Genomic DNA, 45,165 nt, shown 5'->3' on the forward strand with positions numbered 1-45,165 from the left:
TAGGTGATCGCACTCAGGCCGGCCAGCTCGTCGGTCACGGACACGTTGGTCAGCGTCACGTCGCCGGTGTTGGCCACCAGGAACTGGTAGCTGATGACGCTGCCTTCGGTGTACGGACCGGCCGAGGTCACCGACTTGGTGATCTCGATGCCAGGTTCCTGCGCGATCGGCGTATCCACCTCACCCGGAGGCGTGGTGACCGGCGGCGGCGTCGGNAGCTGATGACGCTGCCTTCGGTGTACGGACCGGCCGAGGTCACCGACTTGGTGATCTCGATGCCAGGTTCCTGCGCGATCGGCGTATCCACCTCGCCCGGGGGCGTGGTAATCGGCGGCGGCGTCGGGTTGCTCGGCGTCGAAGGCGGCGTGCCACCAGCCGTCGCGCTGTTGTGCACGTTGCCGGCGTTCACGTCAGCCGCAGTGACCGTGTAGGTCGCGGTTGCCGTCACGCTCTGGCCCGCCAACAGGACGCCTTCCGCGCCCGGCCAGGCATAAACGATCGCACTCAGGCCGGCGAGCTCGTCGGTCACCGACACACCGGTCAGCGTCACGTTGCCCGTGTTCGTCACCACGAACTGGTAACTGATGCCGTCGCCTTCGGTGTACGGACCAACGGACGTCACCGACTNAACTGATGCCGTCGCCTTCGGTGTACGGACCAACGGACGTCACCGACTTCTCCACCTCCAGTTCGGCGTCCTGCGCCAGCGGAGTGGTCACGGTGTCGTCGTCCGTCACCGGGTCCGGCGTGGGACCACCCGGAGGCGTCGGCGGCACGCCGCTCGCCGTCGCGATATTCACCACTTCGCCGGCGTCCACGTCTTCCGGCAGCACGGTATGGACGTTGCCGGTGCACACCAGCACCTGTGTATCGCCGGCGGGAAGCGTCGCAATCGCAGGGCAGTCCAGGCCCGGCAGCAGCGGATCGCTCACCGTCACGTTGTTCAAGACCACGTTGCCTGTGTTCTCCACCGAGAACGCGTAGGTGATCGTGCTTTCGTCGGCCGACAGCGTGCCCGTCTTGATCAGCTCCAGCGAAGGGCGATTCACCGGGTGCTCGGTCGCGCAGTCCACGCAGACCGGTTCGGGGCCACCGCCGCCTTCTGCCCTTACCGTGTTGGCGACGGTGGTGCCGGCATCCGATGCCACGTTCGCGGTATAGGTGACGCTGTGTGTACCGACCGCCGCCCCCGCGGGTAGCGTGAAGACATGCATCGGTGCATTCGTACCGTCGTGCGTGAATCCGCCCGGACTGGTCACGCTGCCGAAGGCCAGGCCTGCGCCCAGCGTGTCGCTCAGCACCACGGCGCTGGTGGTCGCCGCATCGGCAACCGTCACGGTCAGGGTGTAGGAAACCTGGGCACCAGACAGCACCGCGGAGCCGCTGTCTGGCGTCGCGCTCTTCTCTACCGTCACCGCAGGTGCGATGGGGAGGATCTCGCTGCAGCTGTTGCCGGCGGACGCGCAGTCGACGCCGTCGACCGCAACGTGGTTGGAAATCTCCGTGACACCATCGGCCAGCGGATCGTCCACCCTGACGATGAAGTCCAGGACGACCGAACTGCCCGGAGCTATGTCAAGCGCCGCCGCGTTGCTGCAGCTGTTGAGATAGCAGGTGAAATCGTTGCCTGTCTCGACGACCTCGGTGTTCTCCGGAATGCCCTCGGAGACCGCGCCCACGGGCACGATCGCCTGCACCGAACCGGTGTTGGCGACTTCGATCTGGTAGGTCACCACGTCGCCGGGCGACACCATCGCGCCCGGCGCGGCGGGCTGGCCGTTGATCTGCGAAACGGTCTTTTCGACCGTAAGGTCGAACTGGGCCGGGCGATTGACGATCTCGCAGTCGATGTTGTCTCCGGGTTCACCGGAATCGAGGACGATCTGCGGCGGGCTGGCCGGGTTGTAGGCCTGGTCGATCAGGATCGGTCCGCCGTCCGCGACCTGGCACCTCACCCAGCGGCTGTACTGGCCGAGCACTGAACTGGAGCCGGGCGCCATCACCTCTTCGAGCACCAGGCGGTTGCCCGGCATCGCCATCGTGCTGATCCAGGGCGCAATGCTGGTGGTTCCGCTTGTGGTGCCACTGGCAACCTCGGCACCAACAAGGTTCCTGATCCGGTAGGTGAACTGGTCCTGCGGCGAGATGCGGCCTTCCGGCAGCGACTTGCGCAGGCGCACGCTGCCCCAGCGCACACCGACCGCGAAGCCCTGGCCGGCATTTGAGTGGATCTGCGCCATCACCGTGAACGGTGCCGACGAACCCGGGTCGCGATTGGAGGCGAGCACCACCGTGTTGGCGTTGCCACCGGACGTACCGGTGAAGCGCCGGCAATCAATGTGGGGCGACTGGCGGCAGAGCGAACTCGCCGGCGGGATCGACTGTGAGACGTTGTTGCTTGGGCTGTTGCCCAGCCACTCCATCACCTGCCACGGCTGGCCGCCGGAGACAACACCGAAGTCCACGCTCTCCGGGTTGTTGTTCAAGCGCTCCGCGTCGGCCATGATGACCTGGAACGGCAGGTCGTTGATTTCGCGCCCATCCGGCGCAAACAGGCGGATGTCCTGCAGGGTCAGCACAACGGCGTTGCCGCGGCCGTCGGACGGCGTGTTCAGCGCAGCCGCGTTGGGCGTCAGGATCGTGTAGTAGCCAGAGGTGCCGCTGAAGTGCGAACCGGTCCATGCCGGCACCTGGCGGACCTGCAGCCCGGCGTTGGAGTGCGAGCCGCCGCTCACGCGCGAGGTATAGGTGATGCGGGAGCCATCTGGCAGGGCAACGTCATAGTCCCTGGTCGTGCCCGACGTGCCGCCCGCCAGCACCTCGTTGACGTTGCCGAACTGGAACCAGCAGATCTCGGCGACGTACTGGCCGAGCGAGTTCGGATTGGCCAAACGACAATCGGTCTGGATGGCCTGGGCCGCGGCCGTACCGGGCAGCGCCTGGGCCAGCAGGCCTCCCAGCAACAGGACGCCCGCGCTCCATGTACGACGCAGCTTAGCCACAGTCTTCGAACGATCCGGCTTCACTCACACATCCCCTGCTTGACAAGTCCCGCGGGCGCTCGAAGAGCCCCCATGACAAAGCGACAGCAAGCGGGCAGCTGATCGCTGTCCGGGCCTGATGCCAACTGATCTCCAACCCCGAGATGCCGGGTCAGAACACCTACACTCCGCACGCAACGAGCGTGCCACCCATCACATTTTCACTACACCTGCTTCACGACAGCACGTCTTTTTGCTCTCCGCCCATCAGCCAAGCATCCGCTGGAGAGGCAATTATGCGTCATAAAAATGTGACGACGACCTCTTCACGACCGCACTGGCGAGGAGTCGCCACGCAACCCATGCCGGACGACAGCCAAGTCGTGCAAACTCCGTCACTTTGTGACCTCGAAGGGTTCAGGCGGACAGCCGCAGACCGTCGGCCAGCTTGGCGTTTCCGGTAGCGGCGACACATCCACCGGCGCGCCCCGGATCCAAGACAACGAAAACCGGGGCAGTCGCGAACCGTGTGGAATAGCTGTTTGGACGGCCCACTCCCGGAGGGCTGTGCCCTCGGCCAGCTTCTGCGGAGTGTCGGCCGGCTTGGCCTTTCTGATGGCGGGATCGATGACGGCCATGGCCTCCTTCTGGCGGCAACCATCGGACTATGTGGCCCGTTACCGTCGAAGTTGCCGCCCAAATCCCTGGGATTCAGTGGGACGCACTGGGACGCATAGGGACGTAGAACAACAAAAAACCCCGGTATTCCCGGGGTTCCTGGGACGCATGGGGACGCGTCGGGACTGCAATATGGTGGGCCGTGATGGATTCGAACCATCGACCAGCGGATTAAAAGTCCGATGCTCTACCGGCTGAGCTAACGGCCCACGGAACGCGGAATTATGTCATGCCCTCAAGGGCCTCGCAGCGCATGACCCGGGTCAAGGCCGGCCGCGGCCCGGCGGGCCCATACTTGCCGCATGGCCAGTCCCGACACCGGCGCCCCCGGCGCGCCGGCTACCCGCCCCGGGCCCGCACACGACGCGGGCCACCTCCCCGACGAGGCCGGCATCACCCGCCTCGTCCACGCCTTCTATGCGCGCGCCCGCACCGACTGGCTGCTTGGCCCGGTCTTCGAGGCTGCGGTTGACGACTGGGACGAACACCTCGACACCCTGGTGCGCTTCTGGTCCTCGGTGCTGCTGCGCACGGGCCGCTATCGCGGCAACCCCATGGCCACGCACCGGCCGCTGGGCCTGGACGACCAGCACTTCGCACGCTGGCTGGCGCTCTGGGACCGCACCGCGCGCGACGTGCTGCCGCGCGACCAGGCCCGCCACGTGTTCGAAACCGCCGAGCGCATCGGCCGCTCGCTGCGGATCGGGCTCGAGATCGACCCGCTGCGCCGCCTGCGCCGGGCCGACGACGCACCGGCATGCCTGCATCGGAGCCCGGAACCGCCATCGTCACCAACCGACCCGGACCGCGGTGACGCATCCGGCGCAGGCGCCCCTGCTGGCAGCGGGCCTCAGCCCGCGTAACGGGTCGGATCGGCCACGCCTGCGGCCGCGAAACCCTCCGCGCGCAGCGCGCAGGCATCGCAGTGCCCGCAGGCACGCCCGTCCGCATCGGCGCTGTAGCACGACACCGTCTGTGCGAAGTCCACGCCCAGGCGCAGGCCCTCGCGCACGATGTCGGCCTTCGACAGGTGCTGCAGCGGCGCGTGCACGCGGATGCCGGCGCCGTCCACGCCGGCCTTGGTCGCCAGGTTCGCCAACCGCTCGAAGGCGGCGATGAACTCCGGGCGGCAGTCCGGATAGCCGGAATAGTCCACCGCGTTGACGCCGCAGAAGATGTCCGCCGCGCCCAGCACCTCGGCCCAGCCGAGGGCGATCGACAGCATGATGGTGTTGCGCGCCGGCACGTAGGTCACCGGGACGCCGGCGCTGCCCGGCTCGGGCACGTCGATGTCGTCGGTCAGGGCCGAGCCGCCGATCGCCCGCAGGTCCACGCCCACCACCTTGTGCGCGACCGCGCCCTGCCCCGCCGCCAGCGCGGCCGCGGCGTCGAGCTCGGAGGTGTGCCGCTGGCCATAGGCCACGCTCAGCGCGTGCACGGCGAAGCCCTGCTCGCGCGCGATGGCCAGGACGACGGCGGAATCCATGCCGCCGGACACGAGGACGACTGCTTTTTTCAACGAAGGCTCCAGGGATCGGGTGGGCGCGGGGGCGGTGCCCGCGTAGCGGATCGCCGGCGCGGGCTCAGCGCCCGGGCTCGTCGTTCCAGAGGATCTTGTGCAGCTGCATCTGGAAGCGCACCGGCAGGCGGTCGGCGACGATCCAGTCGGCCAGTTCGCGCGCGTCGACCTCGGACTTGCTGGGCGAGAACAGCACGTCGCAGCGCTGGTCCAGGGCACGCTCGGCAACCACGCCACGCGCCCACTCGTAGTCTGCGCGGCTGCAGATCACGAACTTCACCTGGTCGTTCGGCGTCAGCAGCGCGATGTTGCTCCAGAGATTGCGTGCCTCCTCGCCCGAGCCCGGCGTCTTGATGTCGAGCACGCGCGAGACCCGCGGATCGACCTCGGCGATGTCGATCGCGCCCGAGGTCTCCAGCGAGACGATATGGCCGGCGTCGCACAGCCGCGCCAGCAGGCCGAGGCAGCGCTTCTGCGCCAGCGGCTCGCCGCCGGTCACGCAGACATGGCGCACGCCGTGCCCGGCGACCTCGGCCAGGATGGCGTCGACATCGCGCCATTCACCGCCGTGGAAGGCGTAGGCGGTATCGCAGTAGCGGCAGCGCAGGGGGCAGCCGGTCAGGCGAACGAAGACCGTCGGCCAGCCGGCGTCGCGCGCCTCGCCCTGGAGCGAGAGGAAGATCTCGGTGATGCGGAGACGGTCCGGGACCGCGGCAGCGGCCGCGCCGGAGCCGGCGACAGGGGTATCCATGGCGGCAATTGTACCGCGCGACCACGTGCCGGCCCGCGCGCGGACGCCCCGCGGACGGTCAGCGCAGGCTGTTGAGCTGGATCGAGCGCAGGCGGTCGTCGGCGGTGCGGGCCGCATCGGTGCCGGGGTACTGCTCGGTCACGCGGACCAGGGTGGCTTCGGCCGCCACCAGGTCGCGCTGGCCGTATTGGGACAGCCCGACCTTGAGCAGTGCGCCGGGCGCCTTGTCATGCGTCGGCCAGCGCTCGAGCAGGGCGCGGAACTGCGCCTGCGCGCCGGCGTAGTCCTGGGTGACGTAATAGCTCTCGCCCAGCCAGTAGGTGGCGTTGGGCGCGTAGGAGCCCGTCGGATAGAGGCGCAGGAACTCGTTGAACAGGGCCGCGGCCCCGGCATAGTCACCGCCGCGCAGGGCGGCGAACGCGGTCTCGTAGGCGCCGCGTTCATCGGCGGCGTTGGCCAGCAGCCCGGCGTCGCCGAACACGACCGGTGCCCGGTCGGTGGCCGACGGGGCGGCCGCGGCCGGGGTCCTCGGCGGCGGCGCGGCCTGAGCGCCCGCCGCGCCCGGCGCCGGAGCCGGCGGGGTCGAACCGCCCTCGAGGCGGTTCAGTCGGTCGTCCGCATCGAGGTACTGGTTGCGGACGCTGGTTTCCAGCGCCTGGTTCTGCTGCTGGAGCTCCTCCACCTGGCCGCGCAGCGCGCGGACTTCCTCGCGCAGGGCAGTCAGCTGGTTGAGCAGGTCGATATTGCCCTGGTTGTTCGCCGCCTGCGCTTCGAGCGAGGCGACGCGCTCGGCGAGGCTCGCGCGCTGCGCGGAGGCCGGCGGCGCGGCCAGCGTCACCGCGGCGGCGAGGACGATGCTGGTCAGGAAATGGCTGCGGATCATGGGCCTGTCACCGTTGTTCGGACGCTACAAAGACAAACGGCAGCTGGCGGGGTTCCCGCCAGCTGCCGATGCATCGCTTCACTTGCCGCCAGGGTTCAGCGGGCGGTGTAGGTGATCTCGACGCGGCGGTTCTTGGCCCAGCAGTCCTCGCTCGAGGCGGTGCAGGTCGGGCGCTCCTCGCCGTAGCTGGTCACCGTCTGCTGGCCGGCCGAACCACCGTTGGCCTGCAGCGCGGACGACACCGCGTTGCCGCGGCGCTCGCCGAGGCCGAGGTTGTAGTCGCGGCTGCCGCGCTCGTCGGCGTGGCCTTCCAGGGTGATGCGCGCCGACGGGCGGTCACGCAGGTACTTGGCGTGGCAGGCCATGGCGGCCTGGAACTCCGGACGCAGCGACTCCTGGTCGAAGTCGAAGTACACCGTGCGCTGGCGCAGGCAGGCGTCGGTGTCCAGGTCCTCGGGGCCGTAGGCGCCCGGGGTGGTGGCCGGCTGGGTGGTGGTCGGGGTGGTCGGGGTGGTGTCGACCGGGGCCTCTTCCTTCACCTTCTTGGAGCAGGCAACGGCGGCCGTGCAGAGCAGGGCCGTGAGCAGTACGCGGGTTGGGGTCTTCATCTCTCGTCGATCCTTCTGCAGATGGGCAGTACTTCACATTGCTGTATCGGCCGTGTACGCCGCGTCACCGCTGGCGGTACGGCCCCCACGCCGGCTCGCGGACGTTACCGTCGGCAAGGACCAGCCGCTGGCGAACGCGTCCGTCGGCGGATACGGCATACAGGACTCCCCTGCTGCCTTCCCGCCCCGCGTACAGCACCATGCTGGCGTTCGGGGCGAAGCTCGGTGATTCATCGAGCGACCCCGGCGACAGCGTGGACCAGCGGGGCGTCCCAAGGCTGCGGTCCAGCAGTGCGATACGGTATACGTTTCCTGAACCCTGCGCCACGGCGATCTTGGTGTCGTCGAAGGACACGGTGGGGCTGGCGTTGTAATTGCCCTGGAAACTCACCCGCGTGGCGCTGCCGCCGCCGGCCGGAACCTGGTAGACCTGGGGCCGGCCACCGCGGTCGGAAGTGAAGTAGATGCTGCGGCCGTCGGCGCTCCACACCGGCTCGGTGTCGATGCCCATCTGGCTGGTCAGCTGGGTCAGGGCCTTGCTGCCGAGGTCCATGACATAGATCTCGGGGCTGCCGCTGCGCGACAGGGTCAGTGCCAGCTTCGTGCCGTCGGGCGAGAACGCCGGCGAGCTGTTGATGCCGCGGAAGCTGGACACCCGCTCGCGCGCGCCGGTGCCCAGGTCCTGGATGTAGATCGCGGAGTTGTTGTTGTGCTCGAAGGAGACGTAGGCCAGCCTGCGGCCGTCGGGGCTCCAGCTGGGCGACATCAGCGGCTCGGTCGAACGCACCACCACCTGCGGATTGTGGCCGTCGGCATCGGCGACCATCAGCGCGTAGCGGGTGGCGTCGCCGGTGCCGGTCGAGGTCACGTAGGCGATGCGGGTCCAGAACGCGCCGCGCACGCCCAGGATCTTTTCGTAGATGGCGTCGGCGATCTGGTGGCCGACATCGCGCATGGCGTTGGCGCGCCCGGTCATCGCGATGCCGAGCAGGCGCTCCTGCTTGGCGACGTCAAACAGTTCGTACTCGACCCGGTAGGCGCCGCCGCCGGCATCGACGACGCGGCCGACGACCAGGAAGTCCTGCCTGAGCGTGCGCCAGGTGGCGTAGTTGACCTCGCCGCCGCGGGTCGGGCGCTCGATCATGTCCTGTTCGGGCAGGCCCCGGAACTGGCCCGAGCGCGACAGGTCCTCGCGCACCACGCGCGCGACGTCGGTCTCGGGCGCCGCGCCGCTGCCCTGGTAGGGCATGGGCACCACCGCGATCGGCAGCGCCTGCGCGTTGCCGCCGACGATGTCGATCTCGAGGCCGCCCTGCTGCGCGCTGGCGGCGAACGGCAGGAGGAGTGCAAGGCAGGCGATCAGCCACGTGCGCGTGGTGGCCAGCCGGCGTTGGATGCGGGTCATACCGGGCTCCGGGGTTGGATCGGACAAGGCTGACAGGATGGCTGTGAAGGCCCTCACAAGGATGAACGGCACCCCCAACGACACCCAACCGGACCTCCACTGTAGGAGCGGCTATAGCCGCGACCGAAGCCATGCGAAGCCGCCCGTCGCGTCCGGGGAAGGCGGTCGCGGCCATAGTCACTCCTGCAGATGCCGGCAAGGGAGCGCTCAGCGGTCCTGGGCCTCGAAGTTGAGGTTGAGCTGGCGATTGAAGACGCTTTCGAAACCGGCATAGGGCAAGGGCTGCGCCTTGAGCACGGCCGCCTCCACCGAGCGCCGGCCGAGTTCGTCGAACGGGCATGAGGGCGCGACCTCCGCCTTGACCACGGTGCCGCCGCGCACCTGGGTGATGATGATCCGGCAGCGCTGGCCGAGCGGGACGTTCTCCGGCCGCGTCCAGTTCTGCAGGATCGCCTCCTGGATCGCCGCGGCGTAGCGCGCGGACAGGCCGGCATCGACGCCCTCGTTGCCCGGCGGCGGCGTGCCGCTGGACGAGGCCTGCTCGGACGCCTGCTCCGCGCGGCTCTGCGCGATCCGCTCCAGCCGGCGCTCGGCCTCGCGCTGCTCGCGCTGGGCCTGCTCGCGCTGGCGGCGGATCTCGGCGAGCTTCTGTTCGGCCAGGCGCCGCTTCTGCTCGGCCTCCTCCTGGCGCTTGCGCTCCGTCAGGTCGATCTGCTCCTGGCGGCGCTTCTCCTCCTGCTCGCGCTCGGCGGTCTCGCGCGCGATCGCCTCGCGGCGCACCTCGTCCTGGTCCACCGGCGAAGGCTCGGGCACCTGCACCTGGGGCGTGGGCTGCGGCTCGACCGGCGCGTCCTCGGGCAGCGGCACCGGGATCGGCTGCGGCTCGGGCACCGCGTCCTCGACCACGACCGGGTCGGGTTCCGGCGCGGGCACCGGTTCCGGGGCAACGGGCTCCGGCCGGCGCTGCAGGGTGCGCTGCATCGCCGGCGACAGGTCGCTGGCGTCGATGAGCTCGGCGCTGACCGGCGAACCCGCGGCTGATGGCGGGTTCGCGCTGCGCGTCCACCACAGGCCGGCGAACATCAGCGCGAACAGCGCCACGTGCAGCAGCAGGGCCAGCACCACCGCGCGCGTGGTATCGGCGCGTTGCTCTCGCATCAGGGCGTGCCGTCCTGCCTGGGCTGGCTCATCAGGCCGACCTTCTCCACGCCGGCGTTCTGCAGCAGCGCCATGGCGTCCATCACGTTCTGGTAGCTGCCGGCGCCGTCGGCGGCGACGTACACGGCAAGGTCGGGATTGTTGGCGGCCAGCGCGCGCACCTTCGCCTGCAGCGACGCGGTATCGACCGCTTCGTTGCTGCCGGCCTCGATGGCGAGGAAATAGTTGCCGTCACGGTCCACGCTCACCACCACCGGGTCCTTCTGCTCGGTGATCGACTTGGCGTTGGATTGGGGCAGCTGCACGTCCACGCCCAGGTTCATCAGCGGCGCGGTCACCATGAAGATGATCAGCAGCACCAGCATCACGTCGATGTAGGGCACGACGTTGATCTCGTTCTTGAGCTTGCGGCGCTTGCCGCGGCGGGCACGGACGCTCATGGATCAGGCCTCGCCGGCCGAGGACTGGCGCTCCAGGATCGAGGAGAACTCCTCGGAGAAGGCGTCGTAGCGCCCGGCCACGCGCTCGACCTTGGTGGCGAAGCGGTTGTAGGCCCAGACCGCCGGGATCGCCGCGAACAGGCCCATGGCGGTCGCGATCAGCGCCTCGGAGATGCCCGGCGCGACGCTGGCGATGGTCGCTTCCTTGACGTTGGCCAGGCCGTGGAAGGCGATCATGATGCCCCACACCGTGCCCAGCAGGCCGACGTAGGGCGCGATCGAGCCGACGTTGGCCAGGAATTCGAGGTTGTGCTCGAGGCCGTCGAGCTCGCGCGAGCTGGCCACGCGCATGCCGCGCTGGGCGCCCTCGAGCTGGGCGCGGCTGTCGGCGCCGCGGCGCTGGCGGCTGCGGGTGTATTCGCGGAAGCCGGCCTCGAAGATCGCCTCCAGCCCCTCGACGTCGCGGTTGCGCTCGCTGGCCGCGGAATAGAGCTTGCCGAGGTCGGCGCCCGACCAGAACCGCTCCTCGAAGCGGTCGGCCTCCTTCTCGGCGCGGTCGAGCATGCGCTTCTTGCGGAAGATGATCACCCACGAGGCGATCGACGCCAGCAGCAGGAGCAGCATCACCAGCTGCACGGGGATGGACGCGTGCAGCACCAGCTGGATCAGGTCCAGCTCGCCGCCGGTCACCGGGGCGTTCGCGGCCTGCGCGGCGGCATCGGCCGCAAGCGCGACGGTGTCCGCCGGCGCCTCCTCGGGCAGGGGTTCGACGCTGCTCGCCTGCATCAGGATGGCCGTTGCCGTTGCACTCATCGATGTTGCTCCGCGTTTAATTCCAGGGATTTGAACTGCTCGTACAGCGCGTCCGGCAGGGCCCGTGGCCGGAAGCTCGCGGCGTCGATCGCCGCCACCCGCACCCGCGCCGACGCCAACCGCTCGCCGTCGCGCCGCACCTCCTGCGCGAACTCCACGCTGGCCCGGCGCACCCGCGCCAGCGCCACCGTGACTTCCAGCGCATCGTCCAGGCGCGCGGGCCAGCGGAAGTCGAGCTGCATGTCACGCACCGCGAACACCAGGCCGAGGCCGTCGATCATGGCCTGCTGGCCATGGCCGAGGCTGCGCATCCATTCGCTGCGGGCGCGCTCGAAGAAGGCCACGTAGCGCGCGTGGTAGACCACGCCACCCGCGTCGGTATCTTCCCAGTAAACCCGGGTTGGCAGACTGAACAGAGTCGATACGGCGTCGTTCAAAACAGCGTCTCCGCGGCCGGGCCCCGGGGCTGCAGCCCCAGGTGGCGCCAAGCCTTGTGGGTGGCCATGCGCCCGCGCGCGGTGCGCACCAGGAAGCCCTGCTGGATGAGATAGGGCTCGATCACGTCCTCGAGCGTGCCGCGCTCCTCGCTCAGCGCCGCGGCCAGCGACTCCACGCCCACCGGGCCGCCGTCGAAGTTCTCGATGATCAGGTTCAGCAGGCGGCGGTCGAGGTCGTCGAAGCCCTCGGCGTCGACCTTGAGGATCTGCATGGCCGCGCCCGCGACCTCGTGGTCGATGCGGCCGCCGGCGCGCACCTGGGCGTAGTCGCGCACCCGGCGCAGCAGGCGGTTGGCGATCCGCGGGGTGCCGCGCGAGCGGCGGGCGATCTCGTCGGCGCCCCCGGGTTCGCAGTCGATGCCGAGGATCTGCGCCGAGCGGCGCACGATGCGGGTCAGTTCGGCGGCGCTGTAGAACTCCAGGCGCTGGACGATGCCGAAGCGGTCGCGCAGGGGTGCGGTCAGCAGGCCGGCGCGGGTGGTGGCACCGACGAGGGTGAAGGGCGGCAGGTCGAGCTTGATCGAGCGCGCGGCCGGGCCCTCGCCGATCATGATGTCGATCTGGAAGTCCTCCATCGCCGGGTACAGCACTTCCTCGACCACGGGCGACAGGCGGTGGATCTCGTCGATGAACAGCACGTCGTGCGGCTGCAGGTTGGTCAGCAGCGCCGCCAGGTCGCCGGCCTTCTCGATCACCGGTCCGGACGTGGTGCGCAGGCTCACCCCGAGCTCGTTGGCGATGACGTGGCTGAGCGTGGTCTTGCCAAGCCCCGGCGGGCCGAAGATCAGGACGTGGTCCAGGGCCTCGCCGCGCTGCTTCGCGGCCTGGATGTAGATGTCCAGCTGCTCGCGCACCGGCTGCTGGCCGAGGTAGTCGGCCAGCCGCTGCGGCCGGATCGAAGCCTCGATGGCCTCGTCCTCGCGGGTGGCGCCGGCGCCGATGATTCGCTGTTCGGTCATGCGCCCTATGGTCGCATGCCGCCCCCGGGCGTGGACCACACCGCCCCTGTAGGAGCGGCTATAGCCGCGAATGGGCATTGCGGCGCGCCTGGTCGCGGCTATAGCCGCTCCCACAAAAGGGGGAACGGCCTCAGTGGGGGGACGGCAGGGAACTGGCGGCCTGGACGCCCTGCGGCACGCCGGTCATGTCCGGCAGCTTGTGGGCGATGCCCTTGTGGCAGTCGATGCAGGTCGCCTGCCCGGTCGCCAGGTAGTTGCGGTGGATGAAGGCCGCGCGGCTGGCCTGCCGGGTCAGGTCCATCGAGTCGTAGTCGTGGCAGTTGCGGCACTCGAGCGAGTCGTTGGCCTTCAGCCGCTCCCACTCGTGCTGGGCCAGCTTCAGCCGGTTGTCCAGGAACTTCTCGCGGGTGTTGATGGTGCCGAAGATCTTGCCCCAGACCTCCTTCGAGGCCTGCATCTTGCGCGCCATCTTGTCGGTCCAGTCGTGCGGCACATGGCAGTCGGGACAGGTGGCGCGCACGCCGGAGCGGTTGGCGTAGTGGATGGTCGTCTTCAGCTCCTCGAAGACGTTGTCGTCCATCTCGTGGCAGCTGGTGCAGAACACCTCGGTGTTGGTCGCCTCCAGCGCGGTGTTGAAGCCGCCCCAGAACACGATGCCGGCGATGAAGCCCCCCAGGGTCAGGAAGCCGAGGCTCAGGTAGCGGGCCGGGCGGTTGAAGGCGCGCCAGAACCCCACCACCGTGTCCCGGGCGCGTCGCACGAGGCTCATTGCGCGCGCTCCGAACGCAGGACCTCGTCGATGTCGCGGAAGCCGTTGGCAACCAGCGGCTTGGCATTGGTCTGGATGACGTGGCACTGCACGCAGAAATAGCGCCGCGGCGAGACCTCGGCCAGGAACTGGTCGTCACGGTCCATGTAGTGGGTGACGCTCACCGGCGGCGCCTGGAACTGCGCCGCCGTGCTGCGCGCGTGGCAGAGCATGCAGCGGTTCGAGTTCAGGTCGACCTGGTATCCGTCGATGCTGTGCGGGATGGTCGGCGGCTGCATCGGATAGGCGCGCGCGCGGGTCATGTCGAAGTTCTCGACGGTGGCCATCGGCAGCGGCGTGATCTCGCTGGTGATCGGCACGTGGCGGCGCATCGCGTCGATCTCCTGCGCGGGGTTGCCGCGCGCGCTGATCGGCGGGGCCGGGGCGACGATCACCGGGTCCGGCTCGCGGTCGCCGCAGGCGGTGAGCAGCGGCGCCAGTGCCAGCGAGGCCACGAGCAACACGAGGGGCTTCACGATCCGGCGCATGTCAGGCTCCCACCGCGACGACCTTGGCCGCGCATTTCTTGAAGTCGGTCTGCTTGGAGATCGGGCAGGTCGCGTCCAGCGTGACCTTGTTGATCAGCTGCGCGGCGTCGTACCAGGGCACGAAGATCACGCCGCGCGGCATGCGGTTGCGGCCGCGGGTTTCCACGCGCGTGCGCATGCCGCCGCGGATCGAGGACACCTCGACCTCGTCGCCGCGCTTCAGTCCGCGCGCGCGCGCATCGTCCGGATGCATGTACACCACCGCCGAGGGCACGGCCTTGTACAGCTCGGGGATGCGCATGGTCATCGAGCCCGAGTGCCAGTGCTCCAGCACGCGGCCGGTGACCAGCCACAGGTCGTACTCCTCGTTCGGCGACTCCGCCGGTGGCTCGTAGGGCAGCGCCCAGATCACCGCGCGTCCGTCGGGGTTGCCGTAGAACTCGAAGCCGGTACCCGGCTTGACGTAGGGATCGCTGCCCTCGCGGTAGCGCCAGCGGGTCTCCTTGCCGTCCACCACCGGCCAGCGCAGGCCGCGCTCCTGGTGGTAGCGGTCGAAGGGCGCAAGGTCGTGCGCATGCCCGCGGCCGAACTCGGCGTACTCCTCGAAGAGGCCCTTCTGCGGATAGAAACCGAAGGCCTCGGCCTCGCGGTTGGCATAGCCTTCCTCGATCTCGTCCACGCCGAACGCATCGACCTTGCCGTTGCGGTACAGCACCTCGAACAGCGTCTTGCCGCGGAACTCCGGGTTGGCCGCCAGGATCTCCTCCGGCCAGCACTCGTCAGTGGTGAAGCGCTTGGAGAATTCCATCAGCTGCCACAGGTCCGACTTCGCCTCGCCCGGCGCATCCACCAGCTGGTGCCAGAAATGGGTGCGGCGTTCGGCGTTGCCGTAGGCGCCTTCCTTCTCCACCCACATCGCGCTGGGCAGGATCAGGTCGGCCGCCTGGCAGGTCACCGTGGGATAGGCGTCGGACACCACGATGAAGTTGTCCGGGTTGCGATAGCCCGGATAACCCTCCTCCAGGATGTTCGCGCCGGCCTGCATGTTGTTATTGACCTGCACCCAGTAGGCGTTGAGCAGGCCGTCCTTCAGCGCGCGGTTCTGCTCGGTGGCGGCGTAGCCGATCTTGTCCTTGATGATCCCGCGCGGGATCTTCCAGATGTCCTCGGCCGCGGCGCGGTGCTCGGGATTGGTCACCACCATGTCCGCCGGCAGGCGATGGGCGAAGGTGCCGACCTCGCGCGCGGTGCCACAGGCCGACGGTTGCCCGGTCAGCGAGAACGGGCTGTTGCCCGGGGTCGCGATCTTCCCGGTCAGCAGGTGGATGTTGTAGACCATGTTGTTGGCCCAGGTGCCGCGCGTGTGCTGGTTGAAGCCCATGGTCCAGAACGACATCACCTTGATGTCGGGGTTGGCGTACAGCTCGGCCAGCTGCTCCAGCCAGCCGCGCTCGACGCCGGTCATCTCCACGGCCTTGTCCAGCGTGTAGGGCGCGACGAAGCGCGCGAACTCGTCGAAATCGATCGCCGTGCCGCCGTTGGGATCGTTCGCATTCTTCGCCGCCACCTGCAGCGGATGCTCAGGACGCAGTCCGTAGCCGATGTCGTCGTTGCCGCGCTTGAACGTGGTGTGTTTGTCGACGAACTCGCGGTTGACCTTGCCCGAGCGGATGATGTGGTTGGCGATGTAGTTCAGGATCACGAGATCCGTCTGCGGCTTGAACACCATCGGGATGTCGGCCAGGTCGAAGCTGCGGTGCTCGTAGGTCGACAGCACCGCGACCTTGACGTGCGGGTTCGACAGCCGGCGGTCGGTGACCCGGGTCCACAGGATCGGGTGCATCTCGGCCATGTTCGAGCCCCAGAGCACGAAGGCATCCGCGGCCTCGATGTCGTCGTAGCAGCCCATCGGTTCGTCCATGCCGAAGGTGCGCATGAAGCCTGTGACCGCCGACGCCATGCAGTGACGCGCGTTCGGGTCGATGTGGTTGCTGCGGAAGCCGGCCTTCATCAGCTTGTTGGCCGCATACCCTTCCCACACCGTCCACTGCCCGGAGCCGAACATGCCGATGCCGTCGCCGCCCTTGGCCTTGAGCACCGCGCGGAACTTCTCCTCCATCACGTCGAAGGCCTCGTCCCAGGTCACCGGGGTGAAGTCGCCTTCCTTGTGGTACGCGCCGTCGCGCTTGCGCAGCAGCGGCTGGGTGAGGCGGTCGGCGCCGTACATCACCTTCGACAGGAAGTACCCCTTGACGCAGTTCAGGCCGCGGTTGACCTCGGCCTTGACGTCGCCATGGGTGGCGACCACGCGGCCATTGCGCACGGCCACGTTGATGCCGCAGCCGGTGCCGCAGTAGCGGCAGGGCGCCTTGCTCCACTTCAGGCCCTTGTCGCCCTCGACCACGGCCTCCTGGACGTGGCCCGGAACCGGGATGCCGGCGGCGACGGCGGCGCTGGCGATGGCGCTGTTGCGGATGAATTCGCGGCGGCTGGTGCTCATCCGTGTGACTCCTGTGGATCGGATGCGGAAACGTCGCCGGGCGGCGCCTGCCGCTCGACGTGGTGGTAGACGAGGTTGACGGTGATCACGCCCGGCAGCGCCTGCAGCAGGTCGATGCTGGCCATCAGGCTGCGGGTGCCGTCGCTTTCCTGCACCAGCACGCTGCAGGTGTCTTCCTGCAGGGCCAGGTCCAGGCCGGCGGCGCCGGCGACGGCGTCGGCAAGCGCGGGGATCGCCGCGGGATGATGGCGCACCACCAGGCTGGCGACGTGCCACTCGTTCCAAGGTTCAGGCTTCAAGCAGCACCTCGGCGGTCATCGCGGCCAGCGAGATGGCCGTGGTCGGACAGGCCGGCACGCAGGCACCGCAGCCGGTGCAGCGGTCGCTCTCGATCCGCGGCATCGGCACCGCGCGCGTGGGCGGGAAGGCGATCGCTGACTCGCCGCAGGCGTCGCGGCAGCTGGAGCAGACGATCCCGCGACCGGCCAGGCAGGCCTCGCCGACCTGCGCGCGCAGCGACCACGGCGCCTCGTCGATCGATGCGAAGGCGTGTTCGCCGCAGGCCCGCGCGCAGTCGCCGCAGAAGGTGCATTCGCCGCGCCCGGGGTCGAACTCCGGCAACCCGCCCTCGCCCGCCACCAGCACGCGCTGCGGGCAGGCTTCGACGCAGGCGTTGCACGCGGTGCACGCGGAGGCGAAGCGGGATTCCTCGAGCGCCCACGGCGGACGCAGCAGCGGGGTCCGGCGCAGCCGTCCACGCAGCAGTGCCCGGCGATGGCGGTCCGGTGCCTGGTTCCGGGAGGCGGCCATCACGTTCCTGCGTCCCTCAGGCGGTCGGCGGGCCGGCGACGAACATCTGCCAGAACCACACCGCGAAGCCGTAGCCGCCGACGATCATCACCGACAGGATGGGAAACAGCACCACCGTGATGAACAGGAAAAGCGTGAGTTCGTTGCGCTTGCTGGGCTGGCCGGTATCCGCGTCCAAGGCGCGCTCCGCTGGCTGCTGCTGGATGAATACAGCCTAGCGTCAAACGTGCGGAGAGGCCAGAAAATCACGCTGTATTCAAATAGTTACAACGCATCCGCGCGCGGCCCCGTCGCGGCAAAAAACGGCGTGCGCCCGCCTACGGCAGCGAGGCGCAGGCCCGGGCCGCCATGGCGAACGAGGCCAGGCGCGCGTCGTGGTCGAAGATGTTGGCGGTCAGCATCAGCTCGTCCGGGCGATGGCGTGCGACGAAGGCCGCGATGCCGTCGCGCAGCGTCGCCTCGTCGCCGACCACCGAACAGGCCAGTGCCTGGTCGACGGAGGCGCGCTCGGCGGGCGTGCAGTGGGCGTCGATGTCGTCCACCGGCGGCGGCACCAGGCCGATCTCGCCGCGGCGCAGGCGCGCGAAGGTCTGCTGCATGGTGGTGAACAGGCGCCGCGCCTCCGCATCGGTGCCGGCGCCGACCACGTTGAGCGCGAGCATCGCGTACGGCGCCGACAGCCGCTCCGACGGCCGGAACTCGTGCCGGTACAGCGCCAGCGCCTGCTCCATCATCGCCGGCGCGAAGTGCGAGGCAAAGGCGAAGGGCAGGCCCATCGCCGCGGCCAGGCGCGCGCTGAAGAGGCTCGAACCGAGCAGCCACACCGGCACCTGCATGCCCGCGCCGGGCACCGCCTGCACCTTCTGCCCAGGCCGCACCGGTCCGAAATAGGCCAGCAGTTCGCCCACGTCGTGCGGGAACGCGTCGGCGCCGTCGTAGTAGCGGCGCAGCGCGCGCACCGTGGCCTGGTCGGTGCCGGGCGCGCGGCCCAGCCCGAGGTCGATGCGGTCGGGATACAGAGATGCCAGCGTGCCGAACTGTTCGGCCACCTGCAGCGGCGAATGGTTGGGCAGCATCACCCCGCCGGCGCCAACGCGGATGGTCGAGGTACCGCCGGCGATATGGCCGATCAGCACCGAAGTCGCGGCGCTGGCGATGCCGGGCATGTTGTGGTGTTCGGCCAGCCAGAATCGGCGGTAGCCTTGGGCCTCGGCGTGGCGCGCGAGGTCGAGGCTGTTGGCGAAGGCTTCGGCTGGTGTGCTGCCTTCGCAGACGGGAGCCAGGTCGAGCAGGGAGTACGGGATCATGGCGGGCTCGGGCGACGGGATTCACCCCGACATGGGGCCGCGCGCCGCGGTTGCCAGCCCCCGGGACTCAGATTTCCACCTGCGCCCCCAGTTCCACCAGGCGGTTGCCGGGGATGCGGAAGTATGCGTTCGCCGGCGCGGCGTTGCGGTGCATCAGCGCGAACAGCTTGTCGCGCCACATCGGCATGCCCACGCGGCGCTTGGCCACCACGGTTTCGCGGCCGACGAAATAGGTCGTGTCCATCGGATCCAGGTCGAGGCCCTCGAGGTCGCAGGCGCGCATCAGCGCCAGCGGTACGTCGGGCGTGTCCATGAAGCCGAAGCGCACCGTGACCTTGTAGAAGTCGTCGCCGATCTCGCGCAGCTCCAGTCGACGGTCGCGCGGTGCGTAGGGCACGTCCAGGGTTTCCGCCGTCAGGAACAGGTTGCGCTCGTGCAGCACCTTGTTGTGCTTGAGGTTGTGCATGAAGGCGTGCGGCACCACGCCCGGGTCGCTGGTCATGAAGATCGCCGTGCCCGGCACCCGCACCGGCGGCGCCAGCATCAGCCCGGAGATGAAGGTGTCCAGGCGCAGGCCGTCGGCCTGGACCGCGTCGCGCAGCAGCTGGCGGCCGCGGCGCCAGGTGCGCAGCATGGTGAACAGCACGATGCCCAGCACCAGCGGGAACCACGCGCCCTGCAGCACCTTGGCACCGTTGGCCACCACGAAGGCGATGTCGATCACGAAGAAGCCGACGCAGCAGGGCAGCACCCAGCGCCGCGCCTTGGGCCACAGCGCGCGCGCGACGATCGCCAGCAGCAGCGTGTCGATCAGCATCGTCATCGACACCGAGATGCCGTAGGCCGCGGCCAGCGACGACGACGAGCGGAAGCTCAGCACCAGCAGGATCACGATCACCGCCATCGACCAGTTGATCGCCGGGATGTAGATCTGGCCGATGGTCTCGCTGGAGGTGTGCTTGATGCGCATGCGCGGGATGTAGCCCAGCTGCATCGCCTGGCGCGCGACGGAAAAGCCGCCGGTGATCACCGCCTGCGATGCGATCACGGTGGCCGCGGTGGCCAGCAGGATCATCGGCCAGCGCCCCCACTCGGGCACGCCGATGAAGAACGGATTGCGGATCGCCGTCGGGTCCTCGAGCACCAGCGCGCCCTGCCCCAGGTAGTTCAGCATCAGCGAGGGCAGCACGAACCAGTACCAGCCCAGCCGGACCGGGCGCGCGCCGAAGTGGCCCATGTCGGTGTAGATCGCCTCGCCGCCGGTCACCGCCAGCACCACCGCGCCGAGGATGAAGACGCCGCCCCAGCTGTGATCGACGAAGAAGCGCGCCGCCCACCAGGGATTGATCGCCTTCAGCACCTCGGGCTCGTGGGTGATGTTGAGCACGCCCAGCGCCGCCAGCGACAGGAACCAGAGGATGGTGATCGGCCCGAACACGCGCCCGACCTTCTCGGTGCCGAAGCGCTGGCTGGCGAACAGCGCCGCCAGCACCAGCACGGTGATCGGCACGATCCAGTCGTGCAGCTGCGGTGCCACCACCTCCAGCCCCTCGACCGCCGACAGCACCGAGATCGCCGGCGTGATCACCCCGTCGCCGAAGAACAGCGAAGCGCCGAACACGCCCAGCAGCCCCACCAGGTAGACCGATTTCGACCCGGGCTTCAGGCTGCGCTGCGCCAGCGCCATCAGCGCCATGATGCCGCCCTCGCCCTCGTTGTCGGCGCGCATGATGATGGTGACGTACTTGAAGGTGACCACCACCGTCAGCGCCCAGAACACCAGCGACAGGATGCCGAGCACCGTGTCGTGGTTGGCGGTCAGCCCGTAGTGCGGGTTGAACGCCTCGCGCAGGGTGTACAGCGGGCTGGTGCCGATGTCGCCGAAGACCACGCCGACCGCGCCGACCACCAGGCCGAACAGCCCGACCCTGCCGTGGCCCTGGCCGGACGCCTGCCCCTGCGCGCGGCCGGAGACGTCGCCCTGCCTGCCTTGCGACGCGGCGGAAGGCTGTGGACTGCCTGCAGACATGTGGAATCCCGTGGAAGACCGGCTCAGCGAAGCGCGGACTGTAGCGCCTTCCGGATGATGGTTTCCGCAGCGTCGCCGTCGGCATGCGCCTGGCGCGCCATGCGCTGGGCCTCGGCGGGCTTGTAGCCCAGCTGCTGCAGCGCCACGGTCGCCTCCGACAGCGGATCGGCCGGAATGCCGGCCGCGGGCACCGCCAGCGCCCCGCCCATGATCGCCTCGGCGCGGTCGCGCAGCTCGACCACGATGCGCTCGGCGGTCTTCTTGCCGATGCCGGGGATGCGCGTGAGCGCGGTCACGTCGCCGGCCTGCACCAGCCGCGCGAACTCTTCGACGCTGGCCCCGGACAGGATCGCCAGCGCGATCTTCGCGCCGATGCCGGTGACCCGCTGCACGTCGCGGAACAGGCGCCGCTCGGCCTCGCTCGCGAAGCCGTACAGCGACACCGAATCCTCCTTCTGCGCGTAGTGCGTGAAGAGGGTGACCTCCCTGCCCAGCACCGGCAGCTCGTAGAAGGTGCTCATCGGCGCCTCCAGCTCGTAGCCGACGCCGTTGACGTCCAGCACCAGCCACGGCGGCGACTTGTGCGCGAGCAGGCCCCGCAGGCGTCCGATCATCTCCGGCTCCAGGCCATCCGGGCGTCGATGCCCATGCGCTGCGCGCTGGCGCGGGTGTGGGCGTGGGTGATGGCGATCGCCAGCGCGTCGGCCGCATCGGCCTGCAGGCGCCCCTTGAGCCCGAGGATGGCGCCGACCATGTGCTGCACCTGGGCCTTGTCGGCCGCGCCCTTGCCGACCAGGGCCAGCTTCACCTGGCGCGCGCCGTACTCGCTCACCGGCAGGTCGTGCATGACCACCGCGCAGATCGCCGCGCCGCGGGCCTGGCCGAGCTTGAGCGCGGAATCCGCGTTCTTCGACACGAACACCTGTTCGATCGCGACCTCGTCGGGCCGGTGCTCCTCCAGCACCGCGCGCAAGCCGTCGAGCAGGCGGCGCAAGCGCTGCGGCAGGTCGCCGGGCACGGCCGCGGCGCCGGCCAGCAGGTCCAGCGGCGCGTGGTACACGTGCGTGGCGCGGCCCGCGGCATCGACGTCGATGATGCCGACGCCAGTGCGCTGCGAGCCGGGGTCGATGCCGAGGATCCTGGTCACGCCGCCAGTCTACGCGTACGCGTCGTCGCCGAGATCGGCGTTCGAGTACACGTCCTGCACGTCGTCGAGGTCTTCCAGCCAGCGCAGCAGCTTGACCACCTGCTGCGCGGTCTCGCCTTCGACGGCGATGTCGTTGTCGGCGCGCATGGTGACCTCGGCGTGCGCGGCGGGCAGGCCGGCGGCGGCCATGGCGTCGCGCACGGAGGCGAAGTCCTCGGGCGCGGTCAGCACGTCGATGGCGCCATCCTCCGGATAGACCACCACGTCCTCGGCGCCGGCCTCGATGGCGGCATTGGTCACCGCGTCCTCGTCGGCACCGGCGTCGTAGCGCAGGATGCCCTGCTTGTTGAACATGAAGGCCACGGAGCCGTCGGTCCCCAGGTTGCCGCCGAACTTGCCGAATGCATGGCGCACGTCGGCCACGGTGCGGACCTTGTTGTCGGTCAGGCAGTCGACGATCACGGCGACGCCGCCCGGGGCATAGCCCTCGTAGCGGATCTCCTCGTAGTCGACGCCTTCCAGCTCGCCGGTGGCCTTCTTGACCGCACGCTCGATCACGTCCTTGGTCATGTTGGCCGACAGGGCCTTGTCGATGGCGCTGCGCAGGCGCGGGTTGCCCCCGGGGTCACCTCCACCAGCGCGCGCGGAGACCGAGATCTCGCGGATCAGCTTGGTGAAGATCTTCCCGCGACGCGCGTCTTCCGCGTTCTTGCGGGCCTCGATCGAGGGACCCCTGCCCATGCGTAGCACCCTTCCTTCAATGCTGGAACGAGCCCGGATTCTACTCCTTCCGGGCGCGCGGGCCGCCGCGGCGTCAGCGCGGGAAGCGCCCCTCTCGCAGGAAGCCGAGCGCCTGCCGCGCGGCCTCGGCGCCGAGGACCAGGCCGGTATGCGAGGCGTCGATGACGACATGGTCGGCCAGCCCCGGGACCCGGGTCTCCTCCAGCGCCACGGTGCCGTCGTGCACGCCCTCGAAGCGCGCCACCAGCGCGCCCAGGCCGCGCGGGCGGCTGCCGGCGACCATGCCAACCTCGACGCCGGCCGGAAGCACCGCGCATCCATTCCGCAGCAGGGCCGCGCTGCGCCCGAGGTAGAGCGTGGCCAGGGCGTGCCGCGACATCGTCTTCGCCGCCCCGCTGCCGCACAGCGGCGTGCCCAGGCAGACCAGGCGCACGACCGGAAGCGTCGGCTCGACGCGCAGCGCCTCCAAAGCCATCAGGCCGCCGAGACTGTGGCCGACGACATGGGTCGGCGGACCACCACGCAGGCGCTCGCGGACGGCATCCACGGCCGTTGCCGTACTGCCGGCGATGCTGCGGTAGCCGAGCACGCCGGTATCGAAGCCGTGCGCGCGCAGGCGCGCCGCGAAGCGCTGCATGGACAGCCGCGGCATCCACAGGCCGTGCACGAGGAGGACGCGTGACGCCTGCGGGCCGGCGCCACTGCCGTGGCCGGTGCCGGTGCCTGGGCCTGAATCGCCGGCAGGCGCCGGAACGGGAGGATCTCCTGCGCGCATGCGGTCGCCCTCGCGGCTACGCGGCCCGCGCCGCGTCGCGTCGGAGGATGAACTCGCGGTCGCGGGTGGCACCGACGGGAAACAGATACTCGCCCACGCGCTCGAAGCCGCGCCGCGCATAGAAGCGCTGGGCGCCGAAGTTCTCCGACCACACTCCGATCCACAGCCTGCGCGGGCCATCGCGCTCCAGCCAAGCGATCGCGGTGTCGAACAGCCGCCCACCCCGGCCGCCACCCTGGTGCGAAGCCAGCAGGTAGAGGCGCTTGAGCTCGCCGTCGCCCGGGGCAACATCGGGATGCGGCAGGCCGCAGGGACCCGCCGCGGCATGGCCCACCGCCTCGCCAGCGTCCTCCAGCAGCCAGACCGCGTAGTCGGGATGCGACAGGATCACGCGCTGGCGCTCCTCGGCGTAGGCCTCGGCGATGAAGGCGGCCAGGTCCTCCGGCGGATAGAGATGGCCGAAGGTTTCGGTGAACGTGCGTGCGCAGAGCCGGGACAGGGTCCCGGCGTCCTCGGGCGTGGCGCGGCGGATGGTGGGCGACATGGCGCGCATCATCTCCGATCGGACGGGCCGGATGCCGTGGAAGCAGTCATGGCCGCGATGGCGTGTACCGGACACCCCGCTATCGCGGCTGTCGCCGCTCCTACGGGGCCGGCTGGCCCTTCGGGCGGACGGCGACGTGTACTTCCGCCAGCTGCGCGTCGTCGATCGGCGACGGCGCGCCGGTCATCAGGCACTGCGCGGTGGTGGTCTTGGGGAAGGCGATGACGTCGCGGATCGACTCGGTGCCCGCCATCAGCGCGGCGATGCGGTCGATGCCGAAGGCGATGCCGCCGTGCGGCGGGGCGCCGTACTTCAGCGCGTCGAGCAGGAAGCCGAACTTGGCCTGCTGCTCCTCGGCGCCGATGCCCAGCAGCTCGAACACCGCGGCCTGCATCTGCGGGCGGTGGATGCGGATCGAACCGCCGCCGATCTCGTTGCCGTTGAGCACCATGTCGTAGCCGCGGCTGGTGGCGGTGCGGGCGTTGGCGCGCAGGTCGTCGATGTCGTCCACCGCCGGGGCGGTGAAGGGATGGTGGAGCGCGACGTAGCGCTTGGCCTCGTCGTCCCATTCGAACATCGGGAAGTCGGTGACCCAGAGCGGCTTCCAGCCGTCCTCGACCAGGCCGAAGTCACGGCCGGCCTTCAGGCGCACCGCGCCCATGAAGTCGCTGACGGTGTTGTACGCACCCGCGCCGAAGAAGACGATGTCGCCCCTGCCAGCACCGACGTGCGCGAGCAGCGCGGCGAACGCGGCCTCGTCGAAGAACTTCGCCACCGGCGAGTTCACCGCGCCGTCCTCGCCGAGCTTCGCGTAGGCCAGGCCCTTGGCGCCGTACTTGGCGGCGTGCGCGGCGTACTCGTCGATCTGCTTGCGGCTCAGCGCCGCGCCGCCGGGGATGCGCAGCGCGCACACGCGCATGCCGTCCACGCCGGCGGCGTCGGTGAACACCTTGAACTGCGAGTCGCGCACCTGCGCGTCGACGTCCACCAGCTCCAGCGCGATGCGCAGGTCGGGCTTGTCGGAGCCGTAGCGGCGCATGGCCTCGGCCCAGGTCATGCGCGGGAAGGCACCGAGCTCGACGCCCATCACTTCGCGGAACACGTCACCGATCATCTGCTCGACGGTGTCCTGCACGATCGCCTCGTCCACCCAGGCGAACTCCATGTCGAGCTGGGTGAATTCCAGCTGGCGGTCGGCGCGCAGGGCCTCGTCGCGGAAGCAGCGCGCGATCTGGTAGTAGCGGTCGAAGCCGGCCATCATCAGGATCTGCTTGAACAGCTGCGGGCTCTGCGGCAGCGCGTAGAACTCGCCCTCGTGCATGCGCGCCGGCACCAGGAAGTCGCGCGCGCCCTCGGGCGTGGCCTTGGTCAGGATCGGGGTTTCGATGTCCTGGAAATCGCGCGCATCCAGCCAGCGGCGCAGCGCCGCGACCAGCTTCGTGCGCGTGCGCATCCGGCGCTGCATCTCCGGGCTGCGCAGGTCGAGGTAGCGGTATTTCAGGCGGATGTCCTCGCCCGGGTTCTCGTGGTGGTGGAAGGGCAGCGGCTCGGCCTTGTTCAGCACCTCGATCGCGGTCGCGACCACTTCCACCTGTCCGGTGCGGATCTTCGGGTTCACCGACTCGCGGCGGCGCACGGTGCCGGTCACGCGCAGGCAGTCCTCGTAGCCCACCTTCGCCGCGGTGGCCACCACGCCGGCGTTGCCCTCGGCGTCCGACGGTTCGGCCACCACCTGGACGATGCCCTCGTGGTCGCGCAGGTCGATGAAGCACAGGCCGCCGAGGTCGCGGGCGACGTCGGCCCAGCCGCAGAGGGTGACGGTCTGGCCGACCATCGACTCGTCGATCAGGCCGCAGAAATGGGTACGCATGAAAACTCCGGAGTGACCGCGCCGCGCGGCAAGCCGGAGATTTTAACGGGTCGGGGCGTGGGAGTCCGGCTCCCGCGTGGCAAGAGCCTCGGCTTCGGGCGGGGGGCGTGTCGCTGCAGAGGGGGTATGGACCGCCGCTGCAGCCATCCATGGCTGAAGCGCCTACCGCGCACGTCCTTGTGCGCTGTCCATACCCCCTCTGCAGCGCCCCGCTTCGCAAGGTTGAAGGGTTCGGCTTCGGTGCGCCCGTCTCTTCCGGAGCGTGGTGGCGGCGCCCGAAGCCGGCGAAGGTGGTGCGGGAGGTGGATGGCGGGGGGAGTGCGGAGAGTGGGCCATGGATGGCCCACGCCCCCGCTTCCAGCCATGGATGGCTGGCGGCGGGGCGGAGCACTCCCCCCGCCAGCCGCCTCCCGCGGCGCGCACTCTCCCGAAGGACGTCACAGGCTGCGTTCATCCGAAGTGCCCGCCGCCCGGGCCACACTGTCTGGACGCATCGCCGCTTCGAGGACCGGTTTGATCGCCCTGCTCCGCCGCATCGCCCGACCCTGCGCCACCCGAACCACCCCGAAGCCGCCCGGGAGCCTCCCGCGATGATCGCGGCCGTCCGGCCACTGGCCGCCCTGCTCGCCGGCGTGGCCCTGCTGCTCGCGGGCAGCGGCCTGCTGAGCACCCTGCTCGCCGTGCGCGGGCGGATCGAGGGCTATGACGACCAGGTGCTGGGCCTGGTGATGTCGGCCTATTTCGCCGGTTTCTTCTTCGGCACCTACGCTGCGCCCGGGCTGATCCAGCGCATCGGCCACATCCGTGCCTTCGCCTTCTATGCCTGCCTGTGCGCCGCCACGGTGCTGCTGCATCCGATCCTCGTCTCGCCCTGGGCCTGGGGGCTGCTGCGGCTGGGTACCGGCGTGGCGCTGGTGGGGCTGTATACGGTGATCGAGAGCTGGCTGAACGTGCAGGCGCCGCCCGGGCAGCGCAGCCAGGTGTTCGCGGCCTACATGGTGGTGAACCTGTTCGCGCTGGCCGCCGGCCAGTGGCTGGTTGGCGTGGCCGATCCGGCCGGGTTCGCACTCTTCAGCCTGGTCGCGATCCTGGTCTGCCTGGCGGCGCTGCCGGTCACCGCCAGCCGCATGGTCCAGCCGGAGCTGCCCGCCATGCCGCGCCTGGCGCTGAAGGCGCTGTTCCGCGCCGCCCCGGCGGCCACGCTGGGCGCGCTGCTTGCCGGCATGACGCTGGGCGGCTTCTGGGGCCTGGCGGCGGTGTTCGCCACCCGCCTCGGGCTCGACGTCACCGGCGTGGCGCTGCTGATGAGCACCACCATCGTCGGCGGCGCGGCGCTGCAGTGGCCCATCGGCCGCCTGTCCGATGGCGGCGACCGCCGCACCGCTTTGGTCATCGTGTGCTTGCTGGCGGCGGGCGCGGCGGTGGCGATGATGCTGCCGGCCGGGCAGTCGGGCTGGCCGCTGTACGCGCTGTGCTTCTGCTTCGGTGGACTGGCGTTCGCCATCTATCCGATCTGCATGGCCCATCTGCTCGATCACCTGCCGCCCGAGGACACGCTGTCGGCGGGCAGCAGCCTGCTGCTCCTCAACGGCGTGGGTTCGGCGATCGGGCCGGCGGTGGCGGGCGTGGCGATGACGCGCTACGGCGCCGCGGCGCTGCCGGCGTTCTACGCCGCGACCCTCGTCCTGGTGGCGCTGGTCGCAGGCGGGCGCAGGCTGCTGCGCCACCGCGACAACAGCCATCCGTCGGTCTTCCACGCGATGCTGCGGACCACGCCGACGGCGATCGAGCTGCTGCCCGAGGTCGACGTCCCGGCGCCGGACGACGCGCCGGAGTCCGGCGTCATCGCCCCTGGCGCGAGGCCCGCGGCCTGAAGAATCGCCCTCAGGCGGCCGGGGGCCTTTCGCCGTGCGGGGCGGCAGCGTGCGCCGCGAGCGGCGCCTCGCCGCCCCGCGCCAGCGCCTCGTCTGCCGGATCGACGTCGAACGGGGCCTTCAGCACCAGCGAAGGCAACAGGGTGTTGATGGCGGTGTAGAGCAGCAGCGCGCCGTAGATCACCGGCGGCAGGTCGAAGCGCTGGTACAGGATGCCGGCCAGCACCAGCGTGAACACCAGGGTCGGCGCCAGCGCCACAGAGACCTTCAGCGTCCCGGCACGCGCTTCCCGGAACAGCACCCGCCGCTGCAGCCAGACCACGCCGATGCGCAGCGGCAGCACCACCATCGTCAGCGCCACGCCCAGCAGCACCGCCTCCCACGACAGCGCCTCGCGCGGGATGCCGGTGCCGGCGTGGAAGAAATAGAACGGCACGAAGAAGCTGGCGAACAGCCGCAGCGCATGGATGTTGTCGTCCGAGGCCAGGCGCGGCATGCGGATGCGCAGCAGCCTGGCCACCAGGCCGGCGATGAAGGCGCCGACCAGGTAGTACACGCCCATGGAATAGGTGACGTAGGCGGCTACCATGCCCACCATCACCAGCAGCGAGAACTCCGAGCCCGGCGCGTGCGGCACCACCCAGCGCCCCAGCGCCACGAACAGCAGCGGCAGGCCGACCAGCATCGCCACCAGCACGCCGGTGTTGACGCCCATCATCAGCGGGTCGCCGGCCTGCAGCACCACGAACAGCGCCGCCAGCGCCAGCAGCTCGCCGGCGATCGCCTTGCTGGTGACCCAGAAGCGCTCGTCCTCGGCCAGCCCCAGGCGTTCGAGCGTGTCGAGGATGAAGCCGGTTGACGGCGTCAGCAGGGCCAGCGCCAGCAGGGTCGCGGCCTGCCAGCCCAGGTCGAGGTAGCGCCAGGCCAGCCAGGCGGCGCCGGCCAGCGTCGCGCAGCGCACCAGCAGATGGACCACCAGGGGGCCTGCCCCACGGCGCAGCTCGCGCGGATCGACCTCGAGTCCGGCGAACAGGAACAGCGAGGAAATCCCCAGTGTCGACAGCAGGATCACCACCGGGTCGTGCACCCGGTCGCCCCAGGCCAGCATCGCCAGCAGGCCGAACAGCAGGCAGGTCAGCGGCGCCGGCAGCTTCCAGCGTTGCAGCACCCGCGGCACCACCAGCAGGGCGAAGATCAGGATGAGGTAGAGCAGTTCCTGCTTCATCCGCCCGCAGGCTTGGCGGCGGCGGGCGCGCTTGCGGAAGCCGGGCTCGCGGAGGGGGCGCTGGTGGAAGGTGCGGTCGCGGCGTTCCCCGGCTTCACGGCGGCCCCGGCCGCCGGGGTCGCGGCCGGCGCATCACCCTTGGCGCCGTCGGCCTTGCCTGCGCCCTCGCCGCCTTCGGCGAGGTTGCGCTTCGTATCGCCGTCCTTCTTGAAGTCGGTCTCGTACCAGCCGCTGCCGGCGAGGCGGAAGGCCGGCGCGGTCAGCTTGCGGCCCACCCCACCCTGCGCCGCGCACGCCGGACAGGTGTCCGGATCCGGGTCGGACAGCTTCTGCAGACGGTCGAATTCATGGCCGCAGGCGGCGCAGCGGAAGGCGTAGATGGGCATGGCGGTAACCGGAAACAGCGGAATGCTGCGCGCATTCTGCGGTTCCATCGCCGCAAATCAAGACACCACCCCTCTCCCCGCAAGGCGGGGAAAGGGGTTGCGGAGGCTTTGAAGCAGTGCGCCGGGTCAGTCGGTGCTGCCCCACGGCGCGGGCGGCAGTTCGACCGGCGTGGTCAGGTCGAACTCGACCTGGAACAGGCGCCCCTGCGGGTTCACCTCGTCTTCCGGGCGCGAGAGCTCGTAGAGGAAGCGCTGGCCCGGCTCGATCTCCATCGCCCAGGTGTTGGTGGTGGAGACGTTGGCACCGGTGCGGCCAAAGAGTTCGATCGATTCGGCGTCGACGGGGAACTCCTGGCGCACGGCGGTGCCCGCGGCCACGCTCTCGCCGCCGTACATGGTCTGCTCGTCCGGCGTGCCGTCCTCGTGGCGATGGTCGTGCTTGAGGCGCAGGCCGGTGCCGGTGCGCGTGATCACCCAGGTGCGCGAATGGTCGTCGCCGACGTGGAACGGGACCAGCAGCTGCTTCGATGGCTCGTCGCAGCCGCGGACGTGCATCACCAGGGCCTTGCCCTCGAACGCGTCGGGCGTCGGCGACGCCGGCGCGTTGGCGACGATGCGGCCGGCGAAGGCCTGGCCGCAGTGGCTGGCCAGCGCGGCCATGAAGGCGTCGGCCGGCTCACCGGCGGGCGCGGGCGCAGGCGCCGCGGCCGGCGCGTCGCCGGCGCCGGCCGCGGGAGCCGGATCAGTGGAGGGCGCGCAGGCGGCCAGGGCCACCAGCGCGACGGACAGGGCGGACACTCGGATCGTATTCATCCGCCCACCCTAACCGCCGTGCCTGCGGCGGGCAAACCGCGTGACGCCGCCCGGCCGGGCGCTCAGCGCGGCTTCGGCTCGCGGTACACCAGCACCGGAATGCTGGAGTGGGTGAGCACCTTCAGCGTCTCGCTGCCCAGCACCAGCGCACCCAGTCCGCGGCGGCCGTGCGAGGCCATCGCGATCAGGTCGCAGCCGGCGTCGTTGGCGGCGTTGATGATCGCCTCCCAGGGGTGGTCGCTCTCGACCATGCTGGAGCTGCACGGCACGCCCGCCGCCGTCGCGCGCGCCTCGGCCGCGGCCAGCCGGCGCGCGCCCTCGTCGCGGGCCGCCCGGGTGTAGTCGTCGTAGCCGCCGGCCAGCGGCTCGCCGGTCACGCCGTAGACGCGGATGGGCGCGGTGACGGTGAAGAAGTGCACGCTCGCGCCGGTCTCCTTCGCGAACGCGACGCCCTGGTCGATGGCGGACATTGACAGCTCGCTGCCGTCGGTGGGGATCAGGATCTGCCTGTACATGACGTTCCTCCTCTGCTCTCTCCCGCAGGGTGCACCCGATGGGTCCCGGCCGCATTGATCCAGGTCAGTGGACGCCCGACAGCCCGGAACACGGTCTGGACATCGCCGTCCCGGGCATCGATGAGCCAGGGCCGCGTGCCGCCGCGGCCCGGAACGGTTGCGCGTCGTCCCCGCCCCGGCAGCGAGGCCGCGGGACGGCCGCATTCAGCCGTAGAGCTCGAGCAGCGCCTCCTCGGCCTCCTGCAGCTCCCGGCGCAGCGCCTGCTGCCGCCGCGCGAGCTCCTGTCCGCGCGCGCCGCCGTCGGCGTAGACCGCGGGATCGGCGAGCGCGGCCTCGAGCCCGGCGAGCTCGGCTTCGAGCTCCGCGACCCGCGCTTCCGCCTTCGACAGCCGGTGCGGGTTGACCTTGGACCTGGCCGCGGGCGCCGGCGGTGCGGGCACGGGCGCGGCGGCCTCCGCCTGCCTTGCCGCGGACGCACCGCCCGAGGCCTCGGCCGCCTTCGCATCCTGCGGCCGCGAGCGCAGCCAGGCCGCGTAGTCGTCGAGGTCGCCGTCGAAGGGCTGCACGCTGCCGTCGGCCACGCGCCAGTAGGTGTCGCTGACCAGGCCGATCAGATGGCGGTCGTGCGAGACCAGCACAATCGCGCCGGGGAAGTCGGACAGCGCCTCGGCCAGGGCCTCGCGCATCTCGAGGTCGAGATGGTTGGTGGGCTCGTCGAGCAGCAGCACGTTCGGCTGGCGCCAAGCGATCAGCGCCAGCGCCAGCCGCGCGCGCTCGCCGCCGCTGAAGCCGTCGATGGACTCGAAGGCGCGGTCGCCGGGGAAGCTCCACTTGCCGAGGAAATTGCGGAAGTCCTGGGTGGAGGCGTTGGGCGAGATCTCGCGCAGGTGGTCGATCGGCGAGGTGCCGGCCACCAACGCCTCGACCGTGTGCTGGGCGAAGTAGCCGATGCGCAGGTCGGGGTGCGCATAGCGCTCGCCACTGAGCAGCGGCAGGTCGCCGACCAGCGATTTCACCAGGGTGGACTTGCCGGCGCCGTTGGGGCCGAGCAGGCCGATGCGGTCGCCGGCCTCGAGGCCGAAGTTGGCGTCGTGCAGGATCACCGTCGCCACCCGGTCCGCCTCCGCTTCCCCTGTAGGAGCAGCTACATCTGCGACCGGCGTCCCCGCGCGTGACATACCGGAGGTCGCAGCTATAGCTGCTCCTACAGGGGGAGATGCGGGCGCGGACGCAGGGGCGGATGCAGGGGAGGGATAGCCGCAGTCGGCATGGTTCAGGCGCAGCAGGGCGTGCGGCAGCTTCGCCGGCGCGGGGAAGTCGATCCGCACCTCGCGCTCGGCGCGCACCGCCTCGGTGTCGGCCAGCTTGGCCAGGCGCTTGACCCGCGACTGCGCCTGCGCGGCCTTGGCGGCGCTGGCCTTGAAGCGGTCGATGAAGCTCTGCAGGTGCGCGCGCTCGGCCTGCACCTTCTCGTGCTGGATCTGCTGCTGGCGCAGCTGTTCGGCGCGCTGGCGCTCGAAGGCGGTGTAGTTGCCGATATAGAGCTTGGCCCTGCCGCCGTGGAGATGAAGCGTGTGGGTGTTGACGTTGTCCAGGAACTCGCGGTCGTGCGAGATCAGCAGCAGCGTGCCCTGGTACTTCATCAGCCACTGTTCGAGCCACAGCACGGCGTCGAGGTCGAGGTGGTTGGTGGGCTCGTCGAGCAGCAGCACGTCGGACGGCGTCATCAGCGCGCGCGCCAGGTTCAGGCGCACCCGCCAGCCGCCGGAGAAGCTCGACACCGGCCGCTGCTGCGCCTCGCCCGGGAAGCCGAGGCCGTGCAGCAGCTTGCCGGCGCGCGCGGCGCCGTCGTAGCCGCCGACTTCCTCCAGCTTCTGGTGGGCTTCGGCCACGGCCTCCCAGTCCTCGGCGGCGAAGGCGTTGGCCTCGGCCTGCAGCGCCGCGTGCACGGCGGCGTCGCCGGCCAGCACGAAGTCGATCGCCGGGTCCGGCAGCGAGGGCATTTCCTGTGCGATCGAGGCGATGCGCAGGCGCGAGGGCAGGTCGAGGTCGCCGCGGTCGGCCTCGACCTCGCCGCGCACGGCGGCGAACAGCGAGGACTTGCCGGTACCGTTGCGGCCGACCACGCCCACCCGCCAGCCGGCGTGCAGCGAGAGGTCGACGTCGGACAGCAGCAGGCGCTCGCCGCGGCGCAGGGCGAAATTGCGGAAGGAAATCATCCCGGCAGTTTACCGGGCTGCGCGGCCCCGCCGGCCTGCGGTAACGTCGGTTCCGCGCCGGAGGGGCGCGTGATGGAGGGCAAGGCCGATGGCGATGCAGCTCAGCGTGCAGGTGGCGTCGTGGCTCCACGCACAGGTGACCGCGGGCGCGCCGCTGGGCCAGGTGCTGCCCGCCATGGTGCGCCAGGGCTTCGACGAGCTGCAGGTGCGCCGGATCTACAACGCGGTGCTGTCCGACCCGGATGGCTTCAAGGCCGGGTTCTCGCGCGCGGCCGCCGGCCAGCCCGCGGTCGCCCACCGGCTGCCGCAGGGCCAGGTCAACGCCCCGGCGGCCCCGGCGGACGGCACGGTCCCCGCGCACCTGCCGTTCCATCCGGTGGCCACGATCCGCGCCGACGCGCGCAGCATCGCCTGCGACCACGGCGCGGTCCACGTCGCGTTCCGCCTGCAGCGCCCGCACGTGGTCCTGTTCGAGAACGTGCTGACCGGCGAGGAGTGCGATGCGCTCATCGCCGAGGCCCGGCCGCGGCTGCGGCGCGCCGGCGTGGTCGATTCCGAGCGCGGCGGCACCACGATCGACGAGCGCCGCACCAGCGAACTGGCCGCGGTCCAGCGCGGCGCCTCGCCGCTGGTCGCGCGCCTGGACGCGCGCATCGCCGCGATCACCGGCGTGCCGCTGGCACAGGGCGAGCCGCTGCAGGTCATGCGCTACGGCGTCGGCGCCGAGTACCAGCCGCACTACGACTACTTCGACCTCGGGCGGCCGGGGCAGGCGGTGCAGCTGCGCAACGGCGGGCAGCGCATCGCCAGCCTGGTGATCTACCTCAACGACGTGGAGGCCGGCGGCGAGACCACCTTCCCGCGCTGCGCCCTGTCCGTCGGCCCGCGCAAGGGCAGTGCGGTGTTCTTCGCCTACACCGACGCCCAGTCGCGCACCGACCCGATGTCCTTCCACGCCGGTGCCCCGGTGACGCGCGGCGAGAAGTGGATCGCGACGCGCTGGATGCGGGAGCGCGCGTTCACCTGAGATCGTTCCATCAGCAGAACGACGATGCACGGATTCCTGATGGATTGACTGCTTCATTCAGCGGGTGTTAAAGCAAGAGAGCGCCTGCCGCAGGACCGCGGAGGCCTTGCCCCCACAGGAGTTCCGCATGCCCCGCCACCCCCTTGGCCTCGCCCTGCTCGCCATCCTCGCTCCCGCCGTCGTCCATGCCCAGGACGCGCGCCCGGCGACCAGCCTCGACAATGTCATCGTCACCGGCACCCGCGTCAGCGACCGCACGGTGGCCGAATCGCAGTCACCGATCGACATCATCACCAGCGAGGCGCTGCAGGCCACCGGCACCACCGAGCTCGCCACCGCGCTGGCGCGTGCCCTGCCCTCGCTCAACTTCCCGCGCCCGGCGCTCACCGACGGCACCAGTGCGATCCGCCCGGCGCAGCTGCGCGGCCTCGCGCCCGACCAGGTGCTGGTGCTGGTGAACGGCAAGCGCCGGCACACCTCGTCGCTGCTCAACCTCAACGGCACCATCGGCCGCGGCTCGGCACCGGTGGACCTCAACACCATCCCGCTGTCGGCGATCGAACGCGTGGAGGTGCTGCGCGACGGCGCCTCGGCGCAGTACGGCTCCGACGCCATCGCCGGCGTGGTCAACGTGGTGCTCAAGGGCGCGCCCGGCACCGGCGGCGTCTCGATGCGCCACGGCCAGTACGCGGCCGGCGACGGCGCCCAGACCCAGCTCGCCGGCGACACCGGCCTGTCGCTGGGCGGCGACCGCGGCTTCCTGCACCTGTCCGGCCAGATCGACCGGCAGGACCGCACGAACCGCGCGCGGCCCTTCGCCGGCACTCCGGCGGCGACCCAGCCGGAGCTGGGCCAGAAGGCCTTCGTGATCGGCGACCCGGAAGTCGATGCCGCCGCGGCCTCGTTCAATGCCGGCTTCGACATCAGCGACACGCTGTCGCTGTACGCCTTCGGCACGATCAGCAACCGCGACATCACCTCGTTCGCGTTCTTCCGCGCGCCGGGCAACCCGAGCCAGAACGTCCCCTCGATCTATCCCGACGGCTACCTGCCGGAGATCAACAACGTGTCGCGCGACCGCGCCATCGTCGCCGGCCTCAAGGGCCGCTTCGGCGAAGCCTGGGACTGGGACCTGAGCTTCAACCACGGCTACAACAACCTCGAGTTCTTCACCCGCAACACGCTCAACGCCAGCATCGGCGCAGACTCGCCGACCTCGTTCTACGACGGCGCGCTGGAGACCACCCAGAACATCGCCAACTTCGACCTCAACCGGCAGCTCGACATCGGCCTGGCCTACCCGGCCACGCTGGCCCTGGGCGTGGAGTTCCGCAACGAGAAGTGGAACCAGTCGCCGGGCGAATGGGGCTCCTACGCCCAGCCCGACCTCAGCCGCCCCGGCGGCGCGCAGGGCTTCGGCGGCTTCGCGCCCGAAGTGTCCGGCGCCTACTCGCGCGACAGCCACGCGGTCTACGCCGGCCTCGAGGCCGACATCACGGAGAAGTTCTCCGCCGGCATCGCCGGCCGCTACGAGGACTACGACGACTTCGGCAGCCAGGCCTCGGGCAAGCTCTCCGCGCGCTACGCCTTCACCGACGCGGTGGCCCTGCGCGGCACCGTGTCCAGCGGCTTCCGCGCGCCGTCGCTGGCGCAGCAGTACTTCCAGACCATCAGCACGATCTACCTGGCCGGCATTCCCGAGCCTTTCGAGATCCGCACTTTCCCGGCCTCCAGCGCGGTTGCGCAGGCCTTCGGCGCCGAGCCGCTGCAGCCGGAGGAGTCACTGTCGTACAGCCTGGGCCTGGTACTGCAGCCGGCCGAGCGCCTGTACGTCACCATCGACGCCTACCACATCGAGGTCGACGACCGGATCGCGCTGTCGTCCAACCTCACCGGCGACGCGGTGCGCGCGCTGCTGGAATCGCGGGGCATCTTCGGCGTCAACGGAGGCCGCTACTTCACCAACGCCATCGACACCCGCACGCAGGGCATCGACGTAGTCGCCAATTACGGCCTCGACATCGGCGGCGGCACGCTCGACCTCACCGCCGGCTGGAACTGGACCGATACCGAGATCACCCGCATCGCGCCCAATCCGGAGGAGCTGGAGCAGGCCGGGCTGAACCTCGAGCGCATCGACCGCACCGAGATCGGCCGCATCGAGGACGGCTTTCCGAACACCAAGCTGCTGCTGTCGGGCACCTGGTCGCTGGATGCCTGGGACTTCAGCCTGGCTGCGACCCGCTACGGCAGCGTGACCACCCGCCCGGCCAACGCCGCCAACGACCAGACCTACGGCGCCAAGTGGCTGCTCGACGCCTCGGCGGCCTACAAGCTGGACAACTGGACCTTCACCTTGGGCGCCGACAACCTGCTCAACGAGTACCCGGACGAGAACAGCTTCGCCAACTCGACCAACGGGCAGTTCCCGTACAGCAACCTGTCGCCGTTCGGCTTCAACGGCGCCTTCGTGTACGGCAAGGTCGCCTACCGCTGGTAGGCCGAACCCGGGGGCCCGGAGACGGGCCCCTTGGCCCATGGCAGCCGCCGCTGCTGCGGGATCTGCCTGGTGGGAGCGGCCTTTGCAGGAACGGCCTTTGCAGGAACGGCCTTTATTGGAACGGCCTTTGTGGGAATGGCCTTTGTGGGAGCGGCTATAGCCGCGATTGCGACATCTTCATCGCGGCTATAGCCGCTCCTACAAGGACATCCGCCCGGAGGACGCCTGTTCCCCGGGTGATGGCCGCTCCCGCGTTCTCCCCTATCCTGTGGCAGCCCCCCCGCCGGGAACCCGGATGCCGCACCACACCGAACTCATCGCGATCCTCACCGTCGGCTTCGTGCTGGCCTATGCCCTGGGCCTGGCCGCGCATCGCCTGCGCCTGTCGCCGCTGGTGGGCTACCTGGTCGCGGGCATCATCGCCGGGCCGTTCACCCCGGGCTTCGTCGGCGACCAGGCCCTGGCGCCGCAGCTGGCCGAGATCGGCGTGATCCTGCTGATGTTCGGCGTCGGCCTGCACTTCTCCATCCGCGACCTGATGGCGGTGAAGCACATCGCCATTCCCGGCGCCGTGGTGCAGATCTCCGTGGCGACCCTGCTCGGCTGGGGGCTGGCCGCGGTGATGGGCTGGCCGACGCTGCACGGCATCGTGTTCGGCTTCTCGCTGGCCACCGCCAGCACCGTGGTGCTGCTGCGGGCGATGGAGCAGCGGCGGCTGCTGGACACCACGCGCGGGCGGATCGCGGTGGGCTGGCTGATCGTGGAGGACCTCGCCTGCGTCATCGCCCTGGTGCTGATGCCTGCGTTGGCGAGCGTGTTCGGCGACGCCGCGGGCGAGCCGGTGCCGGCAAGCGCAGTCATCGTGGAGATCGGCAAGACCCTGGTGCAGGTGGCGCTGTTCGTGGCGGTGATGCTGGTGGTGGGGCGGCGGGTGATCCCGTGGATGCTCGAGCGCACCGCCGGCACCGGCTCGCGCGAGCTGTTCACGCTGGCGGTGCTGTCGATCGCGCTGGGCATCGCGCTGGGCTCGGCGGAGCTGTTCGGGGTGTCGTTCGCGCTGGGCGCGTTCTTCGCCGGCATGCTGCTCAACGAATCCGAACTCAGCCACAAGGCCGCGCAGGACTCGCTGCCGATGCGCGACGCCTTCGCGGTGCTGTTCTTCGTCTCGGTGGGCATGCTGTTCGACCCGGCGATCCTGGTGCGCGAGCCGCTGCTGGTGCTGGCCACCACCTTCATCATCATGTTCGGCAAGTCGGCGGCCGCCTACCTGATCGTGCGCGGCTTCGGGCATCCGAAGTCGACCGCGCTGACGATCTCGGCCAGCCTGGCGCAGATCGGCGAATTCGCCTTCATCATCGCGGCGCTGGGCGTGTCGCTGGGCATCCTGCCCGAGGAGGGCCAGGACCTGGTGCTGGCCGGCGCGCTGATCTCGATCATGCTCAACCCGGTGTCGTTTGCCGTCGTCGACCGCTGGATCGCGCGCCAGGAGGCTTCGGCCCGCGCCGAGGCGAGCGCGGCTAACGATCGCGAGGTGGCGGCCGACGCCGCCAACCACCATCTGCCGGACTCGCTGTCCGGGCACGCGGTGGTGGTCGGCTACGGCCGGGTCGGCCAGCAGCTTGCGAGCCTGCTGCACGGCCGTGGCGTGCCGCTGGTGGTGGTCGAGGACGATGCCGACCGCGTCGACGCCGCGCGCGCCGCCGGCCTGCACGCGGTGCGCGGCAACGTGGCCGCGGAGGCGGTGATGCTGGAGACCGCCCCGCAGCGCGCGGCGATGGCCGTGTTCGCCATCCCGAACGCGCTGGAGGCCGGCGAGACGATCGCGCGGCTCAAGGCGCTGAACGCCGCGATCACCGTGCTCGCGCGCGCGCACAGCGAGGCCGAGGTGAAGCACCTGCTCGAGCACGGCGCCGACGGTGCCGTGCTGGCCGAACGCGAACTGGCGTACTCACTGGCGGAAATGGTGATGGCGACGCCGCCTTATCGCCCCGCCCGGACCAACGCCGCCGCGCCCGCGCCCGTCCATCCGCCCTCACACCCGCCCTCTCTGTAGGAGCAGCTACAGCTGCGACCACATGTCACCGCGTGCGGAAGAGCGGTCGCAGCTATAGCTGCTCCTACAGGAACGCGGTAGGTAGGCTGATGGTGTCTGCCACGTAGCGACGGCACGCTCGCCGAATGCCGGGCCAACGCTCACACGCCCTCCGCCGCGGCTGCTGGTCCCAGCCCGGGGGCATCTATCTGCTCACCTTCGTCACCGAGGGCCGGCGGCCATGGTTCGCGGAATGGGACCCCGCCTCGCGGATCGCCCGTGCGCTCGCCAGCGTAGAAGCCTGGGGTGACGTCAGCCTGCTGTGCTGGGTGCTGATGCCCGACCACTGGCACGGCGTGCTGCAGCTCGGCAGTCGCGAACCCCTTTCGCGCTGCGTCGGCCGCGCGCGGGCGCACGCGACGCGGACGTGGAAGCCGCCGGGCGACGGTCCCCGGCTCTGGCAGCGGAGTTTCCACGACCGAGCGCTGCGGGCGGAGGAGCGGCTGGTGGATGTCGCCCGCTATGTGGTGATGAACCCGCTGCGCGCCGGCCTGGTGCGCCGCATCGGCGACTATCCGTACTGGGATGCGGTGTGGATCAGCCAGGACGCCGCGCCCGCCATGTAGTCCGGGCGATTATCTGCCCCTCACCCGCCCTCCCCCTGTAGGAGCAGCTACAGCTGCGACCGCTCTTCCGCATGGGGCGACACCAGGTCGCAGCTATAGCTGCTCCTACAGGAAAAGGGCGGGGGAGGTGGAGGGGTCAGGCCTTGGCGAAGACGAGCTTTCCGGCGTCGGCGTCGATGCGGATGGTGTCGCCGTTCCCGAACTCGCCGGCCAGGATCTTCTGCGCCAGAGGGTTCTCCAGCTGCTGCTGGATCGCGCGCTTGAGCGGGCGGGCGCCGTAGACCGGGTCGAAGCCGACGTTGCCCAGCAGCTCGAACGCCGCGTCGCTGACCTCGATGCGGATGCCGCGCTCGCCCAGCCGCTTCTCGAGTCCGCGCATCTGGATCCGCGCGATCTCCTTGATCTGCGCCTTGTCGAGCGAGTGGAAGACCACGATGTCGTCCAGCCGGTTGATGAACTCCGGCCGGAAGTGCGACTGCACCACCGCCATCACGCCCGCCTTCATCTGCGTATAGGCCTCGGGCGAGTCGTCGCCATCGAACTCCTGGATCATCTGGCTGCCGAGGTTCGACGTCATCACAATCACCGTGTTGCGGAAGTCGACCGTGCGGCCCTGGCCATCGGTCAGGCGGCCGTCGTCGAGCACCTGCAGCAGGATGTTGAACACGTCCGGATGCGCCTTCTCGACCTCGTCGAGCAGGATCACGCTGTAGGGCCGGCGGCGCACCGCCTCGGTCAGGTAGCCGCCCTCCTCGTAGCCGACGTAGCCCGGGGGCGCACCGACCAGACGCGACACCGCGTGCTTCTCCATGAACTCGCTCATGTCGATGCGCACCATCGCGTCGCTGCTGTCGAACAGGAACTCGGCCAGCGCCTTGCACAGCTCGGTCTTGCCCACGCCGGTCGGGCCCAGGAACAGGAACGAACCACTTGGCCGGTCGGGATCGGACAGGCCCGCGCGCGAGCGGCGCACGGCGTCGGAGACGACCTTAATCGCCTCGTCCTGGCCGACCACGCGCGCGTGCAGCGCGTCCTCCATCTTCAAGAGCTTCTCGCGCTCGCCCTCCAGCATCTTGCTGACCGGGATACCGGTCCAGCGCGCCACCACCTCGGCGATCTCCTCGGCGGTCACCTTGTCCTGCAGCAGGGTGAAGCCGGTGGTCTCGGCCTCCTGCGCGGCCCTGAGCTGCTTCTCCAGTTCCGGCAGGCGGCCGTACTGGATCTCGCTCATCTTCGCGTAGTCCTGGGCGCGCTGGGCGGACTCGAGTTCGAGCTTCGCCGCCTCGATCTGCTCCTTGATCTTCGTCGCGCCCTGCACGGTGGCCTTCTCGGCCTTCCAGACTTCCTCTAGGTCGTTGTACTCGCGCTCCAGGGTTTCGATCTCGCTTTCCAGGTCGGCCAGGCGCTGCTTCGACTCGGCGTCCTTCTCCTTCTTCAGCGCCTCGCGCTGGATCTTGAGCTGGATCAGTCGGCGCTCGCGGCGGTCGAGCTCCTCCGGCTTGGAGTCGATCTCCATGCGGATGCGCGACGCCGCCTCGTCCATCAGGTCGATGGCCTTGTCCGGCAGCTGGCGGTCGGCGATGTAGCGGTGGCTGAGCGTAGCCGCGGCCACGATCGCCGGGTCGGTGATCTCCACGCCATGGTGGACCGCGTACTTCTCCTTCAGCCCGCGCAGGATGGCGATGGTGTCCTCGACCGAGGGCTCGCCCACGAACACCTTCTGGAAGCGGCGCTCCAGCGCCGCATCCTTCTCCACGTACTTGCGGTATTCGTCGAGCGTGGTCGCACCGATGCAGTGCAGCTCGCCGCGCGCGAGCGCCGGCTTGAGCATGTTGCCGGCGTCCATCGCGCCCTCGGCCTTTCCGGCGCCGACCATGGTGTGCAGCTCGTCGATGAAGAGGATGATCCGGCCCTCGTTCTTGGCCAGGTCGTTGAGCACCGCCTTCAGCCGCTCTTCGAACTCGCCGCGGTACTTGGCGCCGGCGATCAGCGCGCCCATGTCCAGGCTCAGCACGCGCTTGCCGCGCAGACCCTCGGGCACCTCGTTGTTGACGATGCGCTGGGCCAGGCCTTCCACGATCGCGGTCTTGCCCACACCGGGCTCGCCGATCAGCACCGGGTTGTTCTTGGTGCGCCGCTGCAGCACCTGGATGGTGCGGCGGATCTCCTCGTCGCGGCCGATCACCGGATCGAGCTTGCCGCTCTCGGCACGCGCGGTCAGGTCGATGGTGTACTTCTCCAGCGCCTGGCGCGCCTCCTCGGCACTGGCGTCGTCGACCTTCTCGCCGCCGCGCATGGCGTCGATCGCCGCCTCCAGCCGCGCCTTGTCGGCGCCGGCGGCCTTGAGCGCGCGACCGGCGTCGCCGCCGTCGTCGAGCGCGGCCAGCAGGAACAGTTCGGAAGCGATGAAGCCGTCGCCGCGCTGCTGCGCCAGCTTGTCGGTGAGGTTCAGCAGCCGCCCCAGGTCGTTGCCCAGCGACACCTGCCCGGCCTGGCCGGACACCTTCGGCAGCCTTTCGAGGATCTCGCCCAGGCGCTCGCGCAGCACCGGCACGTTCACGCCGGCCTGCGCCAGCAGCGGCCCGCTGCCGCCACCGGACTGGTCGAGCAGGGCCACCAGCACGTGCGCGGGTTCGATGAGGTTGTGGTCGCGGCCCACGGCCAGCGACTGTGCGTCGGCCAGCGCCTGCTGGAAACGCGAGGTGAGCTTGTCCATTCGCATCGGATTGCCTCTGAAGTCGGGGCCGGCGCCAGCCGGCGATACCCAGGAAATGCGGGCCCGGCCCGCTCGATTCAAGGCGCCGAAGCGCCGGTTCCGCTGCCAACCCCCTCTGCCCGCGAACCCCCTCCGCCCACGCCCCCTCCTCCGCCCGCGCCCCCTTCTGTAGGAGCAGCTACAGCTGCGACCGCAATCCCGCAGCGGCCCGCCATCGCAGCTGTAGCTGCTCCTACAGGAAACGCTCACGCCGCCTCGGCCAGACTCGCCCACCATGGCCGCGATCCCCGTGCTCCCGCCACCTCCGCCGATCGACGACGACTGCGCGCTGTTCCTCGACGTTGACGGCACCCTGCTGGAGCTGGCGCCCCGGCCGGACGAGGTCGAAGTGCCGCAGCAGCTGCGCGAGGCCCTGGCCGCGCTGCACGCGCGCCTGCGGGGCGCGGTGGCCCTGGTCAGCGGCCGCTCGCTGGCCACGCTCGACCGCCTGCTCGCGCCCCCGCGCCTGCCGGCCTCGGGCCTGCATGGCCTGGAGCGCCGGCACGGGAGCCGCGTGCAGCGGGCGCCGCGCGCGCCCGAGGCGCTGCACCGCGTGCGCGGCGAGGCGGTGCGCGTGGCCGCCCGGCACCCCGGGGTGGTGATCGAGGACAAGGGCGCGGCGCTGGCCCTGCACTGGCGCGCCGCGCCGCAGGCCGGCGGCGATCTGCAGGCCTTCGCCCGCGCCGCGCTGCCACGGCTGCCCGGCTACCGGCTGCAGCCCGGGCACGATGTGATCGAGCTGCGGCCGGCGGCCAGCGGCGGCGTGCGCGCCGACAAGGGCGCCGCCATCCTCGCATTCCTGCAGGAGCCGCCGTTCGCGGGCCGCCGCCCGGTGTTCGCCGGCGACGACATCACCGACGAGGCCGGCTTCGCCGCGGTCAACGCCCATGACGGCATCAGCGTGCTGGTCGGCCCTCTGCGCGAGAGCGCGGCGCACTTCGCGCTGGCCGGCACCGCCGACGTCCACGCCTGGATCGGAGCATCGGCATGACCACCACCCTCGACCTCGGGCTGGTCGGCAACGGCAGCATCGCCGCGCTGGTCGACGCCCGCGCCCGCGTGGCCTGGTGCTGCATCCCCGCCTTCGACGGCGACCCCGCGTTCTGCGCGCTGCTCGAGCCCAGGGCCGGCGGCGGCGACTACGCCATCGAGCTCGAGGACTTCGAGGGCGCGACCCAGGCGTACGTGAACAACAGCGCGATCCTGCGCACCGTGCTGCGCGACCGCCACGGCGGCGCGGTCGAGATCACCGACTTCGCGCCGCGCTGGCGCCAGCACGGCCGCTTCTACCGCCCGGTGATGCTGGTGCGCCGGCTGCGCCCGCTCTCGGGCCGCCCGCGCATCCGCGTCGTGCTGCGGCCGCTGGCGAACTACGGCGCCGACGTGCCCGCGCAGACCTGGGGCAGCAACCACATCCGCTACGTGCTGCCGCAATTCACCCTGCGCCTGACCAGCGACGTGCCCGTCCGCCTGCTGCGCGAGTCGCTGCCGTTCGAGCTCGACGGCGAGCGCCACCTGGTGCTCGGCCCCGACGAGACCCTGGCCCAGCCGGTGGACGGCTTCGCCCGCAGCGCCGAGCGCCAGACCCTCGACTACTGGCGCGACTGGGTACGCTACCTGTCGATCCCGCTGGAGTGGCAGGACGCGGTGATCCGCAGCGCGATCACGCTCAAGCTGTGCCAGTACGAGGAGACCGGCGCGATCGTCGCCGCCATCACCACCTCGATTCCCGAGGCGCCGCACAGCCAGCGCAACTGGGACTACCGCTATTGCTGGCTGCGCGATTCGGCCTTCGTGGTGCGCGCGCTCAACCGCCTCGGCGCCACGCGCACGATGGAAGGCTACCTGCGCTACGTGCTCAACCTCGCCACCGGCGCCGACGGCCTGCAGCCGCTGTACGGCATCGCCTTCGAGAAGGAACTGGAAGAGCACGAGGTGCCGGACATGGCCGGATACCGCGGCATGGGGCCGGTGCGCCGCGGCAACCTGGCCTGGGTGCAGAAGCAGCACGACGTGTACGGCAGCGTGGTGCTGGCCGCCACCCAGCTGTTCTTCGACCAGCGCCTCGCGCGCCCCGGCGACATCGACGCCTTCCACCGGCTGGAGCCCGTCGGCGAGCAGGCCTGGGCGCTGTACGACCAGCCCGACGCCGGGATCTGGGAATTCCGCGGCCGCGCCGAGGTGCATACCTATTCCAGCGTCATGTGCTGGGCCGCCTGCGACCGCCTGGCGCGCATCGCGACGCACCTGGGCCTGGCCGCGCGCGCCGCGCACTGGCGCGGGCGTGCCGACGCGATGCGCGAAGCGATCCTGGCCCGCGCCTGGGACGCGGAGCTGGGCCACTTCGTCGAATCCGCCGAGGGCCGCCGCCTCGATGCCAGCCTGCTGCTGCTTGCCGAGCTGGGCTTCGTGGACGCGGACGACCCGCGCTTCGTGGCCACGGTCGAGGCCATCGGCACCCAGCTGCGGCGCGGCGACGGCCTGTTCCGCTACATCGCCCCCGACGACTTCGGTTCGCCGGAAACCAGCTTCACCATCTGCAGCTTCTGGTACATCGATGCGCTGGCCGCGATCGGCCGCGTCGACGAGGCGCGCCAGCAGTTCGAAAGCCTGCTGGCGCGGCGCAACCACCTCGGCCTGCTGTCGGAGGACATGGCCTTCGAGGACGGCGAGGCCTGGGGCAACTTCCCCCAGACCTACTCGCACGTGGGCGTGGTGATCGCCGCGATGCGGCTGTCGCGGCCCTGGTCCGACGCCGTCTGACCTCCGCGCCGCGCCTTACGCGTCGGCGAGCGGCGTCGGCTGGATCACTTCCACCCAGTAGCCGTCGGGATCCTTGATGAAGGCGATGTCGCGCATCCGGCCGTCGGTCAGGCGCTTCTGGAATGGCACGCCCAGGTCCTCGAAGCGCGCGCAGGCCGCACGCAGGTCGGGCACGCTCACGCAGATGTGGCCGAAGCCGCGCGGGTCGGTGTTGCCGTCGTGGTACACGGGTCCGTCCTGCGACTCGGTGCCGTGGTTGTGGGTCAGCTCGAGCACGCCCTGCAGGCCGGCCACCCAGGCCTTGCGCTGCGCGTCATCGTCCGGGATGTCGGCCGGATCGACGATGGCGAGGAAATACAGCGAGAACGCCGCCTCGGGGAAATCGCTGCGGCGCACCAGGCTGAAGCCAAGCACGCGGGTGTAGAAGTCCAGCGAGGCCTTCGCGTCCTTCACCCGCAGCATGGTGTGGTTGAAGACGAAGCCCTGCGTGGCCGCCTCGCGCGCGGAGACGCCGGGGACGCTGGCGAGGGTGGCGGCGGTATCGGTCATGGTTGGAATGCTCGGTGTGGGGGGGATCTTTCTTTCTGTAGGAGCGGCTACAGCCGCAACCGGACGTTTTGCGGTACCGGAACGCTGGTCGCGGCTATAGCCGCTTGTGTCTTTGCTTTGTTCTAGCGTGTAGGCGAGAGCGGAGTGCGGGACGCCGACCAGCCGGGGT

The 45,165-nt window shown here is 70.3% G+C and carries 42 protein-coding genes, 1 tRNA gene and 1 pseudogene; 8 read left to right on the top strand and 36 right to left on the bottom strand.

Annotated elements, in window-relative coordinates; all coding sequences use genetic code 11:
• From IE168_RS14890 to IE168_RS13675, 5 genes and pseudogenes are all read right to left on the bottom strand, one after another.
• A partial coding sequence (locus tag IE168_RS14890; RefSeq protein ID WP_189499295.1) for a DUF7507 domain-containing protein occupies positions 1-179 on the bottom strand: 179 nt, incomplete at its 3' end.
• Complete coding sequence (locus IE168_RS14895) at positions 128-622, bottom strand: DUF7507 domain-containing protein (RefSeq protein ID WP_425490166.1); 495 nt, start codon at positions 620-622, stop codon at positions 128-130. The genes IE168_RS14890 and IE168_RS14895, both read right to left, overlap by 52 nt.
• 154 nt (positions 623-776) lie before the next feature.
• Positions 777-3,026 (bottom strand): annotated as a pseudogene (locus IE168_RS13665) (CshA/CshB family fibrillar adhesin-related protein); the annotation flags it as partial.
• Positions 3,027-3,376: 350 nt separating this feature from the next.
• A complete protein-coding gene (locus tag IE168_RS13670; RefSeq protein WP_189499195.1) occupies positions 3,377-3,619 on the bottom strand; it encodes a hypothetical protein in 243 nt (80 codons plus the stop codon).
• 173 nt (positions 3,620-3,792) lie between these two features.
• Positions 3,793-3,868: transfer RNA gene (locus IE168_RS13675), tRNA-Lys, on the bottom strand.
• Between the two features lie 93 nt (positions 3,869-3,961).
• Between IE168_RS13675 and IE168_RS13680 the strand changes: the two genes are divergently transcribed.
• Positions 3,962-4,522: a group III truncated hemoglobin gene (locus IE168_RS13680; protein WP_189499197.1), complete on the top strand. Its 561-nt coding sequence runs from the start codon at positions 3,962-3,964 to the stop codon at positions 4,520-4,522.
• Here IE168_RS13680 and queC read toward each other — a convergent pair.
• The 24 genes from queC to aspS all read right to left on the bottom strand — a co-directional run bounded on the left by queC (position 4,510) and on the right by aspS (position 25,711).
• Complete coding sequence (queC, locus tag IE168_RS13685; protein WP_189499199.1) at positions 4,510-5,178, bottom strand: 7-cyano-7-deazaguanine synthase QueC; 669 nt, start codon at positions 5,176-5,178, stop codon at positions 4,510-4,512. The genes IE168_RS13680 and queC overlap by 13 nt on opposite strands.
• A gap of 64 nt (positions 5,179-5,242) precedes the next feature.
• Complete coding sequence (gene queE / locus IE168_RS13690; RefSeq protein ID WP_189499201.1) at positions 5,243-5,929, bottom strand: 7-carboxy-7-deazaguanine synthase QueE; 687 nt, start codon at positions 5,927-5,929, stop codon at positions 5,243-5,245.
• A 58-nt stretch (positions 5,930-5,987) separates the two neighbouring features.
• Entirely contained in the window at positions 5,988-6,812 is an 825-nt protein-coding gene (gene ybgF / locus IE168_RS13695; protein WP_189499203.1) for a tol-pal system protein YbgF, read from the bottom strand.
• 95 nt (positions 6,813-6,907) lie between these two features.
• On the bottom strand, positions 6,908-7,420 hold the full coding sequence (pal, locus tag IE168_RS13700; protein ID WP_189499206.1) for a peptidoglycan-associated lipoprotein Pal: 513 nt from the start codon (positions 7,418-7,420) through the stop codon (positions 6,908-6,910).
• A 64-nt stretch (positions 7,421-7,484) separates the two neighbouring features.
• Positions 7,485-8,825 carry a Tol-Pal system beta propeller repeat protein TolB gene (gene tolB, locus IE168_RS13705; protein ID WP_189499208.1) on the bottom strand — a complete coding sequence of 447 codons (1,341 nt, stop codon included), beginning with the start codon at positions 8,823-8,825 and terminating at the stop codon, positions 7,485-7,487.
• 207 nt (positions 8,826-9,032) lie between these two features.
• Positions 9,033-9,983: a TonB C-terminal domain-containing protein gene (locus IE168_RS13710; protein ID WP_189499210.1), complete on the bottom strand. Its 951-nt coding sequence runs from the start codon at positions 9,981-9,983 to the stop codon at positions 9,033-9,035.
• A complete protein-coding gene (gene tolR / locus IE168_RS13715) occupies positions 9,983-10,423 on the bottom strand; it encodes a protein TolR (protein WP_189499212.1) in 441 nt (146 codons plus the stop codon). The genes IE168_RS13710 and tolR overlap by 1 nt, the downstream gene beginning before the upstream one ends.
• Before the next feature lie 3 nt (positions 10,424-10,426).
• Positions 10,427-11,236, bottom strand: coding sequence for a protein TolQ (tolQ, locus tag IE168_RS13720; RefSeq protein ID WP_189499215.1), 810 nt, complete (start codon positions 11,234-11,236; stop codon positions 10,427-10,429).
• Positions 11,233-11,673, bottom strand: a complete 441-nt coding sequence (gene ybgC / locus IE168_RS13725) for a tol-pal system-associated acyl-CoA thioesterase (protein ID WP_189499217.1) — start codon at positions 11,671-11,673, stop codon at positions 11,233-11,235. Before ybgC ends, tolQ begins: the two co-directional genes overlap by 4 nt.
• Positions 11,670-12,692: a Holliday junction branch migration DNA helicase RuvB gene (gene ruvB, locus IE168_RS13730; RefSeq protein ID WP_189499219.1), complete on the bottom strand. Its 1,023-nt coding sequence runs from the start codon at positions 12,690-12,692 to the stop codon at positions 11,670-11,672. The genes ybgC and ruvB overlap by 4 nt, the downstream gene beginning before the upstream one ends.
• A 130-nt stretch (positions 12,693-12,822) precedes the next feature.
• Entirely contained in the window at positions 12,823-13,461 is a 639-nt protein-coding gene (locus IE168_RS13735) for a cytochrome c3 family protein (protein ID WP_189499221.1), read from the bottom strand.
• A complete protein-coding gene (locus IE168_RS13740; RefSeq protein WP_189499223.1) occupies positions 13,458-13,988 on the bottom strand; it encodes a nitrate reductase cytochrome c-type subunit in 531 nt (176 codons plus the stop codon). Before IE168_RS13740 ends, IE168_RS13735 begins: the two co-directional genes overlap by 4 nt.
• A gap of 1 nt (position 13,989) precedes the next feature.
• Entirely contained in the window at positions 13,990-16,488 is a 2,499-nt protein-coding gene (gene napA / locus IE168_RS13745) for a periplasmic nitrate reductase subunit alpha (RefSeq protein ID WP_189499225.1), read from the bottom strand.
• A complete protein-coding gene (locus IE168_RS13750; protein WP_229823594.1) occupies positions 16,485-16,787 on the bottom strand; it encodes a chaperone NapD in 303 nt (100 codons plus the stop codon). The genes napA and IE168_RS13750 overlap by 4 nt, the downstream gene beginning before the upstream one ends.
• Positions 16,777-17,298 carry a ferredoxin-type protein NapF gene (gene napF, locus IE168_RS13755; protein ID WP_189499227.1) on the bottom strand — a complete coding sequence of 174 codons (522 nt, stop codon included), beginning with the start codon at positions 17,296-17,298 and terminating at the stop codon, positions 16,777-16,779. Before napF ends, IE168_RS13750 begins: the two co-directional genes overlap by 11 nt.
• A 16-nt stretch (positions 17,299-17,314) precedes the next feature.
• Positions 17,315-17,476 carry a periplasmic nitrate reductase, NapE protein gene (locus IE168_RS13760; RefSeq protein ID WP_189499230.1) on the bottom strand — a complete coding sequence of 54 codons (162 nt, stop codon included), beginning with the start codon at positions 17,474-17,476 and terminating at the stop codon, positions 17,315-17,317.
• A gap of 139 nt (positions 17,477-17,615) precedes the next feature.
• Positions 17,616-18,605, bottom strand: coding sequence for an LLM class flavin-dependent oxidoreductase (locus tag IE168_RS13765; protein ID WP_189499232.1), 990 nt, complete (start codon positions 18,603-18,605; stop codon positions 17,616-17,618).
• 67 nt (positions 18,606-18,672) lie between these two features.
• On the bottom strand, positions 18,673-20,634 hold the full coding sequence (locus tag IE168_RS13770; protein WP_189499234.1) for a potassium transporter Kup: 1,962 nt from the start codon (positions 20,632-20,634) through the stop codon (positions 18,673-18,675).
• Positions 20,635-20,657: 23 nt separating this feature from the next.
• The gene (gene ruvA, locus IE168_RS13775; RefSeq protein ID WP_189499236.1) at positions 20,658-21,248 is read right to left on the bottom strand and encodes a Holliday junction branch migration protein RuvA; all 591 of its coding nucleotides are present in this window, start codon (positions 21,246-21,248) and stop codon (positions 20,658-20,660) included.
• Positions 21,245-21,781 (bottom strand): crossover junction endodeoxyribonuclease RuvC, encoded by a 537-nt coding sequence (gene ruvC / locus IE168_RS13780; protein WP_189499238.1) that lies wholly within the window; start codon positions 21,779-21,781, stop codon positions 21,245-21,247. Before ruvC ends, ruvA begins: the two co-directional genes overlap by 4 nt.
• A gap of 9 nt (positions 21,782-21,790) precedes the next feature.
• Positions 21,791-22,522, bottom strand: coding sequence for a YebC/PmpR family DNA-binding transcriptional regulator (locus tag IE168_RS13785; protein WP_189499255.1), 732 nt, complete (start codon positions 22,520-22,522; stop codon positions 21,791-21,793).
• 73 nt (positions 22,523-22,595) lie between these two features.
• Positions 22,596-23,297: an esterase/lipase family protein gene (locus tag IE168_RS13790; RefSeq protein ID WP_189499258.1), complete on the bottom strand. Its 702-nt coding sequence runs from the start codon at positions 23,295-23,297 to the stop codon at positions 22,596-22,598.
• Between the two features lie 16 nt (positions 23,298-23,313).
• Positions 23,314-23,841, bottom strand: a complete 528-nt coding sequence (locus tag IE168_RS13795; RefSeq protein ID WP_189499260.1) for a GNAT family N-acetyltransferase — start codon at positions 23,839-23,841, stop codon at positions 23,314-23,316.
• A 100-nt stretch (positions 23,842-23,941) separates the two neighbouring features.
• Positions 23,942-25,711, bottom strand: coding sequence for an aspartate--tRNA ligase (gene aspS / locus IE168_RS13800; RefSeq protein ID WP_189499262.1), 1,770 nt, complete (start codon positions 25,709-25,711; stop codon positions 23,942-23,944).
• Positions 25,712-26,301: 590 nt separating this feature from the next.
• Between aspS and IE168_RS13805 the strand changes: the two genes are divergently transcribed.
• The gene (locus IE168_RS13805) at positions 26,302-27,585 is read left to right on the top strand and encodes an MFS transporter (protein ID WP_189499264.1); all 1,284 of its coding nucleotides are present in this window, start codon (positions 26,302-26,304) and stop codon (positions 27,583-27,585) included.
• 10 nt (positions 27,586-27,595) lie between these two features.
• Here the strand turns inward: IE168_RS13805 and IE168_RS13810 are convergent, their stop codons facing one another.
• From IE168_RS13810 to IE168_RS13830, 5 genes are all read right to left on the bottom strand, one after another.
• The gene (locus IE168_RS13810) at positions 27,596-28,810 is read right to left on the bottom strand and encodes a cation:proton antiporter (protein ID WP_189499266.1); all 1,215 of its coding nucleotides are present in this window, start codon (positions 28,808-28,810) and stop codon (positions 27,596-27,598) included.
• The gene (locus IE168_RS13815) at positions 28,807-29,244 is read right to left on the bottom strand and encodes an FmdB family zinc ribbon protein (protein WP_386659005.1); all 438 of its coding nucleotides are present in this window, start codon (positions 29,242-29,244) and stop codon (positions 28,807-28,809) included. The genes IE168_RS13810 and IE168_RS13815 overlap by 4 nt, the downstream gene beginning before the upstream one ends.
• A 78-nt stretch (positions 29,245-29,322) precedes the next feature.
• Positions 29,323-30,009: a hypothetical protein gene (locus tag IE168_RS13820; protein ID WP_189499268.1), complete on the bottom strand. Its 687-nt coding sequence runs from the start codon at positions 30,007-30,009 to the stop codon at positions 29,323-29,325.
• Between the two features lie 62 nt (positions 30,010-30,071).
• Positions 30,072-30,524: a universal stress protein gene (locus IE168_RS13825; protein WP_189499270.1), complete on the bottom strand. Its 453-nt coding sequence runs from the start codon at positions 30,522-30,524 to the stop codon at positions 30,072-30,074.
• 204 nt (positions 30,525-30,728) lie between these two features.
• Positions 30,729-32,744, bottom strand: coding sequence for an ABC-F family ATP-binding cassette domain-containing protein (locus IE168_RS13830; RefSeq protein ID WP_189499272.1), 2,016 nt, complete (start codon positions 32,742-32,744; stop codon positions 30,729-30,731).
• Positions 32,745-32,832: 88 nt separating this feature from the next.
• Here IE168_RS13830 and IE168_RS13835 point away from each other — a divergent pair, with 88 nt between their 5' ends.
• The 4 genes from IE168_RS13835 (at position 32,833) to IE168_RS13850 (ending at position 38,929) form a co-directional block, all read left to right on the top strand.
• Positions 32,833-33,771 (top strand): 2OG-Fe(II) oxygenase, encoded by a 939-nt coding sequence (locus IE168_RS13835; protein ID WP_189499274.1) that lies wholly within the window; start codon positions 32,833-32,835, stop codon positions 33,769-33,771.
• A 127-nt stretch (positions 33,772-33,898) separates the two neighbouring features.
• Positions 33,899-36,271, top strand: a complete 2,373-nt coding sequence (locus IE168_RS13840; protein WP_189499276.1) for a TonB-dependent receptor plug domain-containing protein — start codon at positions 33,899-33,901, stop codon at positions 36,269-36,271.
• 295 nt (positions 36,272-36,566) lie between these two features.
• Positions 36,567-38,324, top strand: a complete 1,758-nt coding sequence (gene ybaL, locus IE168_RS13845; RefSeq protein ID WP_189499278.1) for a YbaL family putative K(+) efflux transporter — start codon at positions 36,567-36,569, stop codon at positions 38,322-38,324.
• A 125-nt stretch (positions 38,325-38,449) separates the two neighbouring features.
• Positions 38,450-38,929, top strand: a complete 480-nt coding sequence (locus tag IE168_RS13850; protein WP_189499280.1) for an REP-associated tyrosine transposase — start codon at positions 38,450-38,452, stop codon at positions 38,927-38,929.
• Positions 38,930-39,065: 136 nt separating this feature from the next.
• Here IE168_RS13850 and clpB read toward each other — a convergent pair whose 3' ends face one another.
• Complete coding sequence (gene clpB / locus IE168_RS13855; RefSeq protein ID WP_189499283.1) at positions 39,066-41,651, bottom strand: ATP-dependent chaperone ClpB; 2,586 nt, start codon at positions 41,649-41,651, stop codon at positions 39,066-39,068.
• 268 nt (positions 41,652-41,919) lie between these two features.
• Here clpB and otsB point away from each other — a divergent pair, with 268 nt between their 5' ends.
• Together otsB and IE168_RS13865 are read left to right on the top strand one after the other, a co-directional pair.
• Positions 41,920-42,675, top strand: a complete 756-nt coding sequence (gene otsB, locus IE168_RS13860) for a trehalose-phosphatase (RefSeq protein WP_189499285.1) — start codon at positions 41,920-41,922, stop codon at positions 42,673-42,675.
• Positions 42,672-44,447, top strand: a complete 1,776-nt coding sequence (locus IE168_RS13865; RefSeq protein ID WP_189499287.1) for a glycoside hydrolase family 15 protein — start codon at positions 42,672-42,674, stop codon at positions 44,445-44,447. Before otsB ends, IE168_RS13865 begins: the two co-directional genes overlap by 4 nt.
• Before the next feature lie 15 nt (positions 44,448-44,462).
• Here IE168_RS13865 and gloA read toward each other — a convergent pair whose 3' ends face one another.
• Positions 44,463-44,996, bottom strand: a complete 534-nt coding sequence (gene gloA / locus IE168_RS13870) for a lactoylglutathione lyase (RefSeq protein WP_189499289.1) — start codon at positions 44,994-44,996, stop codon at positions 44,463-44,465.
• Between the last annotated feature and the right edge of the window lie 169 nt (positions 44,997-45,165).

It is taken from the genome of Luteimonas padinae, assembly GCF_014652935.1.
In the GTDB taxonomy this organism is placed as follows: domain Bacteria; phylum Pseudomonadota; class Gammaproteobacteria; order Xanthomonadales; family Xanthomonadaceae; genus Luteimonas; species Luteimonas padinae.

What these genes read in the sequence shown, in the direction of transcription:
- ybaL (WP_189499278.1), top strand. Translation starts at nt 36,567, where the DNA reads ATGCCGCACCACACCGAACTCATCGCGATCCTCACCGTCGGCTTCGTG.
- tolQ (WP_189499215.1), bottom strand. Translation starts at nt 11,236, where the DNA reads ATGAGTGCAACGGCAACGGCCATCCTGATGCAGGCGAGCAGCGTCGAA.
- IE168_RS13815 (WP_386659005.1), bottom strand. Translation starts at nt 29,244, where the DNA reads ATGGAACCGCAGAATGCGCGCAGCATTCCGCTGTTTCCGGTTACCGCC.
- IE168_RS13825 (WP_189499270.1), bottom strand. Translation starts at nt 30,524, where the DNA reads ATGTACAGGCAGATCCTGATCCCCACCGACGGCAGCGAGCTGTCAATG.
- clpB (WP_189499283.1), bottom strand. Translation starts at nt 41,651, where the DNA reads ATGCGAATGGACAAGCTCACCTCGCGTTTCCAGCAGGCGCTGGCCGAC.
- IE168_RS13735 (WP_189499221.1), bottom strand. Translation starts at nt 13,461, where the DNA reads ATGAGCCTCGTGCGACGCGCCCGGGACACGGTGGTGGGGTTCTGGCGC.
- ybgF (WP_189499203.1), bottom strand. Translation starts at nt 6,812, where the DNA reads ATGATCCGCAGCCATTTCCTGACCAGCATCGTCCTCGCCGCCGCGGTG.
- napF (WP_189499227.1), bottom strand. Translation starts at nt 17,298, where the DNA reads ATGGCCGCCTCCCGGAACCAGGCACCGGACCGCCATCGCCGGGCACTG.
- IE168_RS13805 (WP_189499264.1), top strand. Translation starts at nt 26,302, where the DNA reads ATGATCGCGGCCGTCCGGCCACTGGCCGCCCTGCTCGCCGGCGTGGCC.
- IE168_RS13795 (WP_189499260.1), bottom strand. Translation starts at nt 23,841, where the DNA reads ATGTCGCCCACCATCCGCCGCGCCACGCCCGAGGACGCCGGGACCCTG.
- IE168_RS13865 (WP_189499287.1), top strand. Translation starts at nt 42,672, where the DNA reads ATGACCACCACCCTCGACCTCGGGCTGGTCGGCAACGGCAGCATCGCC.
- IE168_RS13835 (WP_189499274.1), top strand. Translation starts at nt 32,833, where the DNA reads ATGGCGATGCAGCTCAGCGTGCAGGTGGCGTCGTGGCTCCACGCACAG.
- IE168_RS13810 (WP_189499266.1), bottom strand. Translation starts at nt 28,810, where the DNA reads ATGAAGCAGGAACTGCTCTACCTCATCCTGATCTTCGCCCTGCTGGTG.
- IE168_RS13850 (WP_189499280.1), top strand. Translation starts at nt 38,450, where the DNA reads ATGCCGGGCCAACGCTCACACGCCCTCCGCCGCGGCTGCTGGTCCCAG.
- tolR (WP_189499212.1), bottom strand. Translation starts at nt 10,423, where the DNA reads ATGAGCGTCCGTGCCCGCCGCGGCAAGCGCCGCAAGCTCAAGAACGAG.
- IE168_RS13820 (WP_189499268.1), bottom strand. Translation starts at nt 30,009, where the DNA reads ATGAATACGATCCGAGTGTCCGCCCTGTCCGTCGCGCTGGTGGCCCTG.
- IE168_RS13710 (WP_189499210.1), bottom strand. Translation starts at nt 9,983, where the DNA reads ATGCGAGAGCAACGCGCCGATACCACGCGCGCGGTGGTGCTGGCCCTG.
- IE168_RS13765 (WP_189499232.1), bottom strand. Translation starts at nt 18,605, where the DNA reads ATGATCCCGTACTCCCTGCTCGACCTGGCTCCCGTCTGCGAAGGCAGC.
- ruvA (WP_189499236.1), bottom strand. Translation starts at nt 21,248, where the DNA reads ATGATCGGACGCCTGCGGGGCCTGCTCGCGCACAAGTCGCCGCCGTGG.
- IE168_RS13840 (WP_189499276.1), top strand. Translation starts at nt 33,899, where the DNA reads ATGCCCCGCCACCCCCTTGGCCTCGCCCTGCTCGCCATCCTCGCTCCC.
- IE168_RS13830 (WP_189499272.1), bottom strand. Translation starts at nt 32,744, where the DNA reads ATGATTTCCTTCCGCAATTTCGCCCTGCGCCGCGGCGAGCGCCTGCTG.
- IE168_RS13770 (WP_189499234.1), bottom strand. Translation starts at nt 20,634, where the DNA reads ATGTCTGCAGGCAGTCCACAGCCTTCCGCCGCGTCGCAAGGCAGGCAG.
- IE168_RS13670 (WP_189499195.1), bottom strand. Translation starts at nt 3,619, where the DNA reads ATGGCCGTCATCGATCCCGCCATCAGAAAGGCCAAGCCGGCCGACACT.
- ruvB (WP_189499219.1), bottom strand. Translation starts at nt 12,692, where the DNA reads ATGACCGAACAGCGAATCATCGGCGCCGGCGCCACCCGCGAGGACGAG.
- queE (WP_189499201.1), bottom strand. Translation starts at nt 5,929, where the DNA reads ATGGATACCCCTGTCGCCGGCTCCGGCGCGGCCGCTGCCGCGGTCCCG.
- napA (WP_189499225.1), bottom strand. Translation starts at nt 16,488, where the DNA reads ATGAGCACCAGCCGCCGCGAATTCATCCGCAACAGCGCCATCGCCAGC.
- otsB (WP_189499285.1), top strand. Translation starts at nt 41,920, where the DNA reads ATGGCCGCGATCCCCGTGCTCCCGCCACCTCCGCCGATCGACGACGAC.
- IE168_RS13740 (WP_189499223.1), bottom strand. Translation starts at nt 13,988, where the DNA reads ATGCGCCGGATCGTGAAGCCCCTCGTGTTGCTCGTGGCCTCGCTGGCA.
- IE168_RS13680 (WP_189499197.1), top strand. Translation starts at nt 3,962, where the DNA reads ATGGCCAGTCCCGACACCGGCGCCCCCGGCGCGCCGGCTACCCGCCCC.
- gloA (WP_189499289.1), bottom strand. Translation starts at nt 44,996, where the DNA reads ATGACCGATACCGCCGCCACCCTCGCCAGCGTCCCCGGCGTCTCCGCG.
- IE168_RS13790 (WP_189499258.1), bottom strand. Translation starts at nt 23,297, where the DNA reads ATGCGCGCAGGAGATCCTCCCGTTCCGGCGCCTGCCGGCGATTCAGGC.
- tolB (WP_189499208.1), bottom strand. Translation starts at nt 8,825, where the DNA reads ATGACCCGCATCCAACGCCGGCTGGCCACCACGCGCACGTGGCTGATC.
- aspS (WP_189499262.1), bottom strand. Translation starts at nt 25,711, where the DNA reads ATGCGTACCCATTTCTGCGGCCTGATCGACGAGTCGATGGTCGGCCAG.
- pal (WP_189499206.1), bottom strand. Translation starts at nt 7,420, where the DNA reads ATGAAGACCCCAACCCGCGTACTGCTCACGGCCCTGCTCTGCACGGCC.
- IE168_RS13785 (WP_189499255.1), bottom strand. Translation starts at nt 22,522, where the DNA reads ATGGGCAGGGGTCCCTCGATCGAGGCCCGCAAGAACGCGGAAGACGCG.